A 57,671-nucleotide genomic window follows, 5' to 3' on the forward strand; every position below is an offset into this window, starting at 1 on the left:
ACTAACATCGCAACAATAACCACACAGATAGTTAACTTTGGTGAAGCAAACCACCTTGATGTGTTCGATGATGCACCTTGCATTACTACTTCCTGTAACTCGCTCTGTTATCGAAAGTTTACTTGTAAATGGTTAATAAACATAACTCAGTTACCAGAATATTTTCGGTTGCCGCCTCACATTTTTTACATAAGCTCGCCTCTATCATTTTCAGGGCTATCGTAATCACTTCATTTTATTAAATTTTACATTTTTGAAACTATTTATGAGCGATTTTTTTGATCTTTTCTGAAACTGATGTAGTATTAACACTATACAACTGGTCAGATGAGCGGATGAGTCAAATATGAGTATTAGAACTAGCTTAAAAAAAGTGTTACCACCAATTTCTGTAACAGAGCAGGAAGCGTTAGACGCAGGTGACGTTTGGATTGAATCTTCTATTTATCAGGGTAAACCTGATATGCAGGCACTTCGTGATATTCCTCAAGCAAAATTGAGCGCGGAAGAGCAGGCATTTATGGACGGCCCAGTGTCAGAATTACTGGGTATGATTGATGATTTCGAGTTAAACAACGGCGATCACATTCCTCAAGACGTTTTAGACTTCTTGGGCAAAAACCGTTTCTTCTCAATGATCATCCCTAAGAAATTTGGTGGTCTTGAGTTTAGCCCTTACGCTAACTCAACTATCGTTGCCACTATTGCTGCTAAATCTGGTGCAATCGCTGTAACCGTTATGGTACCTAACTCGTTAGGCCCAGGTGAGTTACTGATGCATTATGGTACTACAGCGCAACAAGATTACTGGTTACCACGCCTTTCAGATGGTCGTGATATTCCTTGTTTTGCCCTAACTAGCCCAGAAGCCGGTTCAGATGCTGGTGCTATTCCTGATGCTGCTATCGTCACGAAAGGCGAGTACAACGGCGAAGAAGTACTTGGTCTTCGTATCAGCTGGGACAAGCGTTATATCACGCTGGCTCCAATTGCTACCGTTCTTGGCTTGGCATTTAAAGTATTCGATCCAGAGCAATTGCTTGGTGACAAACTAGAGCTAGGCATTACCTGTGCCTTATTACCTAAGTCTCACCCTGGTGTAGAACTTGGTAACCGTCACGACCCTATGGGTGTACGCTTCTATAACGGTACAACTCGCGGTCAAGATGTATTTATTCCTATGGAATTTATCATTGGTGGTCAGAAAAATATCGGCCGCGGTTGGCAGATGCTAGTAGCGTGTCTAGGTGCGGGTCGTGGTATTTCACTTCCGGCGATGGGCGTTGCGACAGCACAATCTGCATTTAAAGGTACGGTTGAATATTCATTCGTTCGTGAACAGTTCGGTGTTCCGATTGGTCGCTTCGAAGGTATTCAAGAGAAGATGGCAGACATTGCTGGTAAGACTTTCTTACTTGAAGCTATGCGTGTTTTAACAACAGAAGGCTTAGGCTTAGGCGTTAAACCATCGGTTGTTACCGCTATTGCTAAATACCACATGACAGAACTTGGCCGTGATGTAATGAACTCGGCTATGGATATTCAAGCAGGTAAAGCAATTCAACGTGGCCCGCAAAATACCCTTGCAGGTGGGTATGCAGCACTTCCTATTGCCATTACGGTTGAAGGTGCAAACATCCTTACTCGTAACCTCATGATTTTCGGTCAAGGTGCAATGCGTTGTCACCCTTACTTGAAAGACATGGTAGACCTTATTCACAGCAACGAAAGTTCTGCTGATAAAGAATTCAACAAGGTACTACGTAAAACGGTTGGCTTTAGTGTTAAGAATGCATTCCGTAGTTTTGGTAAAGGTTACTTACCTTTCCTACGCGGTTCAGAGTCTGCATTGCCTGAAGTACGTAAGTACGAAAAGCGTGTAAATAGCATTTCAGCTAAATTAGCACCACTTGCTGACTTATCACTAGCAGTACTTGGCGGCGACCTTAAGAAGGCAGAGTTACTTTCAGCCCGTCTGGGTGACGTGATGAGCTACCTTTACGGTGCAATGGCGGCAATTCGTTTTTACGAGCAGCGCATTGAAGATCGTAAACTTGCACTACCGTATTTCGAATACGCTATGCAGTGGTCATTACAACAAGCTGATCAGGCAATTGTTAACTTCATCAACAATTTCCCGAACACACCTACTCGCGGTCTAATGCGTTTACTTACCAACACCTATTCAAACAGTGTTGCGGGTATCAGCGATGACCTAGTACGCGAATTGTCTATGGCGTCTATGCAAGACAATAGTGTGAAAGCGCAGCTTACTCACTTAGTTCGCGTTAGCCCAGGTGATGGTAACGACATTAACGAACAAGCGTTTAAAGCGAAACATGCGGTTGCACACCTATTAGGTAAAGTGCAAAAAGCACTTCGCAAAGAGCCAGTAGTGCCGTTTATTTCATTTGAGCACGCACTGAACAAGCTTCAAGAGAAAGGCGTTATTAATGCCGAAGAAGCTGCACAGTTGCATGATTACAATGAAAAACGCCAATTGGCGGTTCGTGTTGATGAGTACACGTTCGACATGGAATTATTGCCTGCAACTGAAACGCTGCGCGCAATTGATGGCGGAAAAAACGCAGCTTAATACTGCGTATTTAGCACGTTATCTATAGAAAGCTCTGGCCTTTGGCCGGAGCTTTTTTGTATTTAAAAGAACCTGAGTCAGCGCATTAAGACGCCCTATGCTCGCCTTATGTATACATGCCTTCTCACCTTGCATAAAGGATGAAAATTCCCCCTTTAGCATCTACGCTTTATGTATCAGTTTTCAATTATAGAAAATTATGCGAATAATAAAGCTTCTTAGCACTGCTTTAACTTTCTTAATTGCTTAGCTTATGGGCTTGATGATTCGCCCTTACTATCGAATACCCTTGCATCCTACGTGCATAGCAATTTTTGTAATATGAGTGTAAGTTAACCAAAATAAGTGTGTAAATTTAAAGCGATAAAAGCTTATTCGCTGTTATTGTTAACAACACCAATAAAAACTTCACACCAAATTAAGCGTAAGAACTTATTGAGTTGGAACCTAGATTTATAGTGAAAAGCTCTGATGAACAAAGAGGGTCAACCTCTCCTATTCCTATAACGCCGCAAATGCAGCGCGACATGGTAGATATGCTTAACAGTAATATGTTTACTGGCTTAGCTATGACCTTCGTTGCCTTCCTAGGCTTAACGTTCGGTTTCGGGTTTAATACCGAAAAAGACCAAAGCTTAAAAGTATTACTTTTTATCGCGATGAGCGTTGTTATTCTTTTTCGTTTTGCAGATGGCCTGTATTGGTTAACACGATTGAAAGGCACCGAATATGATGTGCGACCCGTAAAGTTTAGATTCGCGATTGGCGTGTGTTTAGCATCAGGGATATGGGCACTCTATTCAATTCTGCTCTACTCCACAATGAGCTCGGTCGAGTTAGCGACAACCATGGTTGTCCTTGGAGCGATGGCCGGTGGTGCAGCTTCAGTGTTAGCGCCAAGTAAAATTTTCGTTTCTATTTACACCACCTCACTGCTTGTGCCCATATCAATTAGAGCCTTGTTTGATGATGATAGAAATTTTGTTGTTTTGGGTGTATTAGGCATTATTTTTTGTATAGGTTGTCTTGTTAGTTCCTTACGTTACCATCGATTCTTTTTTGACACCGTATCACTTAGGTATAAGAACAACCGCCTTGTAGAGCAGATGCAATCTGATAGGAAAGAGACCGCTAAGATTAACGCCATGCTGCGTAAATCTAATGAACAGTTAGATGATGCTAATGCTAATTTAGAAGATGAAGTTGAAAAACGTACCGCCGATATCTTTCGGTTATCTAATAGAGATCCGCTGACAAATTTACTGAACCGAAACGGACTGTTTAAACAGTTAAACACTCTCATTGAAAGCACCAAAGCGCTTGATAATAACCTGGCCGTTTTGTTTATTGATTTAGATGGTTTTAAGCAGGTAAACGATAGTTTAGGGCATAAGGTCGGCGATATTGTACTTGCAGAAATTGCTAACCGACTTGCCGAATATTGCGAAAAAGATCATCTCGCTAGATGGGGGGGCGATGAATTTGTTGCAGTAACGCCCTACGCCACCGTTCATACCGCAGTGGCCGTTGCTCATGCTATGCGCAGCGGGGTTACAGAGCCCATTATAGCTTTAGAAAACCAAATAACACTGGATGCCACCATTGGTATTGCGATATTTCCGCAACATGGCAACGACACCATGACGCTTATTCAACAAGCTGACTTGACCATGTACGATCAAAAACGCAAACAACGAGGCACTATTGGTGTTTTTAGTGAAGACCTGCATGAAAAGATAAAAAGTGAACAGCGCCTTTGTGAACAATTACGGCATGCTATAGAAAAAAACGCGTTTTCTGTACACTATCAGCCCATTATTTGCGCCAACACACAAAAGTTAACATCGGTTGAAGCGCTACTACGTTGGAATTGTGATGGAAAAGTAGTCTCCCCAGCGCGCTTTATTCCCCTTGCTGAGCGAACGGGCTTAATGCCAGAAGTAGGCTCTTGGGTATTAAATCGCGCGTGTATAGATGCGACAGAATGGCCATTCAAAGACGATATTGCGTTATCTGTGAATGTTTCTATTAGTCAGCTGCTGGATGAAACTTTCATTAATACGCTGGACAAGGTACTAGCGTCTACCAGCATTACACCAGCTCGCCTTTACTTAGAAATAACAGAAAGCGTGTTCGCTAATAATATTGATGCGGTAGCAAACCAAATACACAATGTTAAACAACGTGGTGTAAAAATATCAATCGATGACTTTGGTACAGGATACTCTTCATTGAGCAGATTGCAGTCAATGCCTTGTGATTTTATAAAAATTGATCGCTCATTTGTACAGAATACCAGTGAAGGTAGTGATACTATTATGCGCGCAACCATGCTTATCGCAAACGAATTTGGTTGCAAGACCATTGCTGAGGGCATTGAAACCTTAGATCAAATGAACCACATCAAAAACCTAGGTGTGGATTATATCCAAGGCTTTCTTTACGCTAAACCAATGCCATTGAGCGACCTTAAAACCTGGTATAACGAAAACAAATAATATTCATGGCTCAACTTTATTTTTATTATTCTGCAATGAACGCAGGAAAATCGACCTCTCTTTTACAATCAGCTTATAACTATCGCGAGAGAGGCATGCACTCTCTAATTTATACCGCTGCTTTTGATGACCGCTACGGCGTAGGAAAAGTGACCTCTAGGATTGGCTTACAAGCCGATGCAAAACTTTATGGAAATGATGACGATCTCTATGAAGCTATAAAACAAGACAACAAAGAAAAGCGTTTAGATTGCATTTTCATTGATGAAGCCCAGTTTCTGACGCAAGTGCAAGTTCGTCAGTTAATAGAAGTGGTAGACGAATTAGATATCCCCGTTTTGGCTTACGGTTTACGTACTGACTTTTTGGGAGGCACTTTTGAGGGTAGCCACTACCTTCTCGCATGGGCTGATAAGTTGTTCGAACTTAAAACAGTTTGTCATTGCGGGCGCAAAGCAAATTTCGTGGTTAGGCTGGATGAAAATGGCAATGCAGTTACCGATGGAGACCAAGTACAAATCGGTGGCAACGATCGCTATGAATCTATGTGCAGAAAGCATTTCAAAGAGCTGGTCTGGGATAAAGACAAAATTTAATGTTTCTTAAACTCCACTCTTTGAAAGTAAGTATATACTTCAACCATTGTGTTTGAATTACCTCAAAGAGTGTCGCTTTGGATATAGACCGCTACACAACACTCGTCATTTCATTATCAAAGCGCGGATTGGATGAACAAGATAAACTCACTGCGATAGTGTCATGTCTTCGTTTAGGGATCCCTTCCGCGAACCGAATTAGCTTATGGCGATTTGAAGAAAACAAAACTCGAATTCGGTGCCTAACGTTAAATCAAGATGGCCAAAATTTGCCAACCCATGGTTTATCGTTGTCTAAAGAAGATATTCCCGATTACTTTGACGACATATTAAAACAAAGCGTGTTAGTAGCCTCTGATGCCCGTCATCATTCTGCCACCAAATGTTTTAACGAAAGTTACTTCAAGCCCAACGATATTTACTCATTGCTGGACTTTACCTTTCATCACCAATTCAACCCAATTGGCGTTATTTGTTGCGAAAAGAGACACAGTCCAGTCCAATGGTCTCAAGAAGATATAGATAACTTAAAGCGTATCGCGCAGATAACGTCAATGTTTTACGACAGTTAGACATTCAATATAATGCTTGCTAATGATAGTACTTACTTCTGAGCGCTAACGGTTTCACCAATTTTTAAATCAAAAGGTAGCACAGTGCTTTCCAATGATTCACTGAGTAAGGCCTTTGCAGCCATTTCGCCTTTACTTGCACTTGATTGGCAAACGGTTGTTAAATTAGGGCGAGTTCTGTCTGCTTCTTCAATCCCGTCAAAACCTGTAATGTTTAGCTCTTCAGGTACTTTAATGCCCATCGAAAGCGCTGATTGCAGCAGTTCTAGGGCTATAATATCACTCATACATAAGACGGTATTAGGTCGAGGGTTACTGTTTAACACCTCTTTCGCAGCTTGCTTTGCGAAGCTCCTATCACTTTCTGGAATGTGCCAAATCCAATCGTTTGTGATTGTTGCTCCACTTTCATCAATTGCTTTCATATAACCGTCTAATCGGCGATGAGAAATAGACGTTTGTACTTCTATAAGCGGGCTGTCGTAAATACGGCAGGTACTTGGAGACTCAATTAAGCGCAGTCCTAAAATGGCAACATGATCACCAGGGGAAATTGCTTTTTTAGCGATTTGATACGCGGCGTTGTAATTATCAATGTTAACCGACGGCAGCCCTTCAATATCGAAATCTACCGTAATAGCAGGTTTACTTTGTCTGGCTAGCTCTTCTGCTAACTTGTAATTTCGTGGTGCACCGTAACAAATGAAACCATCAACGAAATCCACCACATCGAGGATACTTTCTGAATCGCCCGCATAAAGAAGAAGATGCTTACCTTGCTGCTGCAATATACTTGAAACCCCTTTGATGAAGGTACTGGCCACTGGGTCACTGACGGTATAGGGGATACTATCAGCCAGCACTAGGGCAACAATATTAGAACGCCCTTTTCTTAAAATTTGCGCGGCTTTGTTAGGCCCAGCGTAACCAATGCGATCGCACTCGGCAAGGATATGCTCTCGACGCGCTTTAGACAGTTGATCGGGCCTATTAAACGCATTTGAAATTGTGGCGGTGGACACACCTAACTGCAAAGCTACATCTTTAAGTGTCAATTTTGTTTTGGTCATTTTTATGTGTACTATTCCCTGCGTTTGTTTTTACGATTCCCTGCGTACGCAAAGACAACTAACTGTAAATATGCAAGCGATACAAACGCTTCGAGTATGCCGACTTGTTGGCTACCCGTTAATTACAGTAAAGTGACCTCAACTATATCACCACTTAAACGATTAATTCACACCTCTTATCGAATACCTATGATTGAAAGGTTTTAAGCAAGTTAGACATAAAGGCCAGTTGGGCTAGGTTACCTTAATCGTTTTTGTTTTTATCGTGTTCCGAATATTTTATCGCCTGCATCACCCAAACCAGGCAGTATGTAGCCCTTTTCATCTAGTCGATCATCAATAGCAGCAGTGAAAATTTCTACATCAGGGTGGGCATCAACCACGGCTTTAATACCTTCTGGCGCGGCCACTAAAAAAAGCCCCATGATCTTCTTACAGCCCTTTTGCTTCAGTAAGTCGATAGTGGCAATTAACGTACCACCAGTCGCTAACATTGGGTCAACGATTAATGCGGTGCGCTCATCAATATTTTTTACTACTTTGTCAAAGTAAGCCACAGGCTGCAGTGTATCTTCGTCGCGATACAAACCAACCACACTGATTTTTGCATTAGGGATGAGTTCTAATACGCCCTCAAGCATGCCCAACCCAGCACGAAGGATAGGTACTACCGTTATTTTTTTGCCCTTGATTTGCTTAACTTCAACATCATCGCCTGACCAGCTTTTTATCACTGCACGCTCTGTGGGTAACGTTCGTGTAGCCTCGTATGTCAGCAAGTTGCCTACTTCTGATGCTAACTCTCGAAAGTCTTTACTGCTAATTTTGGAGTAACGCATCAACCCCAATTTGTGTGCAATCAATGGATGAGTTATTTCATGAACGGCCATCTTACTTCCTTAAGTATCTGTTTTACACAGTTTAACCGCTCATTCCATTTAGGCAAAATTAACCTAAGTAAAAATTCATTTAATGTTAGACTTATAGTGCAAATGCTATACGATCTAATCTTAAATTCAGTAAAAACAACTACCCAAGCAAAAGGAATTGTTCATGCGATTATGCAATTTATTGATTTGTACCTTACTCTCCGTTTTATTTATAACTCCAAACATAAGTCTTGCTTCCAATTGGGAAAGAATAGAACCAGGAGAGACCATTACAATTACTCATTCAAATGGTGATGAAGAAACTATCTCCCCCTCTTGTGCTATGCCCACGCTTAGCTCACCGGTAGGAGAAATCCCTAATAATTTTGCATTTTACTTTGAACAAGGTGAAAGTGATAACCTTCTAATTTATTTCAACGGTGGCGGAGCGTGTTGGGACGATGCGTCTTGTTTAGCGTCATTAGCGCTTGCCAATGATGACTCACCAACGACCCAACCTACCTTCAATCCGTCAATGTACAGTGAGAACACTCCTACTATTGTCGGAGGTATATTGAAAGATAACTCCGAAAACCCTTTCAAAAGTTGGTCGAAGGTATTTATTCCATACTGCACAGGGGATTTACATATAGGTTCAAATGATTTTACCTATGTTGATGAAACAGGTGTGGTATCGGGTTTTCCTGGAACTGAAATAATGCTCCGTCATCGAGGTTACGATAATACAATGGCTGTGAGAGAGTGGCTGAAAAGTAAATTTCAATCAAATAGCTTAAAACCGGATCATGTACTTTTAACTGGGAGCAGCGCTGGAGGGTATGGTGCGACATTTAATTTCCCTTATTTTCAGGAAATTACTACGAAAAAAATATCTCTTATGGCTGATGCATCCATGGCCGTTATTTCTGGTGACTTTGTAGATAATTTATTAGGGTATAACGGTAATTGGGCAGTTGAAAACTCATTACATAAGTCATATCGATCAATGATAGGAAAGTTTAATGAATACAAACTTAACAAACAATTAGTATCACGATTATCGTATGGTTACCCTAGAAACCGCTTTGCTCAATACAGTACAGGCACTGATACCGTACAGATCCAATTTTTAAAAATATCGGATCAAATAGCTAAGGGAAATTCTAACCCTTACTCGTGGGAATTATCTGAATCAGACTTAAAATATATTTTCAGGTGGCAAGTTCAGATGAATGCATCCGTTCATTTCTTATCTGCATTCACTTGGAACTACCAATTCTACATTGGTGATGGCACTTGCCATACTGTGTTGACCGATTTTTGCGAAAAATTTGGTTTCCCAACAACAAGCCCTAGTCCGTTTTATAACGAACAAAGTGCAGAAGGTATAGCGTTCAAAGATTGGCTATACGATTTCGCCACTCAAAGACGTTTTCGCGAAAAAAGCGTAGCATATTACCACTAGTTGTTTACCTGACGGAGATAGTTTCTCCGTCAGGTAATGTCATTTCTATTTTGATGCTTCCCCCTACAGCTGCGAGGTAAGCCGAGGCCCTATGAAGGGGAACATCCTGTATGCGTTTCGACTCAAGCTTACTTACCCCCGAAGCAGTCACGCAAAGCGCCATTGCCACAACTTCTTGTTTAACCCTGTGTTGCTTTCTAATTTCACCTAACGTTATTTCTCTCATTGTTTTGTCGCCGATATATTTTGGGCATAAAAAAACCCAGATAGTTTAACCTTTCTGGGCTTTTGCAAAACGTTCTTACTTTTATGCTATGCCCAGAAGCGAATACTTGCCCCTGAACACTCAGCGTCAGGCGCTATTATTGGGTATAATTGTAAAAGTAATTAAAAGTAACGTTTTGCATGATGAATTCTCTTCGTTGGTTGAAATGCGCACTTGCGCTGCTCACTCATCCTTAACCATACCATTATTATTCGCAATAACAACGACTTTCCATTTTGGAATCTTTTTGCCTAACTCCTCCACCTTTACTAGAAACTTACACTTTACTTCGCAACTTTCACCTTTAAAATCTCTCTTAAGGTTATCTTTCGCTACCTCAAAAATTATAATTATGAAATTACTTGTTCCCTTTTTAGTTGCTACTGCCGTGTTAGCGGGCTGCGCCGGAAAACCAGATCATCGAGATCAAGGTGAAGTGTTCTTCGAAACCAAAATTAATCCCGATGGCACCAAATTATTTGCTTTTAGCATTGGTATGCCAAGTCGTGGAGATCGGGATGAAGGCCGCGGCCAACGTCCTTCTCGGGGTGGAGATGGTGGCGGTAGAGGCGGCAGAAATAGCGGCCAAAACGGCGGTGGAGAAGCAAGGGGCGGTAACGATCGCGAGGCCGAACGTATGGAAGCTTTTTACGATACTTTGAGTGAAAAGTTATTTGAAACGCAATATTGCCGAAATGGCTATATTGAAATTGATACCCATGAAACTGAAGGCCGTTATCACCTACTCGGCGAATGCCAAGATTCGGCGTCAGAGGAAGATAAACTCAAGTTCGCAAATCCTTATTAATTGGTAAATCATCGCCCATATTGTTTTGTATAGCAGTGTGGGCGATCACTTTTTATGCTTGATAGATAGGAAAAGTGCTAACGCATTTTGGATAGAGTTTTACGCTTTTATTATAAGTTGCAAGTGTTCGTGCCAAGCACAAAAAAACATTAAAACTGCGTACCTAATTCAGCCTCTTTTAGTTTCTCTAAAAAAGGCGCAACCGCTACATCGCCTTCTTCAGGCGCCCAACTTGCAAAACCTTTATCATCCATGACTTCGTAGGGGCCTTGCTTCACTTCCATAAATACAACAGGTTCAAAACAAACCGTGGCATGCCATACGTTAGGTGGAATCTCTACTCCTACACAATCACCACCGGCGCTTAAGGTTATACGTTTAGTTAGCACAGCATTGTCGTCAAAAAACAACAAATCGATACTCCCTTCCACAGCCATAAAAAACTCCCACTTATGCTGTTGGGTATGGCGATGCGGACGAACATAAGAGTCCGGCTCCATTGCAATAAATAGGCGCTGGACTAAATCTTCATAACTTTTATGGACGTTGTAATTGGCTCTTCGTCTTGGACTTGCTTTGGCACTTTCTTTAAGTGCTTTGCGCTGCGCGTGATTAAAAAGCTGAATATCGGTAAGCATGACACTCTCCTTGTTTTGCTTTATTAAGGGTTTGCCTGTATTTGACTACCCTAAAGTGCTGAACATTTAACTTAACGCGCCAGCCTGTGTTGCGAGGGGACTTGTATTATGGCGTAACATGTACGTTAGCATTGACGGTGCTGAAAAAGCAAAAAGACGAGCATATTGCTCGCCTTTGGCATTTAAAGAACGGTCTAAGCCCTCGGCTTAGCGTGTTGAGTTAGCCTATTAGTTTAGCCGCTGAACTTGCCTAAACCTTCAACCAACAGTGCCTTAATCTCTTGCCCTTGTTCGGTATCAAGGTAAGCTTTTGCACTATTCACAATTTGCATGATCTGTGCTGGCTCTAGGCCTAGCGCTTCAAATTGCTTGTTTAATTCATTAACTGATTTAAAGCTATCGCTATAACTTGCGGCTTTATCAAGAATACTGCTTAAACCGCCTTCAGAAGTTACATTGCTGATATCGGGTACTGAACCTAGTAAAGACTCAAGCCCTGGCAATGCGTTGCTTAGTTCATTGAACTGGCTGGTTGAAATATTGTCTTTTGCGTAGTTGAAGATAGATGCTAAGCCACCTGTCGCTTGAGACTCGGTAATGCCTACCGCATCACTAACTGAGCGCGTCATATCAGAAATATTCGGCACTGCTTCAACTTCTTCGGTCATACCAAACAAGCCTTTCAGAGAATCCAACCATCCTTCAGCATGGCTTTGTGGGGCAACGGCAAGTCCCGATACTAAAACAAGAGCGTAGATTTTTTTCATCATTATTTTTATTGTTAGCAAGATGCACATAGCACTGCCGACAATCCATCCTTAGTGATTTCAAGAACCGTAATTCTATAAGCATTTCCAATTATCACAATTAGGCAAAAGGATAAAACTGCGCCCTAGCACTTATTCGTACAGGGCTCAGTCGTTATTTTACGAAGGTGCATATGTGCTTAGGACTTAGGGTTTACTACGAAGTGAAAGAAGTTGCTCGGGCATAAGTACAAAAGCCCTAACGAGCCCCATTCCGTAGCCTGGCCCTTCGTTATCAAGTTCTGAGGCTGGTAAGTAAAAGTGCTGTGTCGCTTCTAAGCGGTATAAGGCTGAATCTACGATGTGCCATTGCCCGTCGTGCCAAACTTCAGTCCATGCATGCCCAAACGCATTTACACTATTGTTTTGCTCCACTATCACCGTACCAATTATAACCTTGGCTGACATGCCTAACGCGCGGGCTAACGCTGCCGTAAGCACAGCATATTCGGTACAATCACCACTGCGCTGGCTGGCAACAACCGACGCAATATTAAAACCGTGAATATAATTTGGATCAACAATATAGCTATCAACAAAGGCGGTAAGATGTTCTAGCTCAAAGGGGTCATCTGCGTAAGCTTGTTGATAGCTAGCAAAAAATGCTTTTGTACTGGGCTCACTCAAATCCACAACAAAGCTATCTGCGCTGTGTTTATCTTGAACTGGTTTCATAAAACGAGGCATTGGAGATAAGGTAATCGATAAGCGATTATCACTCACCTGCTCAGCAGTCACACCGTCCCAATTTGCTAAGTTGATAGCTAGCTTATTTGAGTTTGATGATACCAGCTCAAAATTAATCTTTTTTGAAAGTGGTAACACCTGACCTTCAGCAAGCTCGATACCTATTTCAGCCATAGACGGCACAGACTGCGCACTTGCTGTATAAGTAAACGCAAAACCAAATAGTAGGCTAAACCCAATAGATAACCGAGTTGAGGACCGCATTACAGTGTGGGGGTTCCGTGGGAATGCATCAATACCATGTCCATCTTAAGACCGCCTTGTTGCATAACACCCTTGCTAATGACGCCCTTTTTGTCAGACTGCATGGTCATTATCAATGGCCCCATATCTATTTTAAGGTTGCCACTAGGATTGTCTGCCTCTTCGCTTATCACAACCTCAATGGCTGCTGTTGGGTCGGCATCTGCTGTCCACATATAAAAACTGCCTGAGTTATTGTCTGAGTTAAGCAGATTGACCGATTCTAAATAGCTGCCGTAGCTGGATAGTAACCAGTCTTTATGAGCCAGTTCTATTTCTAAAGCTTTACCTTGCAACTCCCCTTTAACCTGCCAAGCGTCTTCAACGTAACTAATATCAAAGCTTGATGTCATCGTGCTGTTTTCAATGGTGTATTCGCTTGCGTTAATCAAAGAACCGTCTGGGTTACTCCACGAAAAAGCGACAGAATCTGAACGAGCAATAGAGGTTTCATCTACGGGGATCATAAATGCTGTCCCTACCACAATTTCAATATCACCATCGCTATCTTCTATGTATTTTTCACGGGTGAAACCCATAGGAATATCGTTAATAAGAACCTGATAGGTAGAACGGTAAAACTCTGGGGAAGGTTGAGCGGCAGTAAATGCGCGTACGAACGACTTAAAAACGGCGACAAAGGCGTTTTGGTAACCCATTTCATTATGGATGCAGACTTGCAAACTATTATCAGTTTCAGCAGATAAGCCTTTTAAAAGGCCAGACACCTTTTCATCGCCCTCTCCCACCGTATACAACGTATCGAGTGAGAGGTAAGGCGTTGCGTCTACCGCACCCACATCTATGGCATAGTTAAATTGACCAGATAGTTTTTTTTCATTTAAAGCTTCAACACCCGACAAGCTATATTCTGCAATTGAATATAATGAGTTAGCCGGGCCATCGAATTCATTAAATGCGTAGCACTCTACGGGTGATTCAGTACCTATATCGATGGTGTAGTACCAAGTACCGTCAGAAGCGTCTTGTGCTGTCGCTTGCCCCAACACCGAACTATTTACCTGAAAATCAGCTATTTCAATAGGTGAAGTGTTAGTCACCTTGATATCTCTGGCCATTGCCTCTTTGAACCAGTCTGGGAAATCGTTAATGTTAATTAATTCAACAGCACTTACGTTAAACGCTAGTAAACTTGAGAAAGATAAAGAGGTAACAATACTGCCTAACTTCATAAATAGTCGTTCCTTGATATTTGTCACTGATTAAAAAAGCGCACTGGCTGCTCATACCATCGACGATACGTTTTTTATGCGAATATTTCTATATTCTTTTGCGCGTTCTACTTCGCGTTTTTCTTCATTCTTTTACTTTGCGCTTCACGTTTTTCATTTCGTTTTTCTTTTCTGGCTTGTTTATCTGGCGTGAGCGAACCATCTTTAAAACGTTGCTTTCGCTTGGCGTTATCAGCGGCTTTCTTTGCTGCCGCTTCGGCTATTTCACGTTTTTCGACTTCGATCATCTCTGGGGTTTCTAGGGTTATTCTGCCTAATTTACCTGACTGCAATTCATTGAGTAGTACTTCACAGATTTTGTGCAGGTTTACTCGCCCGCCTGTCATGATTGCACCACGTTTTTTGGCCGCAGCTTCTAAAAATTCAATTTCAGTATCTGGGATTTCTTCAAGCTTATAGATTGTTTTTAGTACTTCCGGATAAGCTTTTATAAGGTAGTCGGCTGCATAGAAACCTACATCATCATATTCCATTGCCGTGTTTTTCACCGCCCCAGAAGACGCCAACCGGTAAATGGAATTTGGGTTTTCAAGTTTTGGCCATAGCACCCCAGGTGTGTCGAAAAGCACAATACCATCACCTAAATTAATACGTTGCTGGCTTTTTGTTACCGCTGGCTCGTTACCGGTTTTAGCAATAATACGGTCGGCCAAAATATTGATGAGGGTAGACTTCCCTACGTTTGGAATGCCCGTGATCATGGCTTTAATCACTTTATGCTGCACGTCTTTGTGTGCACAAATAGTTTTAATCAGCCCCATGACTTGTTTACTGCTAGCGGGGTTGTCGCTAGAGGTAGTCAGGGTTTTAACCCCGCGCTCAGACTCTAAATGCGCTTGCCACTGCGCTGTTATTTCAGGGTCAGCCAAGTCGTACTTGTTTAAGATTTTTATACACGGCTTATCACCCCGCAATTTTGCAATCTCTGGGTTTTCGCTTGAAAACGGTATGCGTGCATCAAGCACCTCAATCAGTACATCTACCTGACTAAGCGATTCCTTAATCTCTTTAAGGGCTTTGTGCATGTGCCCAGGAAACCATTGTAAGGCCACTGTTATTATCCTTTTAGGGTATGGTGATACCAAGCTATTAGCACTTCGCTAATGCCCGGGCTGTTATCAAGCTAATGAGAAGCAAGCGCATAACGCTTAACCGCATTAATATTTCAATAATATATAAACTGCAAATAGCAGCGCTAATATGTGCGTCTGGATAGCATTAGCAACAGGCTAACGGGACAACTCATAAACACACATATTCACGGCACTGGCCAAGTTGAGCGAATCTATTTTACCGCTACCGGCTATGGTGTATGCCTTCGCATTAAACGCAGAAAGTGCCGCTTTAGGAACGCCGCGGGCTTCATTACCAAATAAGTAGCAGTCGAAATCTGAAAACGACGGGGCGGTAACGGCTTCACCTGCCATATCTAAATAGGCGAACCGGCTAAAGCGAGTTTGCAATGCATCTAGGCTCACGTCTAATTCAATAGGTACGTGAAAGATTGCCCCCATACTCGAACGCACCACTTTAGAATTGAAGGGGTCCACACTATTGGGGCTTAGTAACAAAGAGAAATTATCAAACCAGGCTAGTGTTCTTAATATGGTGCCCAAATTCCCTGGGTCTTGCACTTCGTGCAGATACACATAGCGCTGCTTATCTTTATGTCTAAGCGCTTGATTCGAATGTTTGTCCGACACTTGCTCTAGAGTATTGGTCGCGCCAGGGGTAGAACTAGGTAATGGCACACAGGCAATAATACCTTGCGGTGTTTTAGTATCACTTAGCTGTGACATTTGCTTTTGGGTGACGTTTACTAGGGTAAACCCTGAGTCAAGCGCCCTCGCCTTTTGCTCAAAGTCATCGGTAATATAAAGCGTGATAGATTCAGCTGATGGAGCACTACTCGCATTACTGTATGCATTGGCCCTCACAGCTTTTACTAATTCTAAAACTAGGTGTTCGCCTTCCACCAAATAAAAGCCAAATTGCCCACGGTATTTTTTCTGATGTAGCTTTTTAACATCATCAAGTTTCATCATATTATTTTTTCCGTTTTAGGAGGCGAAGCGCACAGGTGCATTATTGTTTATTTATCGTGGACGCTATTCGTGCTCAAGCAAGGCGAGTTTATCTGGCACACCATTCCATACATCGGCGTCTTCGGGCGGCGCTTTTAGTTCAATAATATTAGGCCACTTCGCTGCAAGCTCTTCGTTAATGGCCAAATACGGCTTTTGCGCATCCGTGAGGTGCGTATCTTGAACAATGGCATCGGCAGGACATTCAGGCACACAAAGCGCACAATCGATACATATAGCAGGATCTATGGCTAAAAAATTAGGTCCTTCAAAGAATGCATCTACTGGGCATACTGCAACACAGTCTGTGTACTTACAGTTTATGCAATTGTCTGTCACTACAAAGGTCATTTGCACCTACATGCTTGGGTTATTATTTCAGGGTGCCAAGTTTAAATTAGCCTGTGTAAAACTCAAATTTCTTTTTACTCTATTATTCTAGGGTAAATAAGCTAATTAACCCACTGCTTACCCGTGATTGCAGCTAGTATTAGTCTTGTTGCTGATTTACCATACGCGCGCCCTGACGGAGAGGCCGTCCGGCAAAGCCAAGAGTACCTATTATTATGTTGCGTTTAACCGATATTAAATTACCGCTAGATCACGATGAAGTTGCGTTAGAAAACGCAATTTTGCATAAGCTTCAAATCACAAAATCGATGCTTCTTGAAACCACGGTATTTAAACGCGGTTACGATGCGCGCAATAATAGAGACATCCAGCTTATTTACACCCTTGATGTAACGGTAGAAAACGAAGCTGCGCTGCTTGAAAAATTCGCCAAAGATACCAGTTTGCGGGTAACCCCTGATATGCGCTATAAGTTTGTCGCTACTGCTCCGGAAGAAGTAACCGACCGCCCAGTGGTTGTTGGCCTTGGCCCTTGTGGATTATTCGCTGCGCTTATTTTAGCCCAAATGGGCTTCAAACCTATTGTGCTTGAGCGAGGCAAAGCCGTTCGTGAACGTACCAAAGACACCTTTGGTTTTTGGCGTAAACAACCGCTAAACCCAGAGTCGAATGTACAATTTGGCGAAGGTGGCGCAGGTACATTTTCTGACGGCAAGCTATATAGTCAGGTGAAAGATCGCAAGCACTATGGCCGCAAGGTATTGAACGAATTTGTTGCTGCTGGCGCACCTGAAGAAATCATGTATGTGAGTAAGCCACATATCGGTACATTCAAACTGGTGAGCATGGTAGAGAAAATGCGTGAGCAAATCATTTCTCTAGGTGGTGAAATTCGTTTCAGCACACGTGTTGAAAGCTTAGATTTAGACAGCGCGAATTCAAAACCGGCTGATGCAGCAAACACAGACTCAAAAAGCCATAAAATTAAAGGGCTATTCTTGTCTGATGGCAGCTACCTACCCTGCACCAAAGTCATTATGGCTATTGGTCATAGTGCCCGCGATACATTTCAATCGCTTTATGACCAAGGTGTGTACATAGAGGCTAAGCCTTTTTCCATTGGCTTTAGAATTGAACACGAGCAAAGCATGATCGACAGCTGTCGATTTGGTGAGAACGCTGGCAATCCTATTTTGGGCGCAGCCGATTACAAGCTCGTTCACCACTGTAGAAATGGTCGTACCGTATACAGCTTTTGTATGTGCCCGGGCGGCACCGTGGTGGCAGCTGCGTCTGAACCTGGCCGCGTAGTGACTAATGGTATGAGCCAATACTCTCGTCATGAACGAAATGCCAACAGTGCTATTGTGGTAGGTATTACGCCAGAAAAAGATTACCCCGAACACCCCTTGGCAGGTATAGATCTTCAGCGCAAATTGGAAGAACTGGCATATAAAGTGGGCGGTGAGAATTATCATGCTCCGGCTCAGCTTATTGGCGACTTTTTAGCCGGCAAACCAAGTGAAGAATTAGGCGAGGTAAAACCTTCCTATACCCCAGGCATTACCCTGACTGATTTAAGCAAGGTTGTTCCTGATTTTGTTATCGAATCTATCCGCGAAGCCATTCCCGCATTCAATCGTCAAATTAAAGGCTTTGCTAAAGCTGACGGCATGCTTACAGGGGTTGAAACCCGCACGTCATCGCCTGTGTGTATTAAACGTGATAAGCAATACGAAAGCGTGAATATTGAAGGCTTGTACCCTGCCGGTGAAGGTGCGGGTTATGCCGGTGGTATTTGGTCTGCAGGTATTGATGGAATTCGCGTTGCAGAAGCGGTTGCACTGGCTTTGGTGCCTTTTGATTCTAATACCTAACTCCCAGTAGCATTTCCTCCATTGCTTATATGGGGGAATACGGTCAGTTTTTATTACTGACCGTTAGGGAGTCATTTAAGCAAACCAAATAAACGCCATTTCTTTCGATGCTGTGCCAGCGGAATTCTTACTACCCGCTCTTCAGTATCGCAAGGCTCGACTTTAGCATCGACCTGAACATTGTTAAGTTCAAGCGCTAACTGCTGTGCATACGCTTCATCTACACCACTTACTAAGGTAAAGCGCTCAGTTGAGCTAATGGCTTTAGCCATTTGAATCACTTTTGACAGCGGTAAATCAACCAATGTACGCAGCACTTTTAGTGCAGATACCGTATCAATATTATTTCCACTTATAATGACTTTATACATAGTTGACTCTATTCGTCTTCGGTTTCAGATTCTGGCATTTTTGTACTGCTAGAGCTGCTTGAACCGCCACTGATGCCTCCACCCGCGGCGAAGCCCCCCATACCGGCTAGGCCTATACCTGCTGCTCCTAATCCAATTTCGCCAATCGTTGCTGCACCCGCTAAGGCAATAGGAACGGTTGCTAATCCAGCGGTAGATACTATTGCAATTCCAAGCCCTACCATAGCAATTCCAACGCCGATTTGCTCCCATTCATAGCCACCAGCCACTTGATTTAACTCTAATTCAGTAAGTTGTTTCATATCCTTGCTTTCCTTTTTAGGTATTCAATTAATTCGCTAGTGTTGTCTAGCAAGGAAAGCTTACTAACAGGAGAGAAAGTAAAATACTGATCTTCGGCTTAGTTATCGAGCAGTTTTAACCATTTTTAATAAAAAAGGGCCATTAGGCCCTTTCATTTATCGGCTTTGATTAAGCAATCAATCATCGCCCAACTGTTCTGCGGTCGCTCTCAAATTATTAGCATTTTCAACGAACTGAGCCGCTACTGTCGTATCATCAAAGAGGTAGTTGAAGTCGATATAATCGCCCTCACCTTCATCAGAGACGAAAACCGAGAACCCAGTAGTACTCAAAGCAAGATACACTCTACCATCAATATCTATGCTCCCATCATCGTTTAATACATAGCCGAAGCTGTCGTTTACTTCTGAGTAAGTGCTATCGGTGTAAATAACCACATTGCTGCCGTCAAACTGTAGATAAGTGGTGTTCCATTCACCGCTTTGCGAAGTATCTACCAATACTAAGCTCTTATCTTTCAACGAATCAAACGACGCAACAGATGTGCCTTCTCTTAACACCGTTTCATAATCATCAGCCGCTTGCTGAGTTCCGAAAAACGGTACTGGCGCGCCTAAATGCGCGCCTATCGTGACGCCATCAGAAGACAACAGAAATGCTTGAAGCCCGTTGGGCGCTGCAACATCACTTGCTTGTAATAGAATACTGTTGTCTGCGGCAACTAGATAGCTCCCACTTTCACTGCCCTGCGGCAATCCTTCGAAGGTACGAACATAAGTATCATCTGCTTCTAGGCTCAACGCTATCGATGCATCGTCTACTGTGTACAACCCGTTTTGCTCGACACCATATAACGTTGTACCTAAGTAGTCTGAGGGCGTCACTAAATTGACAAACGCTTGAGGCGGCAGCGCGGGTAAATGTGGGTGCTCAGGCAGCGTTGCGGTTACAGGACGATTCGCCTGTTTCGACACGCGGCGATTATCCTGAACAAAGTAGTCGACTATGCCATCGAAGCCGCCTCTTCCATCTTGCTGACTGAAGTCGAACTCGTGCAGATTAGTAATATGGTAAGCATCGCCAACTTGAGCAAATATCGACCATGTACGACTGTTGTACAAATAGCAATCGGCTGATTCATTAAAACAACCGGGCCAACTATAATCGGTTGAACGGTAGCGATTTATTTGTAATTCTCCATTCGCTTCCACGGACCAATTCCCATACATTACCAAAATTTCTTCCGTGGTAATGTTACCGTCGCCGTTATTATCAGCAACTTCAATGGTGTACGCCTTTCCGTTTGGCCAAAGCTCCCACCAAAATTCATTGAGACTATCGCCATCAAAGGCGTAGGTGTATATACCTGGCACTGACGCTACGTCGAACTTATCTTCTGCGGTTACCGCACCGCCTGCGTCGACCTTAAATGACTCATTCTGCCCATCTGAGGAGATCCCGCTAACTGCATAAAGGTTATTGTCGCTTGAGTCGGTTAGTTGTACATAAGACAGTGTTGTTCCATCATCAAATGTAATGACGAGTTCGTTAATGTCAGGGTTCAACGCGTAAGGTTGCTTCATCCATGTAAAATCATTATCTACAACACGTGTACTACCCGTTCCGTCTTGGTTGAATTCGAACGTGTCTGAGGCCCAATTGTAGGTAAATAAATTACTGTCATCAGTATCAAATAGCGAAGAGGTGATAGGCAGTGATAGCGCTTTGTTATCGGCACTATCAATGGTAATTTCAATAGCATTATTTAACGCAATCGCAGTAACTTGCGTAGGGTCGCCAAGAATATTGTGAATATCTTCCAATTCACCATTGAGGTAATACTTTGAGTAGAGCAGCTTCATTTCAAATGTCACCACCCCATCTTGCTCATTTAGCGGCAAAAATGTCATTTCATGGTAAGCATATTCAACTTCAACTTGCTGAATAATCCCATCAAAGTTTAGATATTCATTTTGAGTAAAATGATACTCTCCATATTCAAACTCTAATGTTATTTCATTGTCATCACTAAATTTCTCAGCTTCAAACGTGCCTAAATAAGTACTGTAAGTTGCTGTCGTGTCACTGGTTAAGGTGAGCTTTTTACCTGGATCTGAAATGAGTGGGTTATAGTAATCAAGCAGGAAATAGGTAGTAGCCGATGCGTCTAAGTCACTCTCTACTAACTCTGGGTCTGCTATAATTTCTTCGTAGGCTGACTCATACGCTTCGGTATTTTCAACAGTCTCGATATAGGCAGCGGAAGCTTCTGGGTTTTGGACTAGTGCTAACGTGTCAGCTATACCGTCAGGCAACGCTAAACTAGCATCGTCGCCCGCTTTGTCTATCGCCACTTTTATCGCGGTTGCTAACGCGAACTTCTCTTGCTGTGAAACCCGAAGATTCAATGCCGCTAACGTTGCGTCATCAACGATGGGATCGCCGAGGTTTTCTCGCTGCATTAAGCCGGCGTTTGCAGTGGTAACGTTGGTCACATTCACGCCGAAAAAATCATCTTTGATCACCTCGCCGTCACCGTTAGAGGCTTCATTGAGCGCTTCAAACGAACCTAGCACTGACATAAGTTTCGCTTGCGTTTGCGACCCTACGCCACTGGCTACAATAGACACCATTTTATCCGTTGCATCATCATCTACATTCAATGTAACGGAATAACTTCCATCGCTACCAGCCGTCACTTCTTGTTGCTCATCGCCTACATTAATCACAAGGTTTGCATCACTAATAGGCGAATCAGTCACTAGCCCTACTAGGGTTAACGATTCACTTTTCTGAAGTACATTAACGCTAACCGTTTCGGTAGTCGTCTCACCTTCATCATCTTCTACGGTAAGGGCAAACGATAACGTTTCATCGCTGTCTACAGAAGGCGCGGTAAAAGAGAGCGTTGAGGTCGTTGTGCCACTTAGCTCAACATCTGCGCCCCCCGTTTGCACCCACAAATAGTTGGTAATTTCACCGTCGTCTTCAGCTACAGCGGCGATAGAGTGCGCCTCTTTTTCTTCCACTTCCTGGGCTGAGATTGTGATTATCGGTGATGCGTTGATGTGAGTAACGGTAACAGACACACTATCTGTGGCAGTTGCCCCAGCATCATCAGTAACGTTAAGTTCGAACGTGAGTATTTCGGAAGGTTTCACATCTGGAGCCGTAAATTCAGCAGAAGCTTGGTCTGCATTTGTTAACGTGACCTCTACGCCTTCGGTTTGTACCCAGCGGTAAGATACAATAGTACCATCATCATCTACACCACTACCGGTAAGTGTTACCTGCGTATTTTCGTCAACGGTGGCATCCTCGCCGGCTTGGGCGACGGGAAGACTATTAACCACCTCTTCATTAACTGCTTCTTCTTCGTTAACAATAACATCTTCTTTGTCATCGTCGTTACAACCCGACAAGGCTAATACCAGTGATGCAGCAATAATGCTTTTCTTATAATTTGCTCTGATAAACATGAAACACTTCCTTATACTTTTTATTGGTTAAACATTAAACTAAAAAAGCATAATCCTGATCGCCCCCACCTTTCCTTCCTTAAATCGCGCAACTTGAACGCTCGCAACTAAAGCCTGATAAATCGAAGCCAGGCAAAACCAAAAACATGACGTGAATAGTAAACACAAAAAAAATTCTAATTTTTTTGGAAAATACCTGCGCATTTTCTTTCTACCCCAACAAGTGGAACAAAAACACAATAGCCCCACAGCGAATTTCGACAAGGTGAAGGGCAATGAAGTCGTGTGAGGTTAATGGGGCAGAACGAAAAATACGGTTCATGGTGAAATTTGAACAGCAGCTTAACTGTGAAATAGATAGAAGAGCGGTAAGCCACGACATATGTGATATACGGGTAAGTGATATGGCCAACGCCCTGAATATGGACGTGTCGACCCTTAGGCGTTTATGCCAGAAACACTACGGTAAATCGCCTAAGGCTTGCATAGATACGTTGCGTATTGCAGAAGCTAGGAAGTTGCTCTTAGTGGGTGAAAGGCCTTCCACCATAGCCGATAAGCTCGGTTTCTATGAACACAAAACCTTCTCTACCTTGTTCAAAAAATATGAAGGTGTGAGCCCCGTAATTTTTACCCAAAACGATAATGCAAAGGCCTTTGCGGCATACCGTTAACCAGTTGTCGCTGCGCCTTCGCTAGGCTTAAAAGCAAGCTTACTCTTAGGTGTTTATCGATGATCTTAATGAGGATTAACCACTGTAAATCGCTCATCGGACACAGCCCAATACCCTGAGTCACTGATGATAAGTATTTTATAGGCATTTCCCTGACCATTAAATTGCGCTGGATCTAACCCATACTCTCCCGAGTTGGGTGTCCTACTTGTCACTAAATACCAACGTCGTTTCAACACAGTAGTGATCTGCGCATTGCGTCCGTTGCCAATATTAATAGGGTTGTCGTGAAGTACATATATCCCTACGGCATCACCTTTTAACGCGGCATTGTCCCATTCAATAGTATTACGCTCGCCCACATTATAAACCTCAGAAGCTTCAGGTTTACTTACAGCATCAACGAGTAAACGAGGATTGATGGTATGGGTAATGCCGTTATCTATCGCAGTGCCATTTAGTACACCAAATGCGCCATCACTGAGTGACCAATAGCCTTGATCGGATACCATCATTACCTTAAAGCCCTGCCCGCCATTTGCCATAAGAAAGAAAGGATCTATCTCTACTTCGCCCGTATTAGGCACCTGCTTAGCAAACATCTGCCAGCGCAAGCCTTGTATGTTTTCAAATGAATCAAACGCTTTGGCTTCAAAATTTAGTTTATGATTGATATACAAAGAAATGCTTTCGCCTTTAAGGGCATCTTTATTCCACTTAAAGGTAAAAGGCGTACCCATTTTAAGGCTATCCCCGTGGGTTGGCGCGGTTACCCCAGCAACTCTTCGATTACTCACTAAGCGATTTTGCCCCTCTAACACCATCATATCGAGAGTCTTGAAATCAGGTGTTATTAACACCTTTGGGGACAATATACTGGCAAGCGTTTCAGCATACTCTTTGCGTATGGGAAGCGAAGTTGACGTTGCTAACATTTCTTCCGCTTTTAGGGCTTCTCCTTTAACCGCATACGCCGAGGCCAGTGCTAAATGTCTTTCAATATCATCGTTCTGAGTATGAGTGAGCCCATATTCAATCGCTAAATCAGTAAAGCCGGCGCGTAGAGCAGTATGAATAATATAAGCGGTATACTCGCCCAAGGTGTCTTTTTCCGCCAATGCATAAATATCGGCTTGCTTCACTGATAATCCCAAACCTATCTCACTATTCACTGCCACTAACGACGAGAAAAATGAAAGAGAGGCTGTTGAATTCTCGTCGGATACGCCGTCATTATTTCTCAATGTTTTTATTTCCGCTGACTTGATAACCGATAGCGCGCTTGTGAAATCATTGACAAGATACAAGGCTATCGCTTGTTTCACCTTTAACCGAGAACACCGGGGGCGTTGCGCGCACAACGCAACCGCAGATTCAATAAAAGACACACTTTGAGCATACATTTTACCGTAGGCATAATAGTTGTGTTGCTGCTCATAAACTTTTATTAATTGCTCCTCAAATAAGGGAGCAAGTGCAAGGTAAATACTTTGCTGCTTACTTAATAAAAACTCTACCAAAAGAGGGTCATCTATTAGCGACGCGGTTTCTAATAGATATCCATATAATTGCGCGAGCTCTGGATTGGTTGCATTATAGGCTTGCCCACCCAACGCCAACGATGATTTCATTCGTGATGCGGCACCATTCCTCTCGCCGGCTTTGGCTAGCACTAATGATTTCATACCTTCAAACCATGCTTTTTGGTGAGCCGGCATATCTGCTGGTAAGGGCTGCTCAACCCTATCAAGTAACTTGGCTGGTGCATGTTTAAGCAAAACTTCCCACTGAAATTTTTGCAATCTAAACTTGTCTTCCGGCAACATTTGTTTGTCGAAATTATTCAGAAGACGCGCCAGAGTATCTAGCACTTGCGGCCTTTGTGTGCCAGCGTAGTCGACCTTAGCGTTAAGGAATTCGCTTTCAAACGTACTTGGTAAATCGTTATTATATTTCGTAAGCCAGTGGGTGGCGCTGCTCAAATCACCACGGTAATAGGCTATTTTTGCCTGCATCAATGCACCGCTGGCACCATCTGTATCCAACCGCTCAATAACGTACTTTGCTTTCTCTATATATCCTAAGTTCAATAGCGTTTGAGATAAGGTGGCAACAATTGATGCACGGGTTTCACTATCACTCAATGAGGTCGAAAATGCGATATCAACACCATGATTAATAAAGTCAGCGGCACTCAATGCGCCGCCGCCTTCTGATTGTGGTGAGTGCGCTAAAAATAACTCGTCGTAAAAGGAAAGCGTCTGCTGTGTTTTCCTCGATTCTTGAATTAGCGACTTATTTTGCATGAATAGCGCAGCAGCCCCTATCGCTAGCACACAAGGGATAATGACGGCAGATATTGCAGTAGTGGGCGAACGTTGAAACCATTTTTTGTAATAATAAGACTTGCTACTTTTGAACCACTTAAGTGGCCTATTAGCGAATAAACATTCAAGTGCATCGTTAAATTGCTCAGCACTTTGAAAGCGATCCCTTGGGTCGGCAGATGTGGCTTTTTCAATTACTGCCTCAAATTCAGTATTGAGCATATGGTGCTGAAACATAAACGCCATTACTTTACCCAGCGCATATATGTCATCGGTAACTTTTGCCTGGTTGCCACTTTGTTGTTGTGGACTAGCATAATCGTTGCTGACGGCGGTTAGTTGTTGGTTATCTGGATGGCTTAACGAGTGTGAAATACCAAAATCGAGTAACTTTGGTTGGTTGTGTTCATCTACAATAATATTCGACGGTTTAATGTCAGCGTGAATAATACCGCACTGATGTGCTTCAAACAGCGCACTACAAAGTTTCATTAATATTGAAAGGTAGGCGTGAGTAGTGTGCGATAAATTCTGTCTATTTGATAACGTTGCTTCAGACAATGGAGCACCATCAATGTATTCCATCACCAAATAAGGTACGTCTTCTTCAGTGACATCGACGGTATAAATTTTCGCGATGTTAGGGTGGTTTAAATTGGCTAAATGCTGCGCTTCTTTTTGTATAAAGTTATCACCCGCTAAATCTGCAATTGATGCGAAAACAAACTTAACGGCGACTTTTTGTTCTATCAACCCATCATTTCGCTGACCTAAATACACCGCGCCCATTCCGCCTTCGCCAAGCTTTTGCTTCAGCAGATAAGGGCCGACTTGTTTACCTTCTAAGGATTTCGCGTGATTATCATCACATAGTAAATCGGCTTGAGCCCCCACTAACTGTGTGAAGCCACTTCGTTGTTGATTCGCATAATGTGCATCGATCAATGCCAAGGTTTCAGCAAATATTGGGGCTTCTTTGGGACATAACTGCGACAAATTTTCGCGCATTTTAGCTTCATCCAACCCAATAAGGTGCTGAAAAAAGAGTAAGGCATTTTCAAACTTCATGAATAGCTCTTATGGTTTAACTGAACAACATTAAGGCGGGGTGAACTATGCGGCTTCGCACTGAACCCTAAGGTAAGCTTTTGCCGCCGACAATTCGTTGTAAACCGTTGACTCGCTTAAATTGAGTTGAGAGGTTATTTCCCCTACATTTTGCCCTAGATAATAGTGAAGAAGCGCTATTTGGTAACAACGCTTAGATACATTTTCGAGTGAAGATAACGCATTGTCGAAACTAAGATATAAACCTGAGTCGATAGAAGCGTCGGTTATCTGTACCACGTCTTCTAAATCGTTAGTGCGTTTTTTCGCAGAGCGCTTTTTAATTTCATCTTGCAACATCCAGCGCACAAACACCGCGAGAGAAGCATAAAACTGCTGCCTGTTTTCAAAGATTTCATCAGGAGCAGTCAGTTTGATAATGACATCGTGAAGGAGGGAGGTGGTATTAGGAAGCTTGTCGAGCAGGCTAAGCCCATTGTCAGACTCCGCTTTTTTGCTAATTTGCTTTTTCACCATGCCTTTTAAATGATAGTAGACAATACTACGAAGCTGATTGGCACTTTTTAAATCGTTATTGATTACCCAAGCGTTTAACACTTCGGTAAATTCGCCGCTTGTATCCCTCAAATGAACATCTTCCATACTGCTGCCTAGCGCATTGGCTAATCACTTTAATTACCAACATAGAAATAATATGGCGATTAGTCAACGCTTAAATGCACTTTATCTTAAGTAATAATTCAAAAACCCTAAACTCAACCACAGTATAATCATTTGTTATTACTAACAATTACTTACACTCATTAATCAGGACATTTAACATAGAGCTCACCATCGTAAAGCCCTTGTATGGTGAGTTTCTGATTAGACAAAGACCGCAAATAGTTAATGTGATCATCCTCTATTAATTGCCCAGGAATAAGCAGTGGAATGCCCGGGGGGTAAGGTGTCACCAACCCAGCGGCAATGCGCCCCGCACTTTCCTGCCAAGGTATAGACTCCCGCTTCCCGAAAAACGCTTTTGAGGGTAAAGCCACTAAATTAATAGGTGGTATGGTGGCAGGCATAGCACTTCGGCTTTTACTTTTATTCAGGGAAACCTTGCCTTCATCTAGCTTCTTAAGGGCGTTATATAGTCTGACAATTTTAGAACGCATGCCGCCTAATGTTAGCAATACTAGAATAGTGCTATGAGTAAACTTCTCTATTTCTAACCCCACTTCGTCCATCAAAAATCGATGAATTTCTTGATTCGAATATTCAAGAGCCGAAATATCGATAAGAATTTTAAGCGGGTCGTGGCCCATATTGTCTTGTTCAAAATGGGGGAATACACGTGCAAAGTCGGCTTTCTCTAAAATACGAATTCGACTAAAGCGCGCTACCTGCTGTTTCAACTCTTCCACGTTAGCCAGTAATTCGTTAAGAATTTTGTAGCCTTCCATTTCTAACTGCTGTCGACACACATCAAGGGATGCCATTAGCTGATATTTTGGTGATGTACTGGTGTGAATGCTGTAAATCTCTTTAAAGAAATCACGGTCGAAGTCAGGGTCGTTAACGTGAATAAACGAGGCTTGAGAGAACGCCGAGACTACTTTATGTGCTGAATGGGTAACGTAATCAGCACCGGCTTCAATAGCGGAATACTCTCTAAACTGAGGATGAAATAAAGAATAGGCAAACCACGCTTCATCAATAAACACCTTAATACCGTATTTGTGCCCTAGTGCCACCACTTGTTTCAAATCAGTAAGCAGGCCATCGTAGGTACATCCCGTCAGCACAATCAGCTTGGCGTCAGTATTCGCTTCAATAACTTCTTTTAACTGCGACAAACGAGGCGGTGAAAATATACCGTAGTCTGGGTTGAACACGCTGTCTAAATACACGGGCATAGCGCGGGCTTGCACAATGCCGTAGTGCACCGACTTATGGCAATTTCTGTCAGCGATGACTTTATCGCCTTCTCGCAGTAAGGTTTGCAGAATAATTTTGTTTGAGGTTGATGAACCATTAGTCACGAAATAAGACTGCCTAACTTCAAAGGTATTGGCGACATTCGCCTGAGCCCTGCCAATAGCGTGAGTACCATCTGAAAGTGAACCGAGGGAGTCAACACTTACTGATAAATCACTCACAAATACATTTCGCCCAAAGAAGCGGTAGAAATCACTGATGTAGGGAGAGTTTCTAAAGCTTGCCCCACCGCTGTGACCTGGCGTATGCCAAGAATCATTCGCTTCTACCACATAGTCTTTATAAGCGGTCCAAAACGGCGTTTCGTTTCTGTCATCAAAATCGTTGATGATGTAACCCAAAATAGATTCCGGATCGGAAATAATATCATTGCGATAGAAAAACGACTCCATGCCACTGGCCTGATTCACAATATCTAAACCCTTTATAGCGTCGCCCAATACATAAACAGGCAACTCTCTGCGGATCGCTTTAATAGCACTAATCACTACTGCATTGTTTTCTAGCTTTGGTTTTTCTTTCTTCTTAGCCTGATTAAAACTTGTGCTCATACTCACTTCATCAAGTAAAACCGTGGTATCCCAGCTAAATACCACAGCCTGTATTTCGCCGTCGTTTCTTACCACATCAAGGGCGCGTGATACTGAAATTGCCTCGACAACGCTCATTTCGATATCCGGTCTGTCGAACAGTTCGATGGTGGAGCGAATACTGTCAGACAATTGCTCTAACAATTCTTGTGAATCTTCAATGATAAGAATTTTTAATTTTGGAAGCATAGTATGGTTAACGTAAGTAATTAGAAATAAGCTAAAAAAGGAGTGTACGCCTGAATTGATAAATTGTCAGCGTACCTGTTTCCATGCACGGAGAAATGCATTCTTTTGATAGGGTGAATATAGATCACGGGCTCTATCCCACAATCTGCCAAAAACTCAATTATAAGCGAACGCCAATACCCTTCATTATTTAAAAAAACTTGCTTCTTAGCGTCACTAAAAACACACTCCCCCAATAGTATTAACAATAAAGAGGCAGTGATGGCTTTCGAATTAAAAATTGAAAACAAGGTAGCACTTATTACCTTTGATGACGGGAAAGTAAACGCAGTGGGCTTTACCCTTATTGATGCGTTAAATAACGCATTAGATGAAGCTGAGCAAAAAGCTGATGCAGTAGTAATGTACGGCGGTGCCGATAAGTTTTGCGGCGGCTTCGACCTTTCCGTTATGAAAGCTGAAGATAAAACCGAACAAGTAAAATTAGTCCAAGCAGGTGCCGACTTAATTATACGGCTGTACAGCTATCCTAAACCCCTTATTGTTGCCGCTGAAGGCCATAGTATCGCACTAGGGGCAATATTTTTGATGGCCGCTGACTTACGTATAGGTAAAGATGGTGAAACTAAATATGGCTTAACAGAAACCGCTATCGGCATGGTTTTACCTGCGTTTGGTATGGAACTGGCGAAATCACGTTTAGCCCCTACATCTTTAACCGAAGCGTTGCTCTTTTCGCGTGTATATCAAGGGAAGGAAGCAGTAAAAGTGGGCTATTTGGATGCAGCAGTGCCTCAAGATCAAGTACTTGCTACCGCAATGGGCTATGCTGAAAAACTTAAAATGTTGCCTGCGAAAGCGTTTGCAGAATCGAAGCTACAACTTCGCAAAGAAACGCTATCAAAAATGCGTGGCTAAACAAAAAACTAAAATGGCACCGAAAAGGTGCCATTTTCTGCTCGCGCTGTTTCAATATTTTCGTTAACTAACGAAGCGTGCTTCATTGTGTACCAGTTGGGCGTTTTAACTAATGCACTGCACCTGAAGTTTCTTCAATTTTCGCTTGAAGTTCTCCTCGCAAACCCAATTCGAAGCCAAGTTCTGCAACCACAAACAACGGCCCAATAGCCAAGCCCATAATATCGTCTACGAAGGCTGGTTTTTTGCCTTCAAAATGATGCCCAACAAATTGTAAAATCCAGCCGCCAACAAAAATACCGATTGAAGCAGATAGCCATAACCATGTTGCGCTCTGCGCTAAAGGCTGTGCGATGTAAAGCAAAGCCCCTGTTAACACCACCATAGTTAAGCCAAGTTTCACATCTAACTTTAAGTAAAATACATTACCTATTACCCACACGAGCAACGCAGGGCTTAGCAATAATGCACCTACAATTGGCGCTGTAACTTCAAAAGCCGGGCGGCTTAACAAGCTTAAAAACGCAAAAACAATAAGGGGAATACCAATGTAATGGGTAAAGATATTACGCTGATCTCTATGGTATTTAGCGTACTCACTTAAATGCTGCTCAAGCGTTTTCATTTAGCTACCTGTAAACTTTTTCTTATATTGGGGAGAGATTATCGAGAAAAAGCACTTCACACTGTCGTAAAGCCGACAATTAGTTCAAATTGATAAGTAGTGCATACCATAGTCGGCACCATTAGGGCGAAGCTCCTAAAAAAGGTTTAATCGCCAAAGCCACTAAAAATTGCCTTATCGCGCAATATAACTTACCTTTTTGAAGATAAAGATAAAACCAAAAATCATTGAGTTATAAATTTTACAAGGATGTTTCATGCGCAAGGCCATTCGCTTTAGGCTACTTTACTTATTATTCGCCGTTGCTACTTACGTTTTAGGCTTCACCTTATTACCAGAAACCATTAGCTCTTCATTCGACCAGATACTTTCTGCTGGCTTCCTGATTGCCTACTTTGTAATACTCCCCGCTGTTTTTTGGTTTTGTGTAATTAAAATCGGTGAGCAGAAAAAATGGAAGATTATTATTCCGTTCAGTATTGCCAGCGTGGTGGCCCGTTATTCCATGCCCGACACTCTTGCTAGTTACTTTGAATTTTTAAGCTGGGTGCGCTACCCCGTTATTGCCATACTGCTTATTATTGAGTTTGTGGTTATTTATCACGTGGTTTCCATGTTGTGGAAATCGAGAAAGCTGAAAGGTGACCCACGAATTAATGCGTTAATTGACAACATTGACGCAGACGATAAGAAAAGAGAAGTCACGTTAATTATGGCTAGTGAACCGGCAAGCTGGTATTACGCTATTCCTAAGTTTACAAGAAACCATACTGCCACTTTGACCAATTTATCCTTACTCAGCGCCAAACGATGGCACTTCGCTTTAGTACTGTTAGGCTTAATTGCTGTGACGTGGGTGTCTTATTCTTTATTAATTTTATGGAGTGAAATTGCCGCCATTATTGTCGCGTCGGTCATTTTCTATTGCATTATTAGTGTCACGGCGAGTCATCGAATTAGCAGGCGCTTTTCTGTTTATTGTCACAATAATCACCTCATTGTGAATGCCACCTTTTTCAATCTGCTTTTTATTCCCTTATCGCACCTTAAAGCTTGTGAAGCAGGCGAGTGGAAATGCGACAAAGAACAATTAAAAATAGGTCGCGGTACGGCGAATATCAAGCTTACCTTTTCAACTCCCGTTTATTGGTTCACGCTGATGGGTACTTTTTGTGAACGCCCTAGCGAAGTCTATTTGTGTGTAGATGCACCACATGATCTCGTGAATTCTCTAAATTCTGGTCACTTAATAGGTGGAAACTCGAGCGCTGAGCCGACTGATGACAATATTGATAAACAAGCGTGTGCTTAACGAACTTAATATAATGTAGTCAGTAAGTCATGATGCGAAGGTGTTTAGTGTGGTTAGTTGCTCAAATAGTGCGATAGATAGTAGGTAAATAAAACACCGCCTTAGCTTGAATAAGCTAAGGCGGTGTTAATTATTACGGTGTTCTTTGTTTCGGTGCTTTCAGCAGTGCTTTTTTTACCACTTAAAACGCTATTACAGAGACGTTTTGAATTCTATGCGAGCAGTCGCACCGTCACCAATAGTCACGTTGTTAATACCGCCACCAACAAGGTAATTGGTATCAAATATGTTTTCTACATTTAACCTTACATCAACTTGTTTACCCATAATATCAGTACGGTATGTCGCACCGATATCAACACGGCTGTAAGCATCTTTTAGTACGGTATTGGCGTTGTCAGCATAGCGCTCGCCCTGATAAAAGATACCCGCATTTAATGCTAATTTCTCAGTAACTTCGTAGCGGCTCCATAATGAGGCAGACCACTTAGGCGCATCAACTGGCGTGTTACCTTCAAAGTTTTCATCTTTTTCATACTCAGCATCTAAATACATCATAGATGTCATCACAAACCATTTATCGCTTACCGCACCTTGTGCAGCAAGTTCTAGGCCTCTGTGAGTTTGCTTACCTGATTGGGTGGTAACCGTGGTGTAAAGTGGGTCGTTCAATAACTGCTCTGAAATAAGGGTTCCCGTTTTTTCTATATTAAATAGTGCACCATTCAACAATAGACGTTCTGATACTTCCCATTTCGCGCCCAACTCAATTTGCTTCGACGTTGTTGCATCTAATTCCATACCAAAGTTTTGATCAAGTTCGTCTTCAATGGTTTCACTTGATTGAGGCTCAAACCCTTCTGAATAGTTCACATAAATCGTGCTGTTCTCTGCTGGGTGATACAACACCCCAACTTTTGGCAGTAAAGATTCGTTGTCAGCGCCTTCACGACTCTGCTTATCGAAGCGACCACCAATGGCAACTTGCCATTGATCGTTAAACGTCATCAAATCTTGGAAATACACACCGTAATAATCGTATTCAGTGGTACTTAAGGTTTCATCATTATTGAAGTTTAAATCTGGTTTAGCAGGCTCTGGTTGCCCTACGGTGTAGGAGATTGAATCCCCTCTTTCGATAAGCTGGCCATAATAATAATCCAGTGAGTTTCCGCCAATAAGGATATTGTGCTCGATACCACCAAACGAAACTTCACCATTAAAATCGATAAACGCGGTTTTAAATTGCCAATCATCTGAACGATCGTATGGGTTAGAGGTATAGCTGTTACCAATTTCGTAATCTGAAGGAAGTCGAGGCGATGATTCAAAACGCTGTCTTTCAAACGATTGCTCGTTGTAACCCACCTTCACTTGCCACTCTGGATTCATGAAATAGGTTAATTTAACCCCTTTGTTTTCAACATGGATATCAGTGAACGCCCACGAGAAGTCGTTAATGGTATTTCTATTACTTATTACGTTAGCATCTTCATCTAACCATGCGCCGGTATCTAAACCTGCTTTATCGTTAGTGCGATCGTAATAAGCATTCACTATTAAGCTGTCGTTAATTTTATGTTCAAGCACCAATGAACCTAGGAAACGATCACGCTCTCTTGTTTCGCCATTTTGATATTCGCGATCGAAATTAACATCCTGCTTTACCAATACCGCGCGATAGCCTGTGTCTTCGGTAATCTCGCCACCAGCATCTAGCATAAATCGTGTAGAACCATATTGGTCGGTGTCTGCGCTAACTTCCAATAAACGAGATGCCGTAGGTTGCTTGGTTACCATATTAATAAGCCCACCTGGTGCAGACTGACCATATAGAATACTTGAAGGCCCTTTAATAACCTCTACTCTTGAAAGCGTTTCGATTGGCTGTTGATAGTGAGACCAATGTTGATGTCCGTCACGTAAATAGCCGGTAGAAGAGCTTAATTCAAAGCCACGAGAGCTGAATACTTCACGGTTTCGTTGTTTAGAACCCGGTGACAAACTTGCATCGTTATTGAGTACTTCCCCTAGCGTGGTGGCAAGCTGCTCATCAATAATAGTTTCTGGGATTACTGTTACTGCTTGAGAGGTTTCAAGCAATGAGACATTAGCACGCATAGCACCGGAAGCATCACCTACTTTATAGTCGTTAAAATAGGTACCTTTTACCTTGATTACTTCTACTTCGCTTTCGCTTGTCATTGTTTCTTCTGCGTAAGCCGCATTCGATAATGCAATGCCCCCAACGCTCAGACCCAAGCCTAGACCCAAACTTTTGCCTAACTTGAGGCCTAAACGAACTTTTACTGATGTGCGACTAAGTTGCATCTTTATTTTCCCTTTACACAAAACTGACAGTAGCTTTCAAAAAACGCGATGCTACCACAAACACAAATGATAAACATTCACATTCAGATAATTATTTTTAAGATAAGCTAATATCTGTATTGATAAAAATAGAGAAGAAAGTCTTTACTAACCGCCAAAAGGTAGATAGATATAGGCTCCATAGCCCAAGCAAGTAATAACAGCAGAAGTAAAGAACCACGCTACCCACCCCACCTTTTGTAAAGCGGCTTGCCAGGTCCGAAACGGAGTATTGGGTAGTGATTTGACTGTTAGCCGGGCATTTTTCATCGGTGAGCTTTTAGAAGAAATACTTTTGCCTTTTCGCCCTACTCGCAATCCGTACAGGTAAGTGCCAGTTATACAAAGGCCAGTAAGAAAAACACCAAATACAAAATACAGAAGCTTACTCAATAACTTAGCCGTATTTCCTTGCACTTCCCCCCACACGCCAAAATGCAACGGGTCGGCTGCTTCTGAAACACGGGTATGTAACGAGAAATCACTACCATCTTGCTTAAAAACGGCTTCAGCAGAAACGGGGTCAAATTGAATAGTGTTCGCTCGGTTTCGTACCAGTATTGCACTAGCTTGCCCTTGAAACGCCACTACCCCACCCGCTTTGTTAGGAAAGCGCACTTCTTTGATACTAAGGGCTGGGAATTGCACGCGAGCAATATGCAGCATAGTGTTAAGCGAGGTTTGCGTTGGCATTACAGGTTCATTTATCGCGTCATCGGTTACAGCGTAACCTTTGTCTGTACTAGGAGCGGCTGCGCCCCAACGCTCAGCTAAATACCAGCTGCCGGTAAGCCCTATCACAAGCAAAAACCACAAGCTCCAAACACCCACGATTCGATGTAAGTCGCCCCAACGGGTTTGTCTGTGCCGCCAACGAGGCTTGCGAAAGAAGCCCTTCCACCAGTGCCTATAAATATATAAGCTAGATATCAGTAGGGCTAATATAGCAATAGAAAAGGCACTTACAATGGTAATACCAAGGGTTAGCGGTAACATTAGATGCCGGTGGGTTACACGAAAAAAACGCTGCCAATTTAACCAGCGTCCGTCACCTAAATATTCACCGGTTGTGGGATGAAAAAACAAGCGATGCCGCAAGCTATCCTTATCTCGATAGATAACTTCTGCACTGAACCAAGGGTGAAGAGGCGCGTGGATAGATTCTATTTTTCGTACAGGGGTGGCTAATTTCGCAGTTTCATTAAGAGCTTGTACATAAACCGCCTGCAAATTCATATCACTTACGGTTGATGGGGCAACCCGTTTTGCAGGGTTAGCTAACCAATCAATTTCGTGTGACACCACAGAAAGCGTACCGGTAGCTACAATAAAGCACAGCAGGATGGAAAGCTTAACGCCCACCCAACTGTGAATTGCAATCCATGTAGACTTGCTTAGCACTTATTAAAAGTTATATTGAAGCTGAGCGATAATTTCGCGGGGTTGCCCTGGAAAGTGGCCATTTCTTTCGCTAAATCCGCTTACTGCATATTCTTTATCAAACAGGTTGTTCACGTTTACGCTAAGTAAAACCGCGTCCCATCGCGTTGTCCAGCTTGCATCAAATACAGTGAAAGGCTTCACCTTTTGTGCATCTGCACTTATTTGCTCGCTCACATAATTCACTCCAAAAGCAATCGATGAGTCGATACTGTCGATGGCATATCTTGTCCACAAACCGGCTTGATGACGAGGTGCATTTACAAATCTATCGCCCGCACCAAAAGTGTTACTTGAGCTACCGTCAACCACAATAGTATCATTGTACGCGTAATTTGCAGTTACGCTGATGGTATTGCTTATATCGCCTACCAAGGTAAATTCAGCACCGTCACTTTCTACTACACCAAAATTGATAAGTGCTGACTCGGTATCGTCATTCACGCCTTCAATATAGTCTGGGTTGCTATACACTAAGTTTTCTTTACTTATGTGGTACACGGCGAATGTGGTCATAATGCTGCCGTTCAACCATTCGTTTTTCACACCGAACTCAATGGCATCACCGCTAACCGGCTCTAGTGCGGTAACATTGGCATCAGCTTGGTCAGTAGCATCAACAGGATTGAAGCTTTCGGAATAGTTGGCGTACATCGACATCGCTTTAAAAGGTTTGTAAGTAATACCGGCACGATACGTTACATCTGAATCGTCGTATTCGGTGCCAGTTTCTTTGTCTCGCTCGTCAAACCTATCGAAGCGTGCGCCAGCCATTACAATAATATTATCTGTCAGGTGCATCATATCCTGAATGTACAACCCCTGACGATTACGACGTATGCCGTCTCTATCTAAGTCGGTCAGGTTATAGGTACTAGGGTCGGTTTCGCCATAATTTAAGGTGAAGATATTTAAGTTGGCCACGCCGTCAGCTTCATACCGAGCACGTAAGTAATCGTACTCTGTGTCCATATAGTGCCAATCGCCACCAAACAGGAACTGATGCTCCACACCAGCTGCGTTGAAATCGTAAACAAAGTCGGTGGTTAAGCTGACTTCATCGTTAGCGCGGTATTGGTCTCGATATTCACGTTGAATGGTCTCGTCATCAATATTGGCTTCGCCGTCACCGTTAACATCAACCCAACTGCGGGACTCGTGATAAGCCTGATCTCGCTCATTCGTTAAATAGCGAAGGGTAGAATTAACTTTTAATGCGTCGCTAAAGGTATGTGCTAACTGGGTTTGAAAAACAAATGCTTCCATATCTTGAAAGTCACTTTCTTCATTCGCGTTATAGGTTAAATCAACAAGGAAATTACCTTCATCATCTACCGGTACGCCGCGAAGTCGATGACCACCTAGGTTTTGTACTATGTAATCGAAGGTAGTGGTTAATCGAGTGTTGTCGCTAACATCGTAAAGTAAGCCGCCAGCAAGTTCGATATTTTCCATATCTGCGTTATTTCTAAAGCTATCTTGGACTTCATAAAAGCCACCAATTCGATAGGCTACATCTTCTGTTAGCCCACCTGTCGCTTCACCTGAAATACCGCGAAGGTCATAGTTACCACCTGTTAGGGTTATTTCTTTATTTTCGGTAAAGGTAGGTTTTTTGGTGACGTAATTAATCATGCCTCCAGGTTCACCACCGCCGTATAACGCTGCCGCAGGACCTTTCAGTACTTCTACTCTGGCGACATTGAATAAGTCAGGCACACTAAAGCCTGAGTAAGGGTCGCCCCTTACACCATCATAAAATACGTTGTCTTCGTCTCGAAAGCCGCGAAATGACACGCCGGAATAGCTGTACTCGCTGACGCCAGCGATAGAGCGATACAAGTCGGTAATATCACGAGCAGCCTGGTCAGCAATAAGCTGCGCACTAAGTACTTGTGCTGACATGGGAATATCGATGAGATCGGCATCAGTTTTAGTACCAATTTTGGTTTTAGTATCTAAATAAAACTGCTGCGCCCGCCCTTTTACTTCAACACGCTCTACCGTGTCAGGTTCACCCTCTTGAGCCTGTCCATTAGACTCTGCAAGAACTGCAGCTTGTGGGGGTATAGCAGATTGAGCGTAAACATTAGTAGAACTAAGTCCAAGAGAAACGAACCCAGATAAGCCAGAAAGAAAAATTCCAAGTGAGGTAGTGCTGCGCGACATTTTTTATATTCCACTAAAGTATAAACGGATAAAATTTGGCCGCACTTTAACTCAAATGATAATCATTTTCAATTGCGTTTTAGGAACTTTACTTTCATTAAAATATTTATCGCGATATGTTAAATAATTCCACCATTTGCCCGTAACACTTGCCCATTAACCCAATGCCCTTCGTCACTGGCTAAAAAGTTAACTACATTGGCAATATCTTCTGGCTGCCCTAGCCTTTCCATGGGGCTCATATTGGCAAGCTTATCGATGAGTTCTTGGGATTTTCCCTCGGTAAACAAATCAGTTTCAGTAGGCCCCGGCGCTACACAATTTACCGCGATATCCTTACCTCTAAGCTCTTTCGACAAAATAGCCGACATGGTTTCAACCGCAGATTTTGTAGCAGCATAAACGCCGTAACGCTCTAATTTCAGCCCCACTACACTGGTGGATAAATTAATAATACTGCCACCTTGATGAAGATGTTTCGAGGCTAAGCGAAGCATGTTGAATACCCCTTTCATATTAACGTCGAATTGTTCATTAAAATCGTCATCGCTCGTTTCGTTAAGTGTTGAAAGCGCCATCACGCCCGCATTGTTCACCAGTACGTCTACCTTACCAAATGCCTGTAACGCTGCTTCAAACAAGCTTTCTGCCTGAGTGGGTTTCGACACATCAGCTTGCACCGCAATCGCTTGCCCACCTTTACTTTTGATTTTATCAGCAAGTTCGTTTGCCGCATCGCTACTACTGACATAATTAATCACCACGGCAAAATTATTTGCCGCTAACTTTTCAACAATACTTGCGCCAATGCCTTTCGCGCCACCTGTTACCAAAGCTACCTTTACATTTTCCATATGCCACCTGCTGTTTGAAATTTTTGAAAATCGAGTCAACTAACCTACAAAAAAGTTGGATATCTAGATACCAAAACAAGACCAGATATACTTATTTCGGGTTGCAAAGTAACTAGAAAACAAAGCGTCGCGATTATTGAGGTTATCTTGCCTTAGCACCACTTAATGCAAATTTTGTAAATAAAAATGTATTTGCAAGGAGCAACAAAGGTGAATGCTGCAATTCTCATGGGGACGCTAGGCTGTTTGCTGGCTAATCTAGTGTTTTACGCAGGCTGTCCGAACCAACAATGGTTTAAGAAAAGGCCACTATCATTTAATACCACACTGTTAATTGCCTTGGCGCTATTGATCTTAAGCACGGCAATATTCAGCTTCACGTTTTCATTACCTGCCGCCATCTATACCGTTATTACGCTGTGTATGCTGCTGTTGGGAACCATTCCTTTCTTTACCCGTTACACCGCGCCTCTTAAATCTGGACGCTCTCGCGGTACAGGGCTCACTAGAGATGAAAGTTACACTACCTTTAAGGCGCACTGGTGGTTAAAAACTACTGGTGCAACATTAATTAGTTTTCCCTTTGCACTATTCACTAGCAGTTTAATTAGTTTTCTTTTTCTTTCTCACACACCTCTTGATGTGAAGAGCCAATTTTTAATGTGGCTGATAGTCCCTTTTTGGTTAACCCCGTTAAGCCTTATCTTTTTTGCTAAAAAACCTTGGCTTCCGTTGGCTCTGCTGACGCTTATTACACTGTTTGAATTTACCGTTTTACAGGTTCTGGGGTAACACTAATGAAATTACAGAATTATAAAAGTTATCAGCAAGTACACATTTGGACCGGCATTATTTCAGGCTTACTGTTATTCATTTGCTTTGTGGCCGGTGCGTTAACCATGTTCAAGGCGCCACTAAACGTATGGGCTATGCACGAAAAAAATGCGCTACCAGCTATTGAACTAAACCAATATGACAGCCTAATTAAAACCGTTTTACAGACTCACCCCGACGCTAGCAGAGAGATGACGGTTTATCTTCCTTCTGCCCAGCCAAACCATGCCCCAGTTACTTGGACTATTGAAGACGAAGCCACACATACACACACCTTTTGGCATGCTTCATTAGATAGCTCAGGGGAATTGGTAAGCAAACAAACTCATATTTCAGCTATTGGCGATTTTCTCGATCATATACACCGTACCGCGGGTATTCCTGGCGGCGATGATCATGATGCGTTAGGCATTTTCGTGATGGGATTTGTATCGATTTTGTACTTTGTGGCCATAGTGTCAGGTTTAATCATTTTCCTACCCACATGGTTTAAAGATTTATTTAGCTTACGGAAAAAGAAGAACGGAAAAAGATTTTGGGTCGATTTTCATAATATTCTGGGCATTACCGCTTTGCCTTTTCATATTATTATTGCCATCACTACCGTGGTCTTTGCTTACCACGACATTCTATATGGCAGCATGCAACAATGGGTTTATAAAGACAGCCCTATGTTTAACCGCCCCGCTCCTACCGAGATGGACCGAGGCGTTGATAATCTAATTTCAATTGCCCAGCTCACCAAAGAAATTACCGATATTGAACCCGAATTCGAGATTGCAGAGCTTCGCTTTGCAGGCCTAGGGACTCCCCGTGCAAGGGTGCTAGTAGGTGGAGAGTTAGTAGGAGAAATAATACGTGGGCCCGATTACGCTTTCTGGGTTACCGATCCCTACACTGCCTCTTCAGGTTATACCGCGATGCTACCGTCTATTTCTGGTGTGCCGGGCAAGGTCGTGAATAGTTTCTTTACCCTGCACTTTGGCGGATTTGGTGGCGCGTTTATTCACTGGGTTTACTTTGCTATGGGCTTAAGCGGCGCACTGTTATTTCTAACGGGCAATGTGGTTTGGGTTGAATCCAGGCGCAAAAAACAAATTCAGAATAAAGCTCCGGCAGAGCAAAGACGCTCAGTTCGTATTATGGCACGGCTTACCATTGGCGTGTGTGCCGGTGCGGTTGTAGGTATTGTATTGTCATTGCTAGCAGCGAAAGTGTTCTCAACCGATAACCCCAATATTCGTACTTATCAGCTTATCGCTTATTACATCGGTTTTTTCACGCCTGTACTTTACAGCTTCGTTGTGACGCCAATAAAAGCCGCTATCGATTCACTCTACCTATCGAGCTTGCTGCTCCTTGCCACTATTGGCATTACCCTTTATTTCAGCAGCAGTAGTTTATCTGCAAGCATTGATATTGGGGTTTGCTTAGTGTCAGCAATCATATTGCTCACACTTCTATTTACCGCCCGTCATTTACAAAACCGCCGTTCGGCTATTCCTATCGACTCGGTGTGGGCTTAACCAGATAACAAGATACTTAGGAAAATTGCAAATGAGATGAGTATTTTCACCTTGTAGGTCTTTGCGCTAGCCGTTGGCGCAACTTACCCACTGTAAACCGCACTTTTGCACCAAGACCTTAAGAATAAGAGCACCTTTGAAGGTTGCCACATTACTCATTTACACTGACTTAAAGGAAAATTACTATGACTTTCTGCTCAACAGAAAACGTATCAAATAGAAAATCCACACGGCTATCAACAAGGCTGTTACCAAGTACATCTTTGCTAGCACTCGCCATTTCCTCTGCCATAAGCGGCGTGCATGCACAAGAGATACAAACCCCAGATAGAGATATTACTGATATTGAAAAGATTGTGGTTATTGGTGAAAAAGCGAATCGCTCATTAAAAGACTCAACTACATCGATTTCCGTTTTTAATGAAGAGGCTATTAATAACACCCAATATAAATCGGTGTCTGATGCCATATCTGATATTGCAAATGTCGTGGTTCAAACAGGCTCTTTACCTGATATTCGAGGTGTGTCAGGCAATGGTGCAGCGGGTGGATTTAATTCTATATCTGGCGGCGCAAATGGCCGGGTGATGACGTTAATTGATGGTGTATCACAACCTTTTGTGGCTGATTTAACCGGCGACTCTGGCATGTGGGATTTACAACAAATTGAAGTATACCGCGGCCCGCAATCTACCAGTAATGGGCGCAACAGCATTGGTGGCGCAGTCTATATTAAAACTAACGATCCTAGCCAAGAATGGGAAGGTGCAGCGCGTGTAGGTTATAGAAATAACGACCAATACATAGATACTGCAGGAGTAATTTCAGGGCCGCTTATTGAAGATGAACTCGCGTTTCGTTTGAGCGTTCAAAACTTGAATGCCGATACTATTACCGATGGTGAGGGTTATGAATCTAACCCACCAGACTATGATATTGATAAAATTGAAACCCAGCGCGTACGTGGTAAATTACTTTGGACACCATCTGATGATTTATCTTTCACGCTGTCTCATACCTACAATAATGAAGAAGGCGATACTGGCCGCGTTTATTATGCGCTAGAGAATTTGGAAGAATACAACCGTATTTATTATCGCGATATCAGCACAGAATCTTCGACAACTGCGTTGAATACCCAGTACGTGATTTCTGACAATGTATCTTTAGACCTGCTCATTTCATTCATGGATTACAAGTGGGGCTTTGATTCTTACGAAGCCTCTGACGATGCTGAGCAAACCCTAATTTTTGATGAAACCAATGTAACGGTAGATGCAAAAATTAACTTTGCCTTACCGAGTAACAACATTGATGGTTTTGTTGGTTTGTATTATTTCGAGCGTGAGCAAGATATTTTAAGCACAGGCGCTTACCCCTACTACGGTAGCGATGAAAGCGAATCTATCGCAGTGTATGGTGAAACCACGTTTGCGCTTTCTGACAAACTTAACATTATTGCCGGTGTACGGGTAGAACGTGAGAGTCAGTTCAGACATTTTGTTTATGAACCCATAGATTCTGAACTGGATGATGATACCAACATATTTTTGCCGAAATTCGTTATTCAATATGCATTTACACCACAAACCACGTTAGCGTTTAGTGCGCGTAAAGGATACAACGCAGGCGGCGGTGCGCTGAACTTTACCGCGCAAGAGTACTATTACTATGAAGAAGAGAAGGTAAATACGTTCGAGCTAAGCAGCCGCACACAGTTTGAAAATGGCGCGGGTTTTGTTAGTGCCAACATTTTCTACAACGACTACGATGGCTTTCAAGCACTAAGCTCTACACGCTTCATTACCAATATGCCAAGTGTGGCGACATACGGCGCTGAGTTAGAAGTACATGCCAACGTAACAGATAGCATAGAAGTGAACGCTGGAATGGGGTTTCTTCAATCAGAGATTAAGGATGCCGGTGCGGATTACACCGATGCGCAGGGCAATGAATTAAACTCAGCCCCAAGCTTTAACGCTAATGTAGGTGCCAAATATTGGGTGACAGATGCCATCAGCGTTGGCGGCTCTGTTCGTTACATTGGCGAATACTTTGGCGACTTCACCAATACCGCAGAACGGGTTGCCGGCGATTATACAATAGCCCGCTTCACCGCTAACTATACCTCTGACAACTGGCTGCTTACTGCGTATTTAGATAACGCGTTCGATGAAACCGCATTAGTTTCGCAAGAGCCTGTTAGCACACGTTATCCTAGCGGTTATGCCGCAGTTGTCGATCCTAGAACTGTTGGCGTATCGGCTACTTATCGCTTTTAGTCTTTAGCTTTAGCTTTAGCTTTAGCTTTAGCTTTAGCTTTAGCTTTAGCTTTAGCTTTAGCTTTAGCTTTAGCTTTAGCTTTAGCTTTAGCTTTAGCTTTAGTAGATAGGAAAACCGGTATAAATACTAAAGGGCATCAAATGATGCCCTTTTTACGTTCGGTTATTTGTTCTTCTATTTTAAATCTTTCGTATGTTTTTGTGTCTGTATCAACAAACGTCAACTCCCCATTTAAATCATAAACCTCAGTACTAGTAACAATCACAAAACTCTTGATAGTGGTAAAAGTACTCACAGTGGTTAACACACTTCCTCCATCCGCCAAAGACGTGGTGGTCGTTGATATATCAGTGCCAGTAGGCACTGCAGTGACGGGGTTCTCAGTTGCTGGAAGCTCCGTGATGTTAGGACTTAGTGTTTCTTCAAGTGATACGGTTTCAACATATATCGCCTCCCCGTCGGCGTTATACCCTGTCACGGTTAACGTATTCCCCGATCGCTCTGCGGTTACACAATTAAATGAACACGCAAACACATGATGGCTAAATAAACCGCTACTTAATAACAAAACACACAAAGTTAAATGCTTCATTTCACGCTCCTTAGTACACAGTCATGTTCAAATATTATACTGAAAAATGTTGAGCGAATTCTATTTACTAAAGATTTACATCTATTAATGAAAGCGTTACTGCGAAATGGCAAAATTTATTATTCTCTATTTTTTAGTTTCTATTTATTACTCTCTAGGTACTAGCCCTTAGGTACCACCCCCTAGAGGCTGCATCAAACACTATTAGGCAGATTCGAGCTTTAGTATTTACTAATACAATTAATGTTCGTATATTTGCTTCAGTATTTTTTGGAAACTAACCTTCCGTGTAATTGCTTGTAAAATCAGAATATCTTCAGTAAGCCGTTTTGCGGTAGACCACCTACAAGCTAGAGACTTATTGCGACAAGCTTGTGATTGAGGAACGCCAACATTCTACTTAATGAAAAGGCTATTATTTAGCTATATTCATTTTAGCCATGTTTTCAGCTGTAACCTTACAAAAGACGGTAAGAGATAAACAAGAAGGCCTACCAACTACCACTGTTTTCGTTGGTATGTGTTGGGCAGCTTTTTTTAGTGCAGTTGCCCTGCTGGGTATAGGTCTTTTTAATGCCGACATGTTTCTAAGTGAAAAAGGATTTTACGGTATGGCATTTATACTTAGCTTATTTTCTATCATTACCGTTCAGAAAAATATCCGCGATTTAACCAATGAAAATGGAAGCACTTTATCATCAGCTTACCCTGGGGTAGCGAATAGTATTGATGTAGCGCTGGAAACCACAGATATAGTGGGCGAGTAAATCGAAATGGGGGCAGAGTACTTTACTGGTTACTAATATACTCTGCCTCTACTATTTATGGCTCTAATTCCGAAAGTAAGAATCTATTCTTCCACTTGTAGGCTGCCAACATGCCGACAAATAATGCTTCTCCACTGCAGCTCTTATCTTTTTAACTTGCACTCAGTAACTTAGAAATTCTGCTAATTCTTACAGCGATGTCGGTGTACATTTCGTCTTCTTCACCTATCAGCCCGTTTATTTCATTAAGCGTATTTAAAGCTTCTGGCAGGGCGCCACTCTTTTCATAGGCCAATGCGAGCGTAGCCATATATTCAATATCTCCAGGGTGTTGTTCTAACAGCGCGTGTAAATATTTGATGGCTTCATTAGGGTTATTACGCTCGTGCAGTTCGTATAGCGCTGCATCAGATAGTTGCCAGTCTTTAGCCTCCATATGATAACCATACATGTCGCTTAATGATGCAAAGTGAGCAGCAACTGCATTGTATCCAGATAAATAAGCTTCATAAGGCACATCCCATGATGGGTAGAGGTGCCTAAAAGCGTGATAGGTACCAATAATTTGGGTTACTTGGTGGGGCTCTTGTGAAAAGTAATCACTTTTATAGCGAAGACCTTTAGGTGTGTGTTGGCTTAAGGCGCTATCAATAAACTTAATACCTTCTAGCATTGCTTTACCCTCTGGAGATTTAACTTCCGCATTCCCTTCATTCCCAATATTCAGGTAAAGCACACTGTGATTACTTTGTTGTTTAGCGGTGAATGATACTAGGGATTTAGCCACTAACTTCTCATCCCAAAACAAACTAGGACTAAATGCAAAATAGGCGTCAAAAAGGTCTGGTGCTGAATAAAATGCGTGGGCCACTAGCAGGCCGCCGAAAGAGTGCCCAGAAAATATTCTGTAATCTTCGGTTCTAAAATTAGCATCTACGTAGGGAATAACTTCCGCTTCAATAAATTTCAGATATGCACCTGCGCCACCACTATTTTCTGCATATTTGCGGTCGTTGGTGGGGGTAAAATCTCTGTCTCTATCATTTGTAGACACCCCAACAATAATCATTTGAGGCGCATTATTGTAACCAATTAAGGGGTCGAGAATACCGGAATTCAATGTGATACCTACAGGCGCATCTAATAGATACAGCACTGGATAGGCATAGTCAGCATTCTTGTGGTAATAAAGGGGAAGCTGAATAAACAGCGAAAGCTGCTCGTTTAACACTTTAGAGAAAACGTCTCTTTCTTCTATTTCTCTTACAGCGTCAGCATTAACGTGTTGGGTAAACATCAGTATCAGAACAATGAATATCCGTTTCATATCGCTACTCCATTTGAGGTGTTAAGTTGCTTTGTAGAGCCGTACCATTCTTTTTTGTTACATTCTCACAATTCAATCAATGACTAAATTAATCCCCTGATACGTCAACTCTTTAAATGCAACCACCTCTATCTCAACCAGGTGGTTTGGGCTATATAGCCTTTGTACCTCTACTAGCGTAGAGCTTGGATACTGGCCCTCTCTAAATTTTTCTTTTCGCACCTTGCCCAGCTTTTTGAACGCTTCAATATCAGTGGTATAAATTACCTGTTTTACGATACTTTCCATGCCTAGGTTATTATCTTTAAGGGTATTTTGTATAAGGGTATAGATTTCTCTAACTTGCTCTTCCAGCGTAGCTTTATCACTTGCGATACCAGATAAGTAAACGTTGTTACCTGCAATAACAACTTGGGAGTAACCAATTTCTGCCTCCCACGGGTTATACATTTTTCGCTCTATTTTAGAATCAGCAGTAGAAATAGAACAAAAGAGCAATGTTGAGCTAAGAAGTACGAGATTTCGAACCAGTTTGATAAACAATTGAGCTCTCCTTAAAATATAATGGGTTACTTTTTCCGACTTGAGAAATAAACCGTGCAGCGCATGTTTTTATGAACGACTTACAATGCGCCTAAAAGCTCGGTTATAGAAGCTTTTAGCTCTACATCATCTTTAATCAACACGAATGCTTCCTCACCAACCTTTCTATCGCAAACTTTATTTTCATTGCTTTCCTAACCTTTAACAAGGCTAAAAGGTTCATCTGACAACGGGCTATTAACTGCAAATGAAGATAGCGCTTCGGATAGTAAGTTCAGGTAAAAATATATGCTTACAGTAACTCAACTCGCTAGAAAATATAGTATCTCACGAGCAACGCTACTCTATTACGAGCGCGAAGGCCTTCTTTTGCCCAAACCCGCACAGCTAACAGTTACTGATGGTATGGAATAAGCGAGGAGGAACGACCATGCACAATTTTAGCTTACCGTTCTTCCGGAATGCCGGTAGCGCAAATTCTGAATTTACTACACCGAAAGGAAGTACAATCTCAGTACCATTTTTTGAAGCATCACATCCACGAAATGGGTAATAAGATCGAGATACTGAAATGGCAGCAAAAGTTTTTGGAGTCCCTTGGTATAGATGCAGCTGAAATTAAACGAATCCGAAAACTATAAAGCAATGCGAACTCAGGGGTGAAATTACCACCTAGAAAAGGAAGTTAAAAACGCGCCAGAGACCTCATTAATAATCGATTGTACGCAAGCAGATGAACGACAAAGTAAAATTTATCATGTTCCCTTCTGATTTCGACAATAACCGATAAAGGGTATACGCGCTGAATGCTCTGGCGTACATGGTCAATAGATCCTGCACACTGCCACTGCGCCATACTAGGATGATGAAACAAGACACTTTAGAGCTAAGTACCCATAACGATAGCAGTTGTGCTGCTCCCACACGGAATGTGTATTGAGCATACATCGGTTCTAAATAATGCGTGAGGACCCATTTTATACTTAATACTCGCCTCTCAATTGGGGAGCTAAATTTTTGCTAATGTTTACGCCATAACAATCAACGTTATTTATTCGTTCCTCCCATCTGGGAGACTGAGTCTCTTTCTACTAACTCAGGGATAAATAAATGAGTTTTGCTTCCAGGTGAATTAGCGGGATCGCTCAATGAGATGGCAAGCTTTGCGGCGTATGCAGCCATCTCCTCTATAGGGTAATGCATGGTCGTTAGTCTTGGCCGACACGAGCGTGCTGCAGGTAAATCATCAAAACCAATGACAGAAACATCTTCTGGTACGCGTAAACCAGCATCAAATAAAGCGTGAATAGCACCAATCGCCATCAAATCATTGTAAGCAACAACTGCAGTAAATTTTACCCCTTTAGCAAGAAGTTCTTTTATCGCCAATTCGCCCCCGTCAATGTTCGCCGTAGATTCCGCGACCGCTTTTTTGGGAAGGGTTAAACCATAGCTTTCTAATGTGTTTTTAACACTCTCTAACCGCGTGCTAGGATCCCGATTCTGGTAGATACTGGTAACCACTGCGAATTGACGATGTCCGTATGCAAGTAAATATTCAGTGGCCTTTTTAGCACCGCTTTCGTTATCTAACCACACACACCGATTCGCCAATGAAGGGATATACCGATTAATTAACACTAAACCCGGAACATCCTTAGCCAATTTGATTAACGTTTCCTCATCTGAGTATTCACTATGAAGAATAATGCCCTGACAATCGTGATTTCTGAGTGAGTTAATTGCATCAAGTTCAGATTCTGTTTTATACAAAGAGTTAGACATTAAGAGTTTATAGCCTTTTTCTCTGGCTGAGTCTTCAACCCCACTAGCTAACGTACCAAAAAACGACATTGATAATTTTGGTGTAACCACACCCAATGTATAGGTCGTTCTTTTTACTAATGCCTGCGCATTGGTATTGGGCCGGTAGCCAAGCTCATCTATCACTTTTTTGACACGAGCCTTACACGCAGCTCCCACATGCCCACCATCGTGTATCACCCTAGATACTGTGGCCGTAGAAACACCAGCCACTCGGGCTACATCCTTAATAGTTACCATTAAATTCACTCATCCAAAGTAAACATAAATCATTGAACTTAATCATTTTTAGTACTTCTATAATTCAATAAACATAGCAACGATAGCATGCCAAAAATACAGGTCCCTAACGAGAGAATTAGCCGCATAGCATGCAAGGTAAAATCTGTTTGCTGGGCGCCGTTGTTTGCATCAAAGCCAATGGTATTAAGCACGATACCAGAGGTGACCAAAGCGAGAATACCAGCAAGCGCAGCTACTGAACTGAAAGCGGCAGCAAACATACCAGCCGCAGGCCGTCTGTGACTAGATTTATGTTCGTCACTTAGCTGCGCATTCAACACAGGGATAATCGTAGTTAACGCGGTCCAAACACTACTGCAGAGTATGGCATCTAAAATAATCCACCAACCTATTCCGGGTACAAAAAGAAACCATTTTAAGACTCCGCCAAAAATACTCATCAGCAACAATATTTGTAAGCTTTTTTCTTTACCTATTTTACGCGAAATTAGACTTACAAAAGGGACACTAGCAAAGCCAACAACCGCATATGCAGTCGACAGTATGCCCTTCCATACCGCACCCTGTGCTATATCTCCATCGTACACATAGTACACCAGCAAGTAATAATCCATACTGGCAGCAAATACGCTGCCACCAAGTTGCAGCAAACAAATTCCCATTAACCAACGCAATGCTCGATTGGCTATTAATAGCCGCCATGTTACTGAAAATGATACATCAGAAACGCGGGCGGCTATCTTCGTAGATTCCTTACATACTAGCGTGGGCAGCAAGGCCATCGCGCCAATTAGAACAATAGCAACACTCCACCCCACCCATTTGATTCCCACCAATATCGAGCTAAAAGAAGCCAGCCCCGCTACAGGGTAAAGCCACTGATAAAGCAAAGATGCAGCTTTAATAAAATAAGTATTAATTACCATAATCGACATTCTATGTGTCGGATCTTTGCTCACTTCATAGCTTAAGCTAGTGGTAGGAATAGCAACTAACAACGAAGCAAAATAAAACAGTAAGTAAGTCACACTAAAATACACTATTTGAGCGTCACTTGACCAACTCTGCGGAACCATCCACATAGCCCCAAAACTTATGGCACTAACAAAAGCTCCTGCGGCGATAAAGGGCTTTCTGCGACCAAAGCGACTTGTACTTTGGTCGCTTAAATGCCCAATAAATGGTGAGGCTATAATTCCAAGCCCTATTGGAAGTGCCATAGCTAAACTTAGCAAAAAGGGGTCTACGCCCATGGTCATTTGATAAAATGGGATAGCAAGCACAACAACAGCATTACTGGCAAAGGTCATAGAAAAAAAACCAGCACCTAGTGCCAATTTCTGTTTTCCCAGCGTTATGGTATAAGTCAAAGTAGAACGGTTCCCCTATATTCAATCGCCAAAGTGCTGGCGCCAGTATAACGCCAGCACTAAAGTACGTCATGAGACAGACTTAAATACATGCCCGTTCTGCTACTTAATCTCCTATAACTGCACTAGCGTAACATCCAATAGCTCTATTCCCCTTTCCGTCGCCTTATTTGACAAACGCTCTCCCATCATCAATTGCAATCCATTTAGCGCGTTAAGGTTTATGTCATTCTGCATGTTGTACGGCCCAACCGTGAATGGCATAAAAGTGGGATATGCATTTGCCATCAATACTGGAGTAGGTAACAGCTGTTTTATAGGTATAACTAGTGTTTGCCATTCTGGTTTAACCGGAAAATCGGTGCCCCATGCCAAACCGTCTTGCGCAATTAATCCGATTTTTACTCTGTCGTTGCCGCTTAACGAACGTACACGTATCACGAGTCCATTGTAGCCAGCCAAATCCCGTCCTTTGAGCTGATTGTTGTTCGCCAGCGTAGTGCGCAGCAATGCACCTGGGGTGCTTTTATCCTCATCAAAGTAACTTAGCGTGATCGTGGCGCCATCTTCTATTGCAGAAGACGCTGGCCATGCCTTTGGGTACTTAGGAGTAAATATTGCTTGGCGATCTTCGCCCGTATTCAATAAATTGATGGGGCTACCTGATGGCGTTAATAGTGTAGAGTAATATGTATTGGCCACAAAATCCCAATCATTAGGATGTCCCTTTTTATTACCTGGCCAAGTGAATGTTTGATCTTTTTGTGTCACAACAAATCCGTATTCAAGAACACCCGGTTGTTGCCATGAATTTTCCTTGGGTAGTGATACGCTATAATGCTGAGCACTATCGGTTTTCTGCATGGGAAGCAATGTAAAATCCCGATGACCTTGGTACCTGATAGCCAGCGACACCTTATCATTAGCACTATTACCCGCTAGCGTCACTTCAAAAGTTATCTTATCTGAGACGTTTCGTTGGCGTTGTGGTTGGTGCACCAACGCCAATTCACGCACGTGTATACTTGGCAAAAGATAGCGTTTATCGACATTGCCAACTGACCCTTCTTCTTTTTTCGTCAGTAAATAGACACCCGGCCCCACCTCAAAAGTGTGATTGCTTGCTCGCTGCCTTTTCTTTTTCTGGTTACCTAACGACATTTCGTCGACTTGAGTCACAAAAAATTGCTCCCCTAAATTGTTCACATTAACTGACATTTTATGTGTATTTACATACAATCGTGCTACTTCTCGTCGAAGACTAGAAGACTGATGTGGGTCCGATAACGCAAGTACATCTGGATATACCTCAAGGCGCCAAATTCCGTTCTCAATTTTATCTAGGAAGTAAGCTCCTGTGCCCGCGTAGCTAACTAAGCTTGAACTGCCAACGCCCGCAATATGTTCGAGCGTAGTTGGCTTTTTTACTGGTATAGTCGTCGTGCGAGTATAATAATATTGGGTTTCATCATTGAAAATACTCGCATTTTGTTGATAATCTAATTGTGTATCACCAAACACATTGCTTGCTGGATACTCTCGAGACTGATAATTAAGAGGTAATTGTCTGAAAACTTCTCCGGCAATTAACATGCTAATGGCTTTTTCTGGTGTATAAAGCAAATTTAAGTAGTGTGTATTGTATTCTGCGTTGGTATGAGCAATAACCGCAGGGTCGTAAGCGAACTGCGTAGCCCACTGAAAGCCAGCTTCACGAAAACTTCGCGCCATGGCCGGATACATTACACTTTGAGTGATGTCAGCGGCGTCAAATTCATATATCATTTTCGCTTTGTTATCGCACTCTGTAATGGACGAAAAAGGATTAGTATAGTGCGAGACCGCAGGCAGCATATTCCCATTTAGAGTACTATTTTTAACTAAGCCAGTGGGATACCACTGGTAAGCAATACCATCTACCGAACTTTTACATAGCGCCTTGGCATACTCTTGATCATTCCCTTGTTCACTAATATTGTAAAATAGTGGTTTATCACCTCCTAAGGTGCGTACCGTGCTGAGTAAAGATTCAACATAGCGAATACTTTCACTAGCTGAGGCTGTGTGTTTTGGCTCATTAAAAAGTTCAAAAGCGATAATATTGGGATCGTTAAACAACTGCTGCCCCGTATAACGATTTTTGTGTGTAAGCAACTGTTTCAAATAATTTTTTGTAGCAGCTATTGCACTAGGTTCCTGATTCATTTGTGCTTTAGAATAGTCTGCTGAAAAACCAGGCTCGAGGGGGTCGGGAGCGGGGTAGCCAGACCCCCACCATGCAACCGGTGTGATTATGGCGGTAATGTTTTCTTCAGCCAAGCGCATCATCAAATAATCAAATAATGCCAAATGCTCGTTATTTATTATGTTACCTTGTTTATCACTTATTAACCTATCCCACACATGCACACGATAAGCATCTAGCTTTAGCCTAGCAATATGATCTACATCCATATCGATGGCCGCTTTGTGATCGATACCAAGCTGTTTAGCCGCACGGTAGCCAAAGGCGAATGGAAGACTATAATTCACCCCAAAAAGGTGGACTGATTCACCATTGCTCCATTGTAATTCACCATTTACCACTGACGCGCTTCGGTCGGTGGCCCCAACCTTCGAACTCATCAAACTAAAAATAGATAAACAAATACCGACCAACACTAAACGTTGTTGTTTTTTCATTTTTACCACCACGTTGCGTAGAAACAAATAAGGATGAGAGAGATAACTGCAGCACTCAATTTATAACTCTTTGCCGCATTGAATTCGATATCGTTTAATTTAACGGCCCCAGGATGGTCTCGGCCTTCGCCCTGAACTAACGACACAACAACCGCGATCGTTAAACACACAATAAATACGTAACCTACACGGTCCATGAATGGCACATGCGGGAGCCAAAGTTTAGCTAAAAGCGAGAGTACAGCAGAACTTATCGCGGCCGATAATGCGCCATTTGCAGTTGCTTTTTTCCAAAATAGGCCAAGTAAGAACAGCACAACAATGCCAGGTGTAAAAAAACCTGTAAACTCTTGAATGTATTGGAAAGCTTGTTCCGCGTTACCCAATAAAGGCCTAGCCGTGAATAGCGCTATAACAATTGCACTAACGCTTGTTGAGCGTCCTATTTTCACATAATGATGCTGCGACTTTCGAGGATACAACGGGGCATAAAGATCCATAGTAAATATAGTCGATATACTATTGGTCATAGATGCAAGACTAGATAATATCGCAGCTAATAAAGCAGCGAAGATCAGCCCTCTTAACCCAACAGGCATTAGCGCCATTAACTGAGGATATGCCTGATCGGATCTCTCTAGCGGAGGAAGAAGAAGTACTGCTGCAATCCCCGGTAGCACAACGATAACGGGCATCAACAGCTTTAAAAATGCTGCAAACGCAATGCCTTTTCTCGCCTCTGTTAAGTTTTTTGCTGCCAAAGCACGTTGAATAATGTATTGATTAAAACCCCAATAAGACAGATTTATAACCCATAACCCGCCAAGCAATACAGAAATACCTGGCAAGCTTGCATAGTGCGGATTATCGGGTGTGAGGATCATATCAAATTTTTCAGGTAGCGCTTGTGTCAGATGTTCAAAACCGGCAAAGGCGCCATTGCCCTGCCCCAATTGCTCAAGCGAAATATAAGAAAGAAACAATCCACCCAACACCAATAACACTACTTGAATAATGTCAGTTAGAGCTACTGCTTTCAAACCACCATATAAAGAATAGGCTAGAGACAATATGGCCAAAAGGACTAGACTAACCGTAATACTTAAACTAGTTAAAGTGCTTATTGCTAGCGCTCCAAGCCAGAGAACAGCGGTGAGGTTTACAAAAATATACACCCCCAACCAGAACAGGGCCATCGTTACTCGAACACGACTGTCGTAACGTTGTTGTAAAAATTGTGGCATGGTGTAAATTTCACGCTTAAGAAATACTGGCAATAACCACGCACCTACAATTATCAAAGTAATCGCCGCCATCCATTCATAGGATGCGATAGCCAAACCAATGGCGTAACCCGAGCCCGACATACCAATAATTTGCTCAGCAGAGATATTCGAAGCTACCAAAGAAGCTCCAATTGCCCACCACGGCAAACTTTTACTGGCCAAAAAATAATCTTGTGTATTTTTATCATGCCCCGGTTTTTCCCGAGAGACCCACCAAGCTAAGCCTAATAAGGCTACGACATAAGAAACGACAACAGCGATATCTATTGATGCTAACAACATTGAACATCCTCGTTGATACGGTTTTCTTTAAAATAACTTAAGCAAAATTCACTATATTTCATGATGAAAATATTCCGAAACTCTCAATGATTAATCTAACGCCAAATGGCATCTCTTAGACCTGAAGCTGACACGCTTATTTGCGCATTTTTGAGTGAGTCCCCAACTTGAATGAGTAATGCACCTTGCCCCTTTGATGTTAAAACCGTGGACTGATTTAATAGTTTAATGTCGCCACTTAAAGTGACGGATAGAGGTAAACCATTGATTGGCACCACATTCCCATGCTTGTCGAGCACTTGAGCGTAGACAAATATGATATCTTTCACGCCTACCTCTGGCGCGACGCCACTAATATCAGTGGTAAGGTTAAGTGAATAAGGAACATCTGGAGTGGTAACTTCATGAATGGCTACCCGGACCCCATTTATAAAAGCTTCGGCGCGAAGAGTGCCTGCTTGAAATGCGTCTACCTGAAATTCAAATGGTGGGTGACGAAGGTGGGTAGAGTACTTTCCCTTACTGGTACTTTGCTTACTAATAAGCGTATCATTTAAGTACAAGGCAACTTTGTCTGCGTTGCTGAATACACGAATATTGGTAGATGAAGCAGCGGTCCACTCACTTGCGATATACACCATCGGCCCACTTTGAAATCGGCCACTTACTTCGTCTGCATCTCGTTGACTAGCAAAGAAGTAATAGCTATATTTTGGCTGGCGGTACAGACTCATGATGCCTGAAGCTTCGATGTTGTCCGCATAACCTCGATTATAGTCAAACATTACCCAATAACCGTCAGCAAAGGCCGGTACATTTAAGTTATCGTTATGCGCCTCTTGAATATTTAATGCTTGCTGAAGTAAGCGCTTTTCACCGCTATTTAGTAGTTGTCTACTAGTGCGATCTTGGTTTTTCAGCCCAGACCAACTATCTTGATTGAGTCCTGCATTTTGGGCGTAATATTCCCAGTCTCCGTATTCAGATACTACATAGGGCTGAGACGGCGCTTCATAGTGCTGAAGCCTATGCTGCCGCGCTTGTAGATAAATATCGTATCCCTTCATCCATCCAGCTGAAAAAGCGCCCGGAAACTCTTGTTTTACTGTGTTATTTAGTTCAGCAACAAAATCCTGTGGCATAGCAGATTCATTCAACGAGCATTCCCATGCTAGTACGCTTGCATGGTTTCTATCTCTTCGAATAAGGTCAGCACAACTGTTGACTATGTGCTGTCGAAAGGCTGGTTCATCATTGTAGTATTGCCAGCCAAGAACGGCATCTAAAATTACTAGGCCCAGCTCATCTGCAGCCTCCATAAAAGCAGTTGAGTGCGGGTAATGGGATAGACGAACATAATCGAAACCTGCAGATTTTATTTTTACCGCATCTCGATAGTCCGCCTGCTCCGATATGGCATAACCAACATGAGGATATTCCTGATGACGGTTAACCCCCCTGAGAAACACTTTTTCACCGTTGATGAGCAATTCATGGTTTTCAGAGAAGCTAAACTCTCTAATCCCAATTTTTCTACTCTGCTCCTCCACCAGTATATCCTCTCTATAAAGACGAGTTTTAAGCTGATAAAGGTGAGGCGATTTGGGGCTCCATAAGGAAGGTTCTATAACATCAAAATCCACCGATGCATACTCTTGCGTGTTACCGTCGATAACCCAGCTTCTTGCGCCTTTCGCAACGATGTGATGGTTATCTACTAACACTTGTTCGATACGAACACGTTGCGCTTGGCTGTATTGGTTTTGTATATGAGATTTAACATTAACTGTGGACATAGCTTTACTTACCGTCGGGTATGTCACAAAAACACCTCCCCCTGCAACCTCGTTAGCTAACATCTCGTCGGTAATCATTAACTTATCTTTTATCAATAAGCTTACTCCTCGATAAATTCCACCGTAAGTGTTGAAATCCAGTAACTTTAAAGGCTTCGGCCCAGTAATTTCGTTGTCTCGATTATCTAGATGCACACTTATCATATTCGCTCCTTTTTGGAGCACATCGGTAATGTCTAATGTGAAAGGAAGATAGCCCCCTTTGTGGTGCCCGACCTTTTTGTCATTAACCCATATATCAGCTACATTCATTGCTGCTTCAAAGCGAACTAACACCACTTTATTTTCCCAGCTTTTTGGGACATTAAAGGACTTTTGATACCGTGCTATTCCTTGCCATTGACTGTTGACGATTTCAGGCTCTAGTTTAGGCGTATGAGGTAAATCTACCTTCTGCCACACAGTATCATCATTAATGGATTCAGCTTGACGAGTCGACCGTCTAAACATCCAACCTTTATTAAAAGACTCTACGTGCGCTATCGATGTTTGAGGCAACGTTACGTCGCTCACGTTTGTCAATTGTGGCTTGGGCGAGCACCCAATTAGCAATGAAAGAGAAAACAAGAGCAAAAAAGATGCATATTTCTGCACAAAATGGACCTCAGGTTAAGAGACGATAAAAAGCACTATGACAGTGGATAGCGCGGACAAAAAACCGGCCACATAGGTGGCCGGAGAAAATGGTCGCAAAAGGCGACCTACACAGTGATTTACATCGCGTATTGAAAGCCTAATAAATAACGTCTACCCCACTCGGCATATTGTCTAGGACGCGAAACGTCATTATCAAAATAAGACTGCGAGGCTTCGTTAGTCAGATTTTGCCCTTGCAACATAACCTTAAAG

46 protein-coding genes and 1 pseudogene (2 of these 47 running past the window's edge) are annotated in these 57,671 nt (G+C 42.5%); 16 read left to right on the forward strand and 31 right to left on the reverse strand.

The features are described 5' to 3' along the window. Window positions 1-83, reverse strand: partial view of an MMPL family transporter gene (locus J5X92_RS10740; RefSeq protein ID WP_208805745.1) — the 5' portion only. The gene continues 2,227 nt to the left of window position 1, outside the view; the window shows 83 of its 2,310 coding nt (coding positions 1-83); its start codon is at window positions 81-83; the stop codon falls past the left edge of the window. A gap of 263 nt (window positions 84-346) precedes the next feature. On the opposite strand from J5X92_RS10740, the gene J5X92_RS10745 reads away from it, so the two are divergent. The 4 genes from J5X92_RS10745 to J5X92_RS10760 all read left to right on the forward strand — a co-directional run bounded on the left by J5X92_RS10745 (window position 347) and on the right by J5X92_RS10760 (window position 6,262). Next, window positions 347-2,596 (forward strand): acyl-CoA dehydrogenase, encoded by a 2,250-nt coding sequence (locus tag J5X92_RS10745; protein WP_208805746.1) that lies wholly within the window; start codon window positions 347-349, stop codon window positions 2,594-2,596. A 458-nt stretch (window positions 2,597-3,054) separates the two neighbouring features. After that, window positions 3,055-5,094, forward strand: a complete 2,040-nt coding sequence (locus J5X92_RS10750; RefSeq protein ID WP_348272395.1) for an EAL domain-containing protein — start codon at window positions 3,055-3,057, stop codon at window positions 5,092-5,094. A 5-nt stretch (window positions 5,095-5,099) separates the two neighbouring features. Next, the gene (locus tag J5X92_RS10755; protein ID WP_013783187.1) at window positions 5,100-5,690 is read left to right on the forward strand and encodes a thymidine kinase; all 591 of its coding nucleotides are present in this window, start codon (window positions 5,100-5,102) and stop codon (window positions 5,688-5,690) included. A gap of 77 nt (window positions 5,691-5,767) precedes the next feature. Continuing rightward, complete coding sequence (locus J5X92_RS10760; RefSeq protein ID WP_208805747.1) at window positions 5,768-6,262, forward strand: hypothetical protein; 495 nt, start codon at window positions 5,768-5,770, stop codon at window positions 6,260-6,262. A 32-nt stretch (window positions 6,263-6,294) separates the two neighbouring features. On the opposite strand, the gene J5X92_RS10765 is transcribed toward J5X92_RS10760, so the two are convergent. Further along, window positions 6,295-7,332 carry a LacI family DNA-binding transcriptional regulator gene (locus J5X92_RS10765; RefSeq protein WP_208805748.1) on the reverse strand — a complete coding sequence of 346 codons (1,038 nt, stop codon included), beginning with the start codon at window positions 7,330-7,332 and terminating at the stop codon, window positions 6,295-6,297. Window positions 7,333-7,592: 260 nt separating this feature from the next. After that, on the reverse strand, window positions 7,593-8,222 hold the full coding sequence (gene upp / locus J5X92_RS10770; RefSeq protein WP_013783184.1) for a uracil phosphoribosyltransferase: 630 nt from the start codon (window positions 8,220-8,222) through the stop codon (window positions 7,593-7,595). Between the two features lie 163 nt (window positions 8,223-8,385). Between upp and J5X92_RS10775 the strand changes: the two genes are divergently transcribed. Further along, a complete protein-coding gene (locus J5X92_RS10775) occupies window positions 8,386-9,666 on the forward strand; it encodes a pectin acetylesterase-family hydrolase (RefSeq protein WP_208805749.1) in 1,281 nt (426 codons plus the stop codon). A 4-nt stretch (window positions 9,667-9,670) separates the two neighbouring features. Here J5X92_RS10775 and J5X92_RS10780 read toward each other — a convergent pair whose 3' ends face one another. Continuing rightward, on the reverse strand, window positions 9,671-9,892 hold the full coding sequence (locus J5X92_RS10780) for an XRE family transcriptional regulator (protein WP_208805750.1): 222 nt from the start codon (window positions 9,890-9,892) through the stop codon (window positions 9,671-9,673). Between the two features lie 391 nt (window positions 9,893-10,283). Between J5X92_RS10780 and J5X92_RS10785 the strand changes: the two genes are divergently transcribed. Continuing rightward, window positions 10,284-10,739: a hypothetical protein gene (locus tag J5X92_RS10785; protein ID WP_244360621.1), complete on the forward strand. Its 456-nt coding sequence runs from the start codon at window positions 10,284-10,286 to the stop codon at window positions 10,737-10,739. Window positions 10,740-10,888: 149 nt separating this feature from the next. On the opposite strand, the gene J5X92_RS10790 is transcribed toward J5X92_RS10785, so the two are convergent. From J5X92_RS10790 to fdxA, 7 genes are all read right to left on the reverse strand, one after another. After that, the gene (locus J5X92_RS10790) at window positions 10,889-11,377 is read right to left on the reverse strand and encodes a WbuC family cupin fold metalloprotein (protein ID WP_208805751.1); all 489 of its coding nucleotides are present in this window, start codon (window positions 11,375-11,377) and stop codon (window positions 10,889-10,891) included. A gap of 233 nt (window positions 11,378-11,610) precedes the next feature. Next, a complete protein-coding gene (locus tag J5X92_RS10795; protein ID WP_244360624.1) occupies window positions 11,611-12,147 on the reverse strand; it encodes a DUF2780 domain-containing protein in 537 nt (178 codons plus the stop codon). A gap of 183 nt (window positions 12,148-12,330) precedes the next feature. Continuing rightward, on the reverse strand, window positions 12,331-13,134 hold the full coding sequence (locus J5X92_RS10800; protein ID WP_208805752.1) for a transglutaminase-like domain-containing protein: 804 nt from the start codon (window positions 13,132-13,134) through the stop codon (window positions 12,331-12,333). Further along, window positions 13,134-14,366, reverse strand: coding sequence for a hypothetical protein (locus J5X92_RS10805; RefSeq protein WP_208805753.1), 1,233 nt, complete (start codon window positions 14,364-14,366; stop codon window positions 13,134-13,136). The genes J5X92_RS10800 and J5X92_RS10805 overlap by 1 nt, the downstream gene beginning before the upstream one ends. A gap of 107 nt (window positions 14,367-14,473) precedes the next feature. Further along, on the reverse strand, window positions 14,474-15,478 hold the full coding sequence (gene ylqF, locus J5X92_RS10810) for a ribosome biogenesis GTPase YlqF (protein ID WP_208805754.1): 1,005 nt from the start codon (window positions 15,476-15,478) through the stop codon (window positions 14,474-14,476). Between the two features lie 177 nt (window positions 15,479-15,655). Then, window positions 15,656-16,468: an RNA methyltransferase gene (locus J5X92_RS10815; RefSeq protein ID WP_208805785.1), complete on the reverse strand. Its 813-nt coding sequence runs from the start codon at window positions 16,466-16,468 to the stop codon at window positions 15,656-15,658. A 66-nt stretch (window positions 16,469-16,534) separates the two neighbouring features. Then, a complete protein-coding gene (fdxA, locus tag J5X92_RS10820) occupies window positions 16,535-16,861 on the reverse strand; it encodes a ferredoxin FdxA (RefSeq protein ID WP_013783175.1) in 327 nt (108 codons plus the stop codon). A 215-nt stretch (window positions 16,862-17,076) separates the two neighbouring features. On the opposite strand from fdxA, the gene J5X92_RS10825 reads away from it, so the two are divergent. Continuing rightward, the gene (locus tag J5X92_RS10825; RefSeq protein WP_208805755.1) at window positions 17,077-18,738 is read left to right on the forward strand and encodes an NAD(P)/FAD-dependent oxidoreductase; all 1,662 of its coding nucleotides are present in this window, start codon (window positions 17,077-17,079) and stop codon (window positions 18,736-18,738) included. Window positions 18,739-18,809: 71 nt separating this feature from the next. On the opposite strand, the gene J5X92_RS10830 is transcribed toward J5X92_RS10825, so the two are convergent. From J5X92_RS10830 to J5X92_RS10840, 3 genes are all read right to left on the reverse strand, one after another. After that, window positions 18,810-19,109 (reverse strand): hypothetical protein, encoded by a 300-nt coding sequence (locus J5X92_RS10830; RefSeq protein ID WP_208805756.1) that lies wholly within the window; start codon window positions 19,107-19,109, stop codon window positions 18,810-18,812. 8 nt (window positions 19,110-19,117) lie between these two features. Beyond that, entirely contained in the window at window positions 19,118-19,411 is a 294-nt protein-coding gene (locus tag J5X92_RS10835) for a hypothetical protein (protein ID WP_126871629.1), read from the reverse strand. A gap of 177 nt (window positions 19,412-19,588) precedes the next feature. Continuing rightward, window positions 19,589-22,891 carry a hypothetical protein gene (locus tag J5X92_RS10840; RefSeq protein ID WP_208805757.1) on the reverse strand — a complete coding sequence of 1,101 codons (3,303 nt, stop codon included), beginning with the start codon at window positions 22,889-22,891 and terminating at the stop codon, window positions 19,589-19,591. A gap of 275 nt (window positions 22,892-23,166) precedes the next feature. Here J5X92_RS10840 and J5X92_RS10845 point away from each other — a divergent pair, with 275 nt between their 5' ends. Then, on the forward strand, window positions 23,167-23,565 hold the full coding sequence (locus J5X92_RS10845) for a helix-turn-helix transcriptional regulator (RefSeq protein WP_013783170.1): 399 nt from the start codon (window positions 23,167-23,169) through the stop codon (window positions 23,563-23,565). 65 nt (window positions 23,566-23,630) lie between these two features. On the opposite strand, the gene J5X92_RS10850 is transcribed toward J5X92_RS10845, so the two are convergent. From J5X92_RS10850 to J5X92_RS10860, 3 genes are all read right to left on the reverse strand, one after another. Next, on the reverse strand, window positions 23,631-26,960 hold the full coding sequence (locus tag J5X92_RS10850; protein ID WP_208805758.1) for a protein kinase: 3,330 nt from the start codon (window positions 26,958-26,960) through the stop codon (window positions 23,631-23,633). A 45-nt stretch (window positions 26,961-27,005) separates the two neighbouring features. Then, window positions 27,006-27,602, reverse strand: coding sequence for an ECF-type sigma factor (locus J5X92_RS10855; protein ID WP_208805759.1), 597 nt, complete (start codon window positions 27,600-27,602; stop codon window positions 27,006-27,008). A gap of 161 nt (window positions 27,603-27,763) precedes the next feature. Further along, window positions 27,764-29,719 (reverse strand): aminotransferase class V-fold PLP-dependent enzyme, encoded by a 1,956-nt coding sequence (locus J5X92_RS10860; RefSeq protein WP_208805760.1) that lies wholly within the window; start codon window positions 29,717-29,719, stop codon window positions 27,764-27,766. A gap of 261 nt (window positions 29,720-29,980) precedes the next feature. Here J5X92_RS10860 and J5X92_RS10865 point away from each other — a divergent pair, with 261 nt between their 5' ends. Continuing rightward, window positions 29,981-30,637, forward strand: coding sequence for a crotonase/enoyl-CoA hydratase family protein (locus J5X92_RS10865; protein ID WP_208805761.1), 657 nt, complete (start codon window positions 29,981-29,983; stop codon window positions 30,635-30,637). 109 nt (window positions 30,638-30,746) lie between these two features. Here J5X92_RS10865 and J5X92_RS10870 read toward each other — a convergent pair whose 3' ends face one another. Beyond that, a complete protein-coding gene (locus tag J5X92_RS10870; RefSeq protein ID WP_057790391.1) occupies window positions 30,747-31,262 on the reverse strand; it encodes an Mpo1-like protein in 516 nt (171 codons plus the stop codon). 256 nt (window positions 31,263-31,518) lie between these two features. On the opposite strand from J5X92_RS10870, the gene J5X92_RS10875 reads away from it, so the two are divergent. Further along, window positions 31,519-32,574, forward strand: a complete 1,056-nt coding sequence (locus tag J5X92_RS10875; protein WP_208805762.1) for a hypothetical protein — start codon at window positions 31,519-31,521, stop codon at window positions 32,572-32,574. A gap of 192 nt (window positions 32,575-32,766) precedes the next feature. Here J5X92_RS10875 and J5X92_RS10880 read toward each other — a convergent pair whose 3' ends face one another. From J5X92_RS10880 to J5X92_RS10895, 4 genes are all read right to left on the reverse strand, one after another. Then, window positions 32,767-34,779: a TonB-dependent receptor gene (locus J5X92_RS10880; protein WP_208805786.1), complete on the reverse strand. Its 2,013-nt coding sequence runs from the start codon at window positions 34,777-34,779 to the stop codon at window positions 32,767-32,769. Between the two features lie 273 nt (window positions 34,780-35,052). Next, on the reverse strand, window positions 35,053-36,345 hold the full coding sequence (locus tag J5X92_RS10885; RefSeq protein WP_208805763.1) for a PepSY-associated TM helix domain-containing protein: 1,293 nt from the start codon (window positions 36,343-36,345) through the stop codon (window positions 35,053-35,055). Window positions 36,346-36,348: 3 nt separating this feature from the next. Next, window positions 36,349-38,553: a TonB-dependent siderophore receptor gene (locus J5X92_RS10890; RefSeq protein ID WP_126871624.1), complete on the reverse strand. Its 2,205-nt coding sequence runs from the start codon at window positions 38,551-38,553 to the stop codon at window positions 36,349-36,351. Between the two features lie 119 nt (window positions 38,554-38,672). Next, window positions 38,673-39,407 (reverse strand): SDR family oxidoreductase, encoded by a 735-nt coding sequence (locus tag J5X92_RS10895; RefSeq protein ID WP_126871623.1) that lies wholly within the window; start codon window positions 39,405-39,407, stop codon window positions 38,673-38,675. Between the two features lie 210 nt (window positions 39,408-39,617). Here J5X92_RS10895 and J5X92_RS10900 point away from each other — a divergent pair, with 210 nt between their 5' ends. The 3 genes from J5X92_RS10900 (at window position 39,618) to J5X92_RS10910 (ending at window position 44,049) form a co-directional block, all read left to right on the forward strand. Further along, on the forward strand, window positions 39,618-40,199 hold the full coding sequence (locus J5X92_RS10900) for a hypothetical protein (RefSeq protein ID WP_126871622.1): 582 nt from the start codon (window positions 39,618-39,620) through the stop codon (window positions 40,197-40,199). 5 nt (window positions 40,200-40,204) lie between these two features. Beyond that, window positions 40,205-41,767 carry a PepSY-associated TM helix domain-containing protein gene (locus J5X92_RS10905; protein ID WP_208805764.1) on the forward strand — a complete coding sequence of 521 codons (1,563 nt, stop codon included), beginning with the start codon at window positions 40,205-40,207 and terminating at the stop codon, window positions 41,765-41,767. A gap of 185 nt (window positions 41,768-41,952) precedes the next feature. Then, a complete protein-coding gene (locus J5X92_RS10910; RefSeq protein WP_208805765.1) occupies window positions 41,953-44,049 on the forward strand; it encodes a TonB-dependent receptor in 2,097 nt (698 codons plus the stop codon). A gap of 137 nt (window positions 44,050-44,186) precedes the next feature. Here J5X92_RS10910 and J5X92_RS10915 read toward each other — a convergent pair whose 3' ends face one another. After that, window positions 44,187-44,642, reverse strand: coding sequence for a hypothetical protein (locus tag J5X92_RS10915; protein WP_126871619.1), 456 nt, complete (start codon window positions 44,640-44,642; stop codon window positions 44,187-44,189). A 440-nt stretch (window positions 44,643-45,082) separates the two neighbouring features. On the opposite strand from J5X92_RS10915, the pseudogene J5X92_RS21040 reads away from it, so the two are divergent. Beyond that, window positions 45,083-45,250: pseudogene (locus J5X92_RS21040) on the forward strand (YiaA/YiaB family inner membrane protein); the annotation flags it as partial. A gap of 3 nt (window positions 45,251-45,253) precedes the next feature. After that, a complete protein-coding gene (locus J5X92_RS21045) occupies window positions 45,254-45,409 on the forward strand; it encodes a hypothetical protein (protein WP_244360661.1) in 156 nt (51 codons plus the stop codon). A gap of 151 nt (window positions 45,410-45,560) precedes the next feature. Here the strand turns inward: J5X92_RS21045 and J5X92_RS10925 are convergent, their stop codons facing one another. Both J5X92_RS10925 and J5X92_RS10930 read right to left on the reverse strand, forming a co-directional pair. Beyond that, window positions 45,561-46,736, reverse strand: a complete 1,176-nt coding sequence (locus tag J5X92_RS10925; protein WP_126871618.1) for an alpha/beta hydrolase-fold protein — start codon at window positions 46,734-46,736, stop codon at window positions 45,561-45,563. A gap of 72 nt (window positions 46,737-46,808) precedes the next feature. Next, entirely contained in the window at window positions 46,809-47,279 is a 471-nt protein-coding gene (locus J5X92_RS10930; protein ID WP_126871617.1) for a RidA family protein, read from the reverse strand. Between the two features lie 288 nt (window positions 47,280-47,567). On the opposite strand from J5X92_RS10930, the gene J5X92_RS21050 reads away from it, so the two are divergent. Beyond that, window positions 47,568-47,693: a MerR family DNA-binding transcriptional regulator gene (locus J5X92_RS21050; RefSeq protein ID WP_231884920.1), complete on the forward strand. Its 126-nt coding sequence runs from the start codon at window positions 47,568-47,570 to the stop codon at window positions 47,691-47,693. Between the two features lie 633 nt (window positions 47,694-48,326). Here the strand turns inward: J5X92_RS21050 and J5X92_RS10940 are convergent. The 6 genes from J5X92_RS10940 to J5X92_RS10965 all read right to left on the reverse strand — a co-directional run. Next, window positions 48,327-49,343 (reverse strand): LacI family DNA-binding transcriptional regulator, encoded by a 1,017-nt coding sequence (locus J5X92_RS10940; RefSeq protein ID WP_126871616.1) that lies wholly within the window; start codon window positions 49,341-49,343, stop codon window positions 48,327-48,329. A 38-nt stretch (window positions 49,344-49,381) separates the two neighbouring features. Beyond that, window positions 49,382-50,716, reverse strand: a complete 1,335-nt coding sequence (locus J5X92_RS10945; protein ID WP_126871615.1) for an MFS transporter — start codon at window positions 50,714-50,716, stop codon at window positions 49,382-49,384. Window positions 50,717-50,830: 114 nt separating this feature from the next. Further along, entirely contained in the window at window positions 50,831-53,398 is a 2,568-nt protein-coding gene (locus tag J5X92_RS10950) for a hypothetical protein (RefSeq protein WP_126871614.1), read from the reverse strand. Between the two features lie 2 nt (window positions 53,399-53,400). Continuing rightward, the gene (locus J5X92_RS10955) at window positions 53,401-54,966 is read right to left on the reverse strand and encodes a sodium/sugar symporter (protein ID WP_063456855.1); all 1,566 of its coding nucleotides are present in this window, start codon (window positions 54,964-54,966) and stop codon (window positions 53,401-53,403) included. Window positions 54,967-55,061: 95 nt separating this feature from the next. After that, window positions 55,062-57,335, reverse strand: a complete 2,274-nt coding sequence (locus tag J5X92_RS10960) for a glycoside hydrolase family 2 TIM barrel-domain containing protein (protein WP_260563404.1) — start codon at window positions 57,333-57,335, stop codon at window positions 55,062-55,064. Window positions 57,336-57,535: 200 nt separating this feature from the next. Next, a protein-coding gene (locus J5X92_RS10965) for a TonB-dependent receptor (RefSeq protein WP_126871613.1) crosses the window boundary here: on the reverse strand, window positions 57,536-57,671 show its end. Its footprint extends 2,525 nt past the window's final position; the window shows 136 of its 2,661 coding nt (coding positions 2,526-2,661); its start codon lies beyond the right edge, outside the window — the gene reads right to left on this strand; it ends in the stop codon at window positions 57,536-57,538.

The sequence above is a fragment of the Alteromonas sp. K632G genome (genome assembly GCF_017653625.1).
GTDB lineage: Bacteria > Pseudomonadota > Gammaproteobacteria > Enterobacterales > Alteromonadaceae > Alteromonas > Alteromonas naphthalenivorans.

What these genes read in the sequence shown, in the direction of transcription:
- J5X92_RS10745 (WP_208805746.1), top strand. Translation starts at nt 347, where the DNA reads ATGAGTATTAGAACTAGCTTAAAAAAAGTGTTACCACCAATTTCTGTA.
- J5X92_RS10755 (WP_013783187.1), top strand. Translation starts at nt 5,100, where the DNA reads ATGGCTCAACTTTATTTTTATTATTCTGCAATGAACGCAGGAAAATCG.
- J5X92_RS10765 (WP_208805748.1), bottom strand. Translation starts at nt 7,332, where the DNA reads ATGACCAAAACAAAATTGACACTTAAAGATGTAGCTTTGCAGTTAGGT.
- upp (WP_013783184.1), bottom strand. Translation starts at nt 8,222, where the DNA reads ATGGCCGTTCATGAAATAACTCATCCATTGATTGCACACAAATTGGGG.
- J5X92_RS10775 (WP_208805749.1), top strand. Translation starts at nt 8,386, where the DNA reads ATGCGATTATGCAATTTATTGATTTGTACCTTACTCTCCGTTTTATTT.
- J5X92_RS10780 (WP_208805750.1), bottom strand. Translation starts at nt 9,892, where the DNA reads ATGAGAGAAATAACGTTAGGTGAAATTAGAAAGCAACACAGGGTTAAA.
- J5X92_RS10785 (WP_244360621.1), top strand. Translation starts at nt 10,284, where the DNA reads ATGAAATTACTTGTTCCCTTTTTAGTTGCTACTGCCGTGTTAGCGGGC.
- J5X92_RS10790 (WP_208805751.1), bottom strand. Translation starts at nt 11,377, where the DNA reads ATGCTTACCGATATTCAGCTTTTTAATCACGCGCAGCGCAAAGCACTT.
- J5X92_RS10795 (WP_244360624.1), bottom strand. Translation starts at nt 12,147, where the DNA reads ATGATGAAAAAAATCTACGCTCTTGTTTTAGTATCGGGACTTGCCGTT.
- J5X92_RS10800 (WP_208805752.1), bottom strand. Translation starts at nt 13,134, where the DNA reads ATGCGGTCCTCAACTCGGTTATCTATTGGGTTTAGCCTACTATTTGGT.
- J5X92_RS10805 (WP_208805753.1), bottom strand. Translation starts at nt 14,366, where the DNA reads ATGAAGTTAGGCAGTATTGTTACCTCTTTATCTTTCTCAAGTTTACTA.
- J5X92_RS10815 (WP_208805785.1), bottom strand. Translation starts at nt 16,468, where the DNA reads ATGAAACTTGATGATGTTAAAAAGCTACATCAGAAAAAATACCGTGGG.
- fdxA (WP_013783175.1), bottom strand. Translation starts at nt 16,861, where the DNA reads ATGACCTTTGTAGTGACAGACAATTGCATAAACTGTAAGTACACAGAC.
- J5X92_RS10825 (WP_208805755.1), top strand. Translation starts at nt 17,077, where the DNA reads ATGTTGCGTTTAACCGATATTAAATTACCGCTAGATCACGATGAAGTT.
- J5X92_RS10830 (WP_208805756.1), bottom strand. Translation starts at nt 19,109, where the DNA reads ATGTATAAAGTCATTATAAGTGGAAATAATATTGATACGGTATCTGCA.
- J5X92_RS10835 (WP_126871629.1), bottom strand. Translation starts at nt 19,411, where the DNA reads ATGAAACAACTTACTGAATTAGAGTTAAATCAAGTGGCTGGTGGCTAT.
- J5X92_RS10840 (WP_208805757.1), bottom strand. Translation starts at nt 22,891, where the DNA reads ATGTTTATCAGAGCAAATTATAAGAAAAGCATTATTGCTGCATCACTG.
- J5X92_RS10845 (WP_013783170.1), top strand. Translation starts at nt 23,167, where the DNA reads ATGAAGTCGTGTGAGGTTAATGGGGCAGAACGAAAAATACGGTTCATG.
- J5X92_RS10850 (WP_208805758.1), bottom strand. Translation starts at nt 26,960, where the DNA reads ATGAAGTTTGAAAATGCCTTACTCTTTTTTCAGCACCTTATTGGGTTG.
- J5X92_RS10855 (WP_208805759.1), bottom strand. Translation starts at nt 27,602, where the DNA reads ATGGAAGATGTTCATTTGAGGGATACAAGCGGCGAATTTACCGAAGTG.
- J5X92_RS10860 (WP_208805760.1), bottom strand. Translation starts at nt 29,719, where the DNA reads ATGCTTCCAAAATTAAAAATTCTTATCATTGAAGATTCACAAGAATTG.
- J5X92_RS10865 (WP_208805761.1), top strand. Translation starts at nt 29,981, where the DNA reads ATGGCTTTCGAATTAAAAATTGAAAACAAGGTAGCACTTATTACCTTT.
- J5X92_RS10870 (WP_057790391.1), bottom strand. Translation starts at nt 31,262, where the DNA reads ATGAAAACGCTTGAGCAGCATTTAAGTGAGTACGCTAAATACCATAGA.
- J5X92_RS10875 (WP_208805762.1), top strand. Translation starts at nt 31,519, where the DNA reads ATGCGCAAGGCCATTCGCTTTAGGCTACTTTACTTATTATTCGCCGTT.
- J5X92_RS10880 (WP_208805786.1), bottom strand. Translation starts at nt 34,779, where the DNA reads ATGACAAGCGAAAGCGAAGTAGAAGTAATCAAGGTAAAAGGTACCTAT.
- J5X92_RS10890 (WP_126871624.1), bottom strand. Translation starts at nt 38,553, where the DNA reads ATGTCGCGCAGCACTACCTCACTTGGAATTTTTCTTTCTGGCTTATCT.
- J5X92_RS10895 (WP_126871623.1), bottom strand. Translation starts at nt 39,407, where the DNA reads ATGGAAAATGTAAAGGTAGCTTTGGTAACAGGTGGCGCGAAAGGCATT.
- J5X92_RS10905 (WP_208805764.1), top strand. Translation starts at nt 40,205, where the DNA reads ATGAAATTACAGAATTATAAAAGTTATCAGCAAGTACACATTTGGACC.
- J5X92_RS10910 (WP_208805765.1), top strand. Translation starts at nt 41,953, where the DNA reads ATGACTTTCTGCTCAACAGAAAACGTATCAAATAGAAAATCCACACGG.
- J5X92_RS10915 (WP_126871619.1), bottom strand. Translation starts at nt 44,642, where the DNA reads ATGAAGCATTTAACTTTGTGTGTTTTGTTATTAAGTAGCGGTTTATTT.
- J5X92_RS21045 (WP_244360661.1), top strand. Translation starts at nt 45,254, where the DNA reads ATGGCATTTATACTTAGCTTATTTTCTATCATTACCGTTCAGAAAAAT.
- J5X92_RS10925 (WP_126871618.1), bottom strand. Translation starts at nt 46,736, where the DNA reads ATGAAACGGATATTCATTGTTCTGATACTGATGTTTACCCAACACGTT.
- J5X92_RS21050 (WP_231884920.1), top strand. Translation starts at nt 47,568, where the DNA reads ATGCTTACAGTAACTCAACTCGCTAGAAAATATAGTATCTCACGAGCA.
- J5X92_RS10940 (WP_126871616.1), bottom strand. Translation starts at nt 49,343, where the DNA reads ATGGTAACTATTAAGGATGTAGCCCGAGTGGCTGGTGTTTCTACGGCC.
- J5X92_RS10950 (WP_126871614.1), bottom strand. Translation starts at nt 53,398, where the DNA reads ATGAAAAAACAACAACGTTTAGTGTTGGTCGGTATTTGTTTATCTATT.
- J5X92_RS10955 (WP_063456855.1), bottom strand. Translation starts at nt 54,966, where the DNA reads ATGTTGTTAGCATCAATAGATATCGCTGTTGTCGTTTCTTATGTCGTA.